This is a genomic window from Salegentibacter lacus, from assembly GCF_020164555.1.
Lineage (GTDB): Bacteria > Bacteroidota > Bacteroidia > Flavobacteriales > Flavobacteriaceae > Salegentibacter > Salegentibacter lacus.
In genome coordinates this window covers 1-57,671 of sequence record NZ_JAIQZB010000015.1, presented here as the reverse complement: position 1 = coordinate 57,671, position 57,671 = coordinate 1, and the positions used below count along the sequence as shown (strand labels likewise).

39 protein-coding genes (1 of these 39 running past the window's edge) are annotated in these 57,671 nt (G+C 38.7%); 29 read left to right on the top strand and 10 right to left on the bottom strand.

Going from position 1 to position 57,671, the window contains the following annotated elements:
* The 10 genes in view from LB465_RS12965 to LB465_RS12920 are tightly spaced (at most 53 nt apart) and all read left to right on the top strand, a layout consistent with a single transcriptional unit that may run on beyond the window.
* On the top strand, positions 1-1,189 hold the 3' portion of the coding sequence (locus tag LB465_RS12965; protein WP_224470295.1) for a glycoside hydrolase family 43 protein. The gene continues 374 nt to the left of window position 1, outside the view; only the last 1,189 of its 1,563 coding nucleotides appear in the window; the start codon falls outside the window, past its left edge; it ends in the stop codon at positions 1,187-1,189.
* 1 nt (position 1,190) lies between these two features.
* Entirely contained in the window at positions 1,191-2,549 is a 1,359-nt protein-coding gene (locus tag LB465_RS12960) for a family 43 glycosylhydrolase (RefSeq protein ID WP_224470294.1), read from the top strand.
* A 6-nt stretch (positions 2,550-2,555) separates the two neighbouring features.
* Positions 2,556-5,057, top strand: coding sequence for a glycoside hydrolase family 95 protein (locus LB465_RS12955; protein ID WP_224470293.1), 2,502 nt, complete (start codon positions 2,556-2,558; stop codon positions 5,055-5,057).
* A gap of 18 nt (positions 5,058-5,075) precedes the next feature.
* Entirely contained in the window at positions 5,076-6,044 is a 969-nt protein-coding gene (locus tag LB465_RS12950) for a glycoside hydrolase family 43 protein (RefSeq protein WP_224470292.1), read from the top strand.
* Between the two features lie 53 nt (positions 6,045-6,097).
* Positions 6,098-7,453 (top strand): glycoside hydrolase family 43 protein, encoded by a 1,356-nt coding sequence (locus tag LB465_RS12945; RefSeq protein ID WP_449619099.1) that lies wholly within the window; start codon positions 6,098-6,100, stop codon positions 7,451-7,453.
* A gap of 42 nt (positions 7,454-7,495) precedes the next feature.
* Positions 7,496-9,205 (top strand): glycoside hydrolase family 43 protein, encoded by a 1,710-nt coding sequence (locus tag LB465_RS12940; protein ID WP_224470290.1) that lies wholly within the window; start codon positions 7,496-7,498, stop codon positions 9,203-9,205.
* Between the two features lie 37 nt (positions 9,206-9,242).
* Positions 9,243-10,550 carry a glycosyl hydrolase family 8 gene (locus LB465_RS12935; protein WP_224470289.1) on the top strand — a complete coding sequence of 436 codons (1,308 nt, stop codon included), beginning with the start codon at positions 9,243-9,245 and terminating at the stop codon, positions 10,548-10,550.
* Positions 10,551-10,570: 20 nt separating this feature from the next.
* Positions 10,571-11,389 (top strand): sialate O-acetylesterase, encoded by an 819-nt coding sequence (locus LB465_RS12930; RefSeq protein ID WP_224470288.1) that lies wholly within the window; start codon positions 10,571-10,573, stop codon positions 11,387-11,389.
* A gap of 27 nt (positions 11,390-11,416) precedes the next feature.
* On the top strand, positions 11,417-13,330 hold the full coding sequence (locus LB465_RS12925) for an alpha/beta hydrolase-fold protein (protein WP_224470287.1): 1,914 nt from the start codon (positions 11,417-11,419) through the stop codon (positions 13,328-13,330).
* A 52-nt stretch (positions 13,331-13,382) separates the two neighbouring features.
* Positions 13,383-14,498 (top strand): alpha/beta hydrolase-fold protein, encoded by a 1,116-nt coding sequence (locus LB465_RS12920; protein WP_224470286.1) that lies wholly within the window; start codon positions 13,383-13,385, stop codon positions 14,496-14,498.
* A gap of 25 nt (positions 14,499-14,523) precedes the next feature.
* Here LB465_RS12920 and LB465_RS12915 read toward each other — a convergent pair whose 3' ends face one another.
* The gene (locus tag LB465_RS12915; protein WP_224470285.1) at positions 14,524-18,582 is read right to left on the bottom strand and encodes a hybrid sensor histidine kinase/response regulator transcription factor; all 4,059 of its coding nucleotides are present in this window, start codon (positions 18,580-18,582) and stop codon (positions 14,524-14,526) included.
* Positions 18,583-18,894: 312 nt separating this feature from the next.
* On the bottom strand, positions 18,895-19,584 hold the full coding sequence (locus LB465_RS12910; RefSeq protein ID WP_224470284.1) for an NUDIX hydrolase: 690 nt from the start codon (positions 19,582-19,584) through the stop codon (positions 18,895-18,897).
* 185 nt (positions 19,585-19,769) lie between these two features.
* Between LB465_RS12910 and LB465_RS12905 the strand changes: the two genes are divergently transcribed.
* The 11 genes from LB465_RS12905 (at position 19,770) to LB465_RS12855 (ending at position 35,398) form a co-directional block, all read left to right on the top strand.
* Entirely contained in the window at positions 19,770-21,308 is a 1,539-nt protein-coding gene (locus LB465_RS12905; RefSeq protein ID WP_224470283.1) for an alpha-N-arabinofuranosidase, read from the top strand.
* A gap of 6 nt (positions 21,309-21,314) precedes the next feature.
* Positions 21,315-23,702, top strand: a complete 2,388-nt coding sequence (locus LB465_RS12900; protein ID WP_224470282.1) for a glycoside hydrolase family 127 protein — start codon at positions 21,315-21,317, stop codon at positions 23,700-23,702.
* A 20-nt stretch (positions 23,703-23,722) separates the two neighbouring features.
* Positions 23,723-25,414 carry a ribulokinase gene (locus tag LB465_RS12895; RefSeq protein WP_224470281.1) on the top strand — a complete coding sequence of 564 codons (1,692 nt, stop codon included), beginning with the start codon at positions 23,723-23,725 and terminating at the stop codon, positions 25,412-25,414.
* Entirely contained in the window at positions 25,404-26,108 is a 705-nt protein-coding gene (locus LB465_RS12890; protein WP_224470280.1) for an L-ribulose-5-phosphate 4-epimerase, read from the top strand. Before LB465_RS12895 ends, LB465_RS12890 begins: the two co-directional genes overlap by 11 nt.
* A gap of 77 nt (positions 26,109-26,185) precedes the next feature.
* Complete coding sequence (gene araA, locus LB465_RS12885) at positions 26,186-27,694, top strand: L-arabinose isomerase (protein WP_224470279.1); 1,509 nt, start codon at positions 26,186-26,188, stop codon at positions 27,692-27,694.
* A 23-nt stretch (positions 27,695-27,717) separates the two neighbouring features.
* The gene (locus tag LB465_RS12880) at positions 27,718-28,902 is read left to right on the top strand and encodes an aldose epimerase family protein (RefSeq protein WP_224470278.1); all 1,185 of its coding nucleotides are present in this window, start codon (positions 27,718-27,720) and stop codon (positions 28,900-28,902) included.
* Positions 28,903-28,906: 4 nt separating this feature from the next.
* Entirely contained in the window at positions 28,907-30,526 is a 1,620-nt protein-coding gene (locus LB465_RS12875; protein ID WP_224470277.1) for a sodium:solute symporter, read from the top strand.
* A 176-nt stretch (positions 30,527-30,702) separates the two neighbouring features.
* Entirely contained in the window at positions 30,703-31,650 is a 948-nt protein-coding gene (locus tag LB465_RS12870; protein WP_224470276.1) for an alpha/beta hydrolase, read from the top strand.
* Between the two features lie 195 nt (positions 31,651-31,845).
* On the top strand, positions 31,846-33,423 hold the full coding sequence (locus LB465_RS12865; protein WP_224470275.1) for an NADP-dependent glyceraldehyde-3-phosphate dehydrogenase: 1,578 nt from the start codon (positions 31,846-31,848) through the stop codon (positions 33,421-33,423).
* Between the two features lie 33 nt (positions 33,424-33,456).
* On the top strand, positions 33,457-34,443 hold the full coding sequence (locus LB465_RS12860; RefSeq protein WP_224470274.1) for an aldo/keto reductase: 987 nt from the start codon (positions 33,457-33,459) through the stop codon (positions 34,441-34,443).
* Between the two features lie 64 nt (positions 34,444-34,507).
* The gene (locus LB465_RS12855; RefSeq protein ID WP_224470273.1) at positions 34,508-35,398 is read left to right on the top strand and encodes an SMP-30/gluconolactonase/LRE family protein; all 891 of its coding nucleotides are present in this window, start codon (positions 34,508-34,510) and stop codon (positions 35,396-35,398) included.
* Between the two features lie 19 nt (positions 35,399-35,417).
* Here the strand turns inward: LB465_RS12855 and LB465_RS12850 are convergent, their stop codons facing one another.
* The 7 genes from LB465_RS12850 to LB465_RS12820 are packed head-to-tail and all read right to left on the bottom strand — an operon-like array spanning position 35,418 to position 46,311.
* Positions 35,418-36,752: a Gfo/Idh/MocA family protein gene (locus tag LB465_RS12850; RefSeq protein ID WP_224470272.1), complete on the bottom strand. Its 1,335-nt coding sequence runs from the start codon at positions 36,750-36,752 to the stop codon at positions 35,418-35,420.
* Positions 36,753-36,809: 57 nt separating this feature from the next.
* Positions 36,810-38,213 carry a DUF1593 domain-containing protein gene (locus LB465_RS12845; RefSeq protein ID WP_224470271.1) on the bottom strand — a complete coding sequence of 468 codons (1,404 nt, stop codon included), beginning with the start codon at positions 38,211-38,213 and terminating at the stop codon, positions 36,810-36,812.
* A gap of 22 nt (positions 38,214-38,235) precedes the next feature.
* The gene (locus LB465_RS12840) at positions 38,236-41,076 is read right to left on the bottom strand and encodes a glycosyl hydrolase 115 family protein (RefSeq protein ID WP_224470270.1); all 2,841 of its coding nucleotides are present in this window, start codon (positions 41,074-41,076) and stop codon (positions 38,236-38,238) included.
* Between the two features lie 2 nt (positions 41,077-41,078).
* The gene (locus LB465_RS12835) at positions 41,079-42,227 is read right to left on the bottom strand and encodes an endo-1,4-beta-xylanase (protein ID WP_224470269.1); all 1,149 of its coding nucleotides are present in this window, start codon (positions 42,225-42,227) and stop codon (positions 41,079-41,081) included.
* 6 nt (positions 42,228-42,233) lie between these two features.
* Positions 42,234-43,394 (bottom strand): mannonate dehydratase, encoded by a 1,161-nt coding sequence (gene uxuA, locus LB465_RS12830; RefSeq protein WP_224470268.1) that lies wholly within the window; start codon positions 43,392-43,394, stop codon positions 42,234-42,236.
* Between the two features lie 10 nt (positions 43,395-43,404).
* Positions 43,405-44,148 (bottom strand): SDR family NAD(P)-dependent oxidoreductase, encoded by a 744-nt coding sequence (locus LB465_RS12825; RefSeq protein WP_224470267.1) that lies wholly within the window; start codon positions 44,146-44,148, stop codon positions 43,405-43,407.
* An 18-nt stretch (positions 44,149-44,166) separates the two neighbouring features.
* A complete protein-coding gene (locus LB465_RS12820) occupies positions 44,167-46,311 on the bottom strand; it encodes an alpha-glucuronidase family glycosyl hydrolase (RefSeq protein WP_224470266.1) in 2,145 nt (714 codons plus the stop codon).
* Positions 46,312-46,480: 169 nt separating this feature from the next.
* Here LB465_RS12820 and LB465_RS12815 point away from each other — a divergent pair, with 169 nt between their 5' ends.
* The 7 genes from LB465_RS12815 to LB465_RS12785 all read left to right on the top strand — a co-directional run bounded on the left by LB465_RS12815 (position 46,481) and on the right by LB465_RS12785 (position 54,629).
* Complete coding sequence (locus LB465_RS12815; protein ID WP_224470265.1) at positions 46,481-48,682, top strand: glycoside hydrolase family 3 C-terminal domain-containing protein; 2,202 nt, start codon at positions 46,481-46,483, stop codon at positions 48,680-48,682.
* A gap of 21 nt (positions 48,683-48,703) precedes the next feature.
* Positions 48,704-50,119 carry a glucuronate isomerase gene (gene uxaC / locus LB465_RS12810; protein ID WP_224470264.1) on the top strand — a complete coding sequence of 472 codons (1,416 nt, stop codon included), beginning with the start codon at positions 48,704-48,706 and terminating at the stop codon, positions 50,117-50,119.
* A 3-nt stretch (positions 50,120-50,122) separates the two neighbouring features.
* The gene (locus LB465_RS12805; protein WP_224470263.1) at positions 50,123-51,121 is read left to right on the top strand and encodes a sugar kinase; all 999 of its coding nucleotides are present in this window, start codon (positions 50,123-50,125) and stop codon (positions 51,119-51,121) included.
* Between the two features lie 103 nt (positions 51,122-51,224).
* Complete coding sequence (locus LB465_RS12800) at positions 51,225-51,896, top strand: bifunctional 4-hydroxy-2-oxoglutarate aldolase/2-dehydro-3-deoxy-phosphogluconate aldolase (RefSeq protein ID WP_224470262.1); 672 nt, start codon at positions 51,225-51,227, stop codon at positions 51,894-51,896.
* Positions 51,893-52,873, top strand: a complete 981-nt coding sequence (locus LB465_RS12795; protein ID WP_224470261.1) for a TRAP transporter substrate-binding protein — start codon at positions 51,893-51,895, stop codon at positions 52,871-52,873. The genes LB465_RS12800 and LB465_RS12795 overlap by 4 nt, the downstream gene beginning before the upstream one ends.
* Positions 52,866-53,342 carry a TRAP transporter small permease gene (locus LB465_RS12790; RefSeq protein WP_224470260.1) on the top strand — a complete coding sequence of 159 codons (477 nt, stop codon included), beginning with the start codon at positions 52,866-52,868 and terminating at the stop codon, positions 53,340-53,342. The genes LB465_RS12795 and LB465_RS12790 overlap by 8 nt, the downstream gene beginning before the upstream one ends.
* Positions 53,343-54,629: a TRAP transporter large permease gene (locus LB465_RS12785; protein WP_224470259.1), complete on the top strand. Its 1,287-nt coding sequence runs from the start codon at positions 53,343-53,345 to the stop codon at positions 54,627-54,629.
* Between the two features lies 1 nt (position 54,630).
* On the opposite strand, the gene LB465_RS12780 is transcribed toward LB465_RS12785, so the two are convergent.
* Positions 54,631-55,671: a LacI family DNA-binding transcriptional regulator gene (locus LB465_RS12780; RefSeq protein WP_224470258.1), complete on the bottom strand. Its 1,041-nt coding sequence runs from the start codon at positions 55,669-55,671 to the stop codon at positions 54,631-54,633.
* Between the two features lie 160 nt (positions 55,672-55,831).
* Here LB465_RS12780 and LB465_RS12775 point away from each other — a divergent pair, with 160 nt between their 5' ends.
* Complete coding sequence (locus LB465_RS12775; protein ID WP_224470257.1) at positions 55,832-57,487, top strand: glycoside hydrolase family 43 protein; 1,656 nt, start codon at positions 55,832-55,834, stop codon at positions 57,485-57,487.
* Positions 57,488-57,671 lie beyond the last annotated feature (184 nt).

Genomic DNA, 57,671 nt, shown 5'->3' with positions numbered 1-57,671 from the left:
TTTCAAAACAAAAGATATTGAAAATGGTTCCTTTGAAGAGATTTCTTTTACCCCATCTCTTCACGACAATACTTTATTTTTTGATGACGATGGAAAGACTTATCTCATTTGGGGTGGAGGTAAACTGAATATAGTAGAGCTTAAAGATAATCTGTCAGGAGTAAAGGAAGGTACAGAACGGGTTCTAATTGAGAACGCTACGGAACCTATTGGATCCAATTATATTCTTCCTGCGGAAGGATCTCAAATATTTAAGGCCAACGGTAAGTATTACCTATTCAACATCGCCTGGCCAAGAGACGGGATGAGAACGGTGATTATTCATCGTGCCGATAAAATAACCGGACCTTACGAAGGAAAAATCGCTTTTCAGGATAAAGGAGTGGCACAGGGTGGTTTAATTGATACGCCTGAAGGGGATTGGTTTGCCTATTTATTCCGCGATTATGGCGCGGTTGGGCGTATTCCCTATCTGGTTCCTGTAAAATGGGAAAACGGCTGGCCTGTTCTAGGTGAAAATGGCAAGGTACCTGAAACTCTGGATCTACCCGCAAATGAAGGATGGATTCCGGGAATTGTGGCTTCAGATGATTTTAGCAGAAAGTCAGGAGACAGAGATTTGCCTCTGGTTTGGCAATGGAATCATAATCCGCAAGATAATTACTGGTCTGTCAAAGACCGCGAAGGTTATTTAAGAATGACTACAGATAGGGTAGATACTTCCTTTTTAAATACCCGAAACACACTTACCCAAAGAACCATTGGTCCGAAAAGTTCTGGCATTACTAAAGTTGATCTCTCCGGAATGAAGAATGGAGATTTTGCCGGGCTTGGTTTACTTCAGAAAAATTTCGGATTTGTAGGGGCTAAAATGATAAATAATAAGAAGCACATTATTATGGTCAATGGAGCTTCCGAAGAACCCGTTGAGGTGGAAAGTATTCCTTTGAATCAGGAGGAACTTTACCTTAAAGCCGTCGGGGATTTTAAGGACAGGAAGGATACTGCAAAATTTTACTACAGCCTTGATAATGAAAACTGGAAGGCCATTGGGAACGAACTTAAAATGTCATACACCCTGCCGCACTTTATGGGCTACAGGTTTGCGCTGTTCAACTACGCCACAAAAGAAGCAGGTGGTCATGTAGATTTCGATTACTTTAAAATTGAAGCTGAAAAAAATAATTAAGATGAAACACTCAAAAATGCCGAAAACGATATCTCTTAGTCTGATTATATTTTTCTTGTCAGTAAATGCTTTTGCACAAAATCCGCTGATTATGGACCAGTTTACTGCCGATCCTACGGCAAGGGTATTTAACGGGAAACTATACGTATTTCCTTCCCACGATATTGTGCCACCAAAAGGGGAAGGCCGTGCCGAATGGTTTAATATGGCCGATTACCACGTGTTTTCTTCGGAAGATCTTACCAATTGGACAGACCACGGAAAAATCCTGGATCAAAAAGATGTTCCCTGGGCCGATCCTAAGGCTTACAGTATGTGGGCGCCTGATGCGGTATCCAAAAATGGCAAATTTTACTTCTATTTTCCCACCAGACTCAAAGACGCCGGAGATGGGGAAAAGGGCTTTTCAATCGGCGTGGCAGTCGCCGACAAACCTGAGGGGCCTTATAAGCCACAGCCAAATCATATTCAAAGAGTAGAAGGCATAGATCCCAATGTTTTTATTGATAAAGATGGGCAGGCTTATTTGTACTGGTCCCGTGGAAAAATTTATGGTGCAAAACTGAAGGATAATATGCTTGAGCTGGATTCAGAAATAAAGACCTTCGAGGAGATCCCTCAAAAAGGGCATATTGAAGGACCTTTTGTTTTCGAAAGAAATGGCACATATTATATGACCTATCCGCACGTTGCCAATAATACTGAAAGACTGGAATATGGCACCTCCGATAATCCAATGGGGCCTTTTACTCATCAGGGGGTGATTATGGATGAATCGGCTTCGGGTACCTGGACCAATCATCATTCCATCGTGAATTATAAGGATCAATGGTACTTATTTTATCACGATAACGACCTTTCCCCCGATTTTGATAAAAACCGTTCCAATCGTGCCGATAGTTTATTCTTCGAAGAGAATGGAAACATAAAAAAAGTGATTCCAACCAAAAGGGGAGTTGGAATTACAGCAAGTACTTCTGAAATTCAGGTGGATCGGTATAGTGCGAAAAGCAATTATGGAGCTGCCTCAGTCTTTTTAGATAGGCTTGATCCTTTTAAGGGATGGAAAGTGGTTTTAAACAAACCGGAAGCCTGGGTAAAATATAATAAGGTTGATTTTGGTGCAGAAGGTTCCAAAAATGTCAAAATAAGAGCAAGATCTTTAACCGGTGGTACTGTAGCTGTGAAACTGGCAGGGCAGGACAATAAGGAAATTTCTAAAGTTACCATCCAAAAAGGTGGAAATTGGGAGGTTTTTTCGGCTCCTGTAAAATCTGAAGCAACCGCTGTTCAGGATCTGTTATTGCAACTTAAAAGTGGTGCCGGGGTTGAAGTGGACTGGGTTCAATTTGAAAAATAGAAGGGGATGAGCATTGGTGAGAATATAATTTCAAAAAGTAAGTTTTCCGGTTTCGGGTTTTCCGTTATTCTGGGAATACTGTTTTTAATTTCACCTTTTCAATCCTGGAGTCAAGATTCCCAATTAAAACTCTGGTATAATAAGCCTGCTGAGAAATGGGTAGAGGCACTTCCCGTAGGAAACGGGCGACTGGGTGCAATGGTTTACGGAGATCCTCAAGAAGAGGTTATTCAGCTGAATGAAAACACGATCTGGGCAGGACAACCTAACCGTAATGATAATCCTGAAGCTAAAGCATATTTACCCGAAGTGCAGAAACTTCTGTTTGAAGGCAAAAGCGCAGAAGCCCAGGAGCTCGTCAATCAACATTTCATAAGCAAAACTTCCCATGGAATGCCTTATCAAACCGCAGGGAATCTGAAATTATCTTTTCCGAATCACAAAAATTACACTGAATATTACCGGGAACTGGATTTGGAAACTGCGGTTACCACAACTCGCTATAGAGTTGGAGGTGTAGGTTATGAAACTAAAGTTTTCGCTTCCCATCCCGATCAGGTGATCGTGGTACAAATTACGGCAGATAAACCCGGAGCTTTAAATTTCACAGCTACGATGGATCGCCCAGGAGGTGCTGAAGTTTCAGCTGAAAATGGGACATTAAAACTACAGGGTAAAACCAGCGATTTTGAAGGAATAGAAGGGAAAGTTGAATTCCTGGCCATAACTAAAATTCAGACTGAAGGCGGAAAAATTACTTCAGTAGATGAAGCTCTTAAAATTCAGAATGCCAACAGTGCTACACTGTATATTTCCATCGCTTCTAATTTCAAAAATTACGGGGATCTGAGTATTGATGAAGTCGCAAAAGCAGAAGAATATCTTTCAGCAATAGAAAAAAAGAAGTCAGAAGAGATATACAAAACTCACCTGGAAGATTATCAAACCTATTTCAACCGGGTAGCCCTAGATCTTGGTGAAACGGAAGCTGCGAAGCTACCCACCAATGAGAGGATCATAAATTTCAAAACCGGAAATGATCCAGCCCTTGTTTCCCTATATTTTCAGTTTGGGCGCTATCTTTTAATTACCTCTTCAAGACCGGGAACCCAGCCTGCCAATTTGCAGGGGATTTGGAATGACCAGTTAAATCCTGCCTGGGATAGCAAATACACGGTAAATATTAATACCGAAATGAATTACTGGCCGGCGGAGATCACAAATCTTCCGGAATTTCACGAGCCACTGATCCAAATGGTGAAAGAACTTTCAGAAGTAGGAAGAAAAACCGCCAAAGATATGTACGGCGCAGAAGGTTGGGTGATGCATCACAATACAGACATTTGGCGAATGACGGGTGCGATAGACGGTTCCTATTGGGGAATGTGGCCAATGGGTGGGGTTTGGCTTTCCCAGCATTTATTGGATAAATACGATTTCTCAGGAGATAAGGAATTTTTGGAGTCTGTTTATCCAATAGTAAAAGAAGCATCAAAGTTTTACCTGAATTTTATGATCAGGGAACCTGAGAATAACTGGCTGGTGGTCTCTCCTTCCATTTCCCCGGAACACGCCCCAACCGAACATCCTGAGTCTTCTTTGACCTACGGAACAACGATGGATAATCAACTAATTTTTGATCTTTTCTCAAGAACAGCAAAAGCCGCTAAAATACTTGGAGATGATGAAGATTTTATAGCCGAATTAAATGATAAACTCCAGCAATTGCCTCCTATGCAAATTGGAAGTTGGGGACAATTGCAGGAATGGATAAAAGACTGGGATGATCCTAACAGCGACCACAGGCACGTCTCGCATTTATACGGACTCTATCCTTCAAACCAGATTTCCCCTTACCGCAATCCGGAGTTATTTGAGGCGGCAAAAACCTCTTTGGTTGCCCGGGGCGATGAGTCTACCGGTTGGTCCATGGGCTGGAAGGTGAACCTTTGGGCGAGATTACTTGACGGGGATCACGCGCTCAAATTGATAAAAGATCAGTTAACCCCTTCAATGCAGGAAGGCCATAGCGAAAAAGGCGGCACGTATCCCAACCTTTTTGATGCGCATCCTCCGTTTCAGATCGATGGGAATTTTGGGTGCACCGCCGGGATTGCTGAGATGCTTTTACAAAGTCACGATGGCGCCATTTATATTCTGCCTGCATTACCTGCAGACTGGAGCAAAGGAAAAATTTCCGGTTTAAGAGCTCGTGGAGGTTTTGAAGTAGCTCTTGAGTGGGAGAATAATAAGCCGGATAATGTTATTATTAAATCTGAATTAGGTGGTATTGCTAGGATTCGGTCATATACCCCGTTGGAAGGCGAAGGACTGGAAAAAGCCAAAGGTGATAATCCGAATAAATTCTATACTCACCCGGAAATTAAGCAACCGCTTATTTCAGAAGAAACAGATTTAAACCCGGTTAAAATTCATAAGGTTTATGAATACGATTTAAAAACTTCTAAAGGAGAACAGTATACATTAACTACTAAGAAATTACTATAACCGATAAATTATAAAATTATGAAACTAAAAATTAAAATACTGGCATTATGTGGATTAGGCTTAATGTTTACACCGCAGCTTTTAAAAGCCCAAAACCCTATTATCACAGATGTTTTTACGGCAGATCCCGCACCGCTGGTTTATGACGATACGGTTTATTTATATACCAGTCACGATACGGCTTCGGTATCTTCTACCAACTATGAAATGAAAGATTGGTTGGTTTTTTCTTCAACTGATATGAAGAATTGGAAAAATCACGGACCAAAACTCTCTCCAAAAGATTTTTCCTGGGCAACTGGGGATGCTTATGCCGCTGAGGTTGCAGAAAGAGACGGTAAATTTTATTTCTATGTATCAACATTTCATAAAGATGATGACAGGAGCAATGGAGGTGCAGCCATAGGAGTAGCAGTTGCTGATTCACCCTTAGGCCCTTTTAAGGATGCTAAAGGAGAAGCTTTAATATATAATGAAATGACCACCGATAATCCACACGGGTGGGATGATATAGATCCTTCGGTTTTTGTAGATGATGACGGCCAGGCATATATGTACTGGGGTAATGGTAGCCTGAAAATGGTCAAATTAAAAGATAATATGATTGAATTGGATGGGGATATCCAATATTTAAATCCAAAGAATTTTATAGAAGGCCCATGGGTTTATAAAAGAAAAGGCCTGTATTATTTAGTATATGCGAGTCAGGGGGAAGAGCGTGAAAGAATTGAATACGCTACTTCCGATAGTCCGGAAGGCCCGTGGGAATATCGTGGAATACTCGCAGACAGCGCTCCCAATAGTTTTACCATTCATCCCGGTATTATCGAGTACAAAGGAAAAGATTATTTTTTTTACCATAATGGTGTATTACCTACTGGTGGGAGTTACCGTCGCTCTATTGCTGTAGATTATATGTATTACAATGAAGATGGCACCATTAAGAAAGTAGAACAAACGGAGGAAGGAGTTAAAGCCGTAGAATAGTTTTCTCTGTATAATCCCAAAATAAAGTTCGAGAAAATAGAAAAAGTATGACTGTGAAAAGATTATTATTACTTCTTAGCCTTATACTCGTTTTTAAAGCAGGTATTTCCCAAAATCCAATTGTGCAAACCAATTTCACGGCAGATCCTGCTCCAATGGTTTATAACGATAAACTCTATTTATACACTTCTCACGACGAAGATGAATCTACCTGGTTTACTATGAACGACTGGCGTTTGTACACCACTGAAGATATGGTGAACTGGACAGATCACGGTGCTATTTTAGCTTATGATGATTTTGAATGGGCAGGAAAAAACGCCTGGGCGCCGCAGGCTATAGAAAGGGCTGGAAAATTCTATATGTATGTGCCTATAACAAGCAGGGAAGGAAAAAACGGAATTGGCGTAGCCGTAGCCGATAGCCCGTACGGTCCCTTTATTGATCCGCTGGGGAAACCTTTAATAAGCAATAGTCAGGATGATATAGATCCATCGGTTTTTATTGACGACGATGGGCAGGCATATTTGTTTTGGGGAAATCCGGTGCCTTATTATGTGAAGCTGAATGAAGATATGATAAGTTATGAAGGTAAAATAACCCAAATTCCTAATACTATTGAAGCCTTTGGTATGCGGGAAGGGGAAGAAGATTCACGTAGGCCAACAACCTATGAAGAAGGACCCTGGCTTTATAAAAGAAATGCTACTTATTATATGTTTTTCGCTGCCGGACCCTTACCCGAACATATTGGGTATTCCACAAGCAAAAATATAACTGGACCTTATGAATATCAAGGGGTGATAATGCCGGAAGAAGGTGGCGCCTTTACAAATCATCCCGGAATTGTAGATTTTAAAGGAAATACTTACTTCTTTTATCATAATGCTACACTTCCCGGTGGAAGCGGATTTACAAGATCTGTAGCTGTTGAAGAAATGCATTTTAATGAAGATGGTTACGTAAAACAACTAAAAATGACCGAAGGGATTGAAGAAGCTTTAAAGACCTTGAACCCATATGTTAAAAATGAAGCCGAAACAATCGCCTGGTCAGAAGGCTTAAAATCCAGGGAAAATGAGGTGGTTGGAAATTTCATAGTGGCTACGCGTAATAATTCATTTTCAAAGGTTCGAGAAGTAGATTTCAGGGAGCAAGGTGCTTCTGAATTTACTGCCCGAGTGGGAACAACTCACAATGGAGACGTAAATATGGAAATAAGACTTGATGCGTTAGATGGCGAACTGATAGGCACAATAGAAGTGCCATTAACCGGAGGCAATGATAGATGGGAGCTTGTTACTACAGAAATAGAAAATGTAACAGGTGTTCACGATGTATATTTTGTATTTAAAGGTAAAGCAGCTAGTGAAATTCTATATTTCGATTACTGGATGTTTTCAAAATAAGATTTAATAAAAAAACGATAAGAATTAATTAATAAGTGAATAATGAAAAAAAATCAAGTTGTTTTAATCACCGCCTTTTTGGCTTTATTTGTTTTTACCGGTTGTAATGCCCAGAAAAATGTCCCCGTATTTTCCAGTGTGGTATATGAAGGGAATGATGATATTTATAATGAAAATCCTTTAGAACCAAATGAGTTCTATAACCCAATTTTACAGGGGACTTATCCAGATCCCGCCATTGCCCGTAAGGGGGAAGACTATTATTTAGTAGCTTCATCGTTTGCGATGTTTCCGGGAGTTCCAATTTTTCATTCTAATGATTTGGTAAATTGGAAGCAAATTGGTCACGTGTTGGATCGCAAGTCTCAGTTAAAAGTACACGATACTGGAATTAGCGCAGGTATTTATGCTCCGGATATCAGGTACAATCCGCATAATGATACTTTTTACATGATCACCACCCAATTTGCCGGCGGTTTTGGTAACATAGTCGTTAAAACCCAGGACCCGAAAGAAGGTTGGAGTGATCCTATTAAACTTGATTTTGGAGGGATAGATCCTGCAATATTTTTTGATGATGACGGTAAGGCTTATGTAACTCATAACGATGCTCCTGATGAAGGAGAAGAATTATACCAGGGCCATCGTGTGATTAAAATCTGGGAATATGATATAGAGAACGACCAGGTAATTGAGGGCACCGATAAGATTATTGTAAATGGTGGGGTAGATCTTTCCAAAAAACCTATTTGGATTGAAGCACCGCATATTTATAAAAAAGATGGGAGATATTATTTAATGTGTGCTGAAGGTGGTACCGGAGGATGGCATAGTGAAGTAATTTTTGTAAGTGACAACCCGATGGGGCCTTACGAGCCCGCACCCAGCAATCCTATCCTAACGCAGCGTCATTTTCCAAAAGACAGGAAGAATAAAGTAGATTGGGCAGGACACGCCGATTTAGTTGTTGGTCCCGATGATAAATACTACGGCGTATTTTTAGGAATTCGACCTAATGAAAAAGACAGGGTAACTACCGGTAGAGAAACTTTTATTTTACCCGTAGATTGGTCCGGGAAATTTCCGGTTTTTGAAAATGGTTTAGTTCCTATGGAGCCCAAGCTTGAAATGCCGGAAGGTGTTGAAAATAAGACAGGGGAAGGTGAATTTTTTCCAAATGGTAATTTCACCTATATTGAAGATTTCACTTCAGAAAAACTCGATTACCGTTGGATAGGGTTAAGGGGACCGCGTGAAGATTTTATGGAATTCACAGATAAAGGGCTTAAAATCAATCCTTTTAAAGTGAACATTAAGGAAGTAAAACCTACTTCAACGCTTTTTTACCGTCAGCAGCATAAAGATTTTTCTTTTACAGCTAATATAGCTTATGAACCTAAATCCGAAAATGATTTAGCTGGAATTACAGCTTTACAAAATGAAGGCTTCAATTACGTTTTTGGTATTACCAAAAAGGGCAATAAGGATTATTTAGTATTAGAAAGAACAGAAAAAGCATCTTCAGAAATCCTGGCCACTAAGGAAATAGAATTAAAAGGAGAACTTCAGCTTAGAGTAGAGGCAGATGGAGATGATTATAAATTCAGTTATGCTTTAAACGGAGGAAATTTTGAAAATTTAGGTGGCACTGTATCGGGCGATATTTTATCTACCAATGTGGCCGGCGGTTTTACCGGGACCCTTATTGGTCTATATGCAACCTCGGCAAACGATGTTGTTCCTGAGGAATAGGGATAATTCATAATTCAAACTTTAAACACGAGAAAAAATGATGAAAAAGTTTTATATACCTGTATTGTGCACTTTCTGTCTTCTGTTTTTTACAACAGATATAATTGCACAAAATTGTGATGAAGAAGTAGAAGATCCTCGTGGAAAAATGGAGCCCTGGACTAAGGGAGCCTGGGAAACCGGGGAATATAGAAACCTCTTTTTAGAAGCCGGTTATTCCCAGGCTGATATTGATGCAAAACTGGAAAAAGCTTATTACGATCTTTTTGAAGGACCGGACAGGGTATATTTTGAAGTAGAAGATTCCCTGGCTTATGTATCTGACCTTAAAAATAAAGATGCCCGTACCGAAGGACTTTCTTACGGATTAATGGTGGCGGTTCAGTTTGATAAAAAAGAAGTTTTTGACAAGCTTTGGCGCTGGACGGTGAAATATATGCAGCACCAGGAAGGGCCCAGCGAAGCTTATTTCGCCTGGAGTGTAGATCCAAAAAAGGGAAAAAAGAATGCTGAAGGATCAGCCTCAGATGGGGAATTGTTCTTTGTAACCGCCTTGCTTTTCGCTTCCAATCTTTGGGGGAACGAAACCGGAATAGATTATTACGCCGAAGCCAGGAGAATTCTGGACGCTATGTGGAGCAAGGATGGTACAGATGGAGTTAGGAATGTACTCAATGAGGAACATAAACAGATAACTTTTGTACCGCACGACGGCGGATACGATTGGACAGATCCTTCTTATCACGTGCCCGCTTTCTTTGAGGTTTGGGCAGAATACGCGAATGATGGCCGCGAGGAATTTTACAGGGCAACTGCCGATACAGCCAGGGCTTTTCTACACCGCGCCACCCATCCTGAAACCGGTTTGACTCCAGATTATGCCGAATTCAGTGGAGAACCTCATAGCCGTGGTAAGATGGGGGATGCTTTTAGGTATGATTCCTGGCGTGTACCTTTTAATATCGCTATGGATTATAGCTGGTACGCCAAAGACAGGGAATGGCAACAAGAATATGCGCACCGAATCCAAAACTTCCTGTATTGTGAGGGACTGGAAACTTATGTAGATCAATATAATATAGACGGCTCAACTCCAGACTGGATACTTCCAGCGGGAGGCTTTCAAAAGTTAAGGCATTCGCTTGGCCTTGTTTCTACGGCTGCTACAGCTTCTTTAATGACTACCCACCCCAAAGGATGGAAATTTGTAGATGAAATTTGGGAAGCAAAATTAGAACCTTATGAAGATGGCTATTTTGATCCTTATTTTGACGGACTTCTTTACCTGTTTAGCCTGATGCAATTAAGTGGCAATTACCAGATCATAACTCCACAAGCAAACTAAAATCTGATTGATAACTTAATATGAAAAAATATTTTCTATTGGCACTTTTACTAACCGGTTCGGTTAGTCTTGCTCAAGACTCCAATTTCCACGTGTATTTAAGTTTTGGTCAATCCAATATGGAAGGTCATGCTAAATTTGAACATCAGGACACACTGGGGACTGAAAGATTCCAAGTTTTACAAAGTGTAGATTGTCCTGAGCTGGGAAGGGAAGCAGGGAAATGGTATACCGCAGTTCCGCCTTTGTCACGGTGCGATACCGGTTTAACTCCCACCGATTATTTTGGAAGAACTATGGTTCAGAATTTACCTGAAAATGTAAAAGTCGGGGTAATTAATGTTGCCGTAGGCGGATGTAAAATCGAATTATTTGATAAAGAAAATTATCAGGATTATGTAGATACCGCTCCGGATTGGATGATGTCTCGAATTAATCAGTACAATGGAAATCCTTATGGCCACCTGGTAGACCTTGGAAAAAAAGCTCAGGAAAAGGGAGTGATAAAAGGAATCCTTTTGCACCAGGGCGAATCTAATACCGGCGATGAGCAGTGGCCCGAAAAAGTGAAGACCGTTTATGAGGATTTATTGAAAGATCTAAACTTAAATGCTGATGAGGTTCCACTTATAGCTGGGGAAATGGTTTCAGAAGAGCAGGGCGGCAAATGTGCCAGTATGAATAAAATACTTGCAAAGCTTCCGCATAAAATTCCCAACGCTCACATCGTTTCTTCAGAAGGATGTGAAGCCGTGGATGACGGGTTACATTTTTCAGCAGCGGGATATAGGGAATTGGGCGAGCGTTATGCTGAAAAGATGCTTCCGCTTTTGAAGTAATTGATAATAATTTAAACTATTTGTACTATGAAAAAATTCAGTACGTTTTTAATTTTTCTCATGATGTTAGGATTTTCCTCTTCGGCCCAGGAGATTTCCAAAGAAATGCCTCAGGGTATTGATGAGGAACGAACAGGCATTGCCACTGGAAAAATAGACACAATTAGTTATGCTTCCAAAACGGTAAGTAATACCCGGAAAGCATTAATTTATACACCTCCGGGTTTTTCAAAAGAGAAAGCATATCCTGTGTTATACTTGCTGCACGGCATTGGAGGTGATGAAAAAGAATGGCTGAAGGGAGCTAATCCGCAGGTAATTCTTGATAATCTTTATGCTGAAAACAGGCTTGAACCGATGCTGGTGGTAATGCCTAACGGAAGGGCTATGAAAAATGACCGGGCCGAAGGAAATATCTTTGCACCGGATAAAATTGAAGCTTTTAGCCGTTTTGAAGATGATTTATTAAATGACCTGATTCCTTTTATTGAAAAGAATTATCCGGTGCTGACAGATCGCGAAAATCGAGCTATTGCGGGCCTTTCAATGGGAGGTGGTCAATCTCTAAACTTTGGCCTGGGTAATCTTGATAAATTTGCCTGGGTAGGCGCATTTTCTGCCGCACCCAATACCAAAGAACCTAAAGCACTACTACCAAATCCGAAGGAAGCCAAAGAAAAACTTGAATTGCTTTTTATTTCTTGTGGTGATAAGGACGATCTTCTCCACGTTAGTCAGAGAACTCATAATTATCTTTTTCAGGAAGGAGTACCGCATATTTACTACCTGGAACCCGGTGGCCACGATTTTAAAGTCTGGAAGAACGGACTCTATATGTTTAGCCAGTTTTTATTTAAACCGGTAGATGAATCTTCCTTTTCAGAGTACACAGTTTTAGGAACTCCGGCTTCCACAAATATTCGTTCTGCAGATTATCCGCAGATACTTCCGGATAACCGGGTGAGCTTCAGAATAGATGCGCCTGAAGCAAAGAAGGTTCAAATAGATCTGGGGCGAAAATATGATATGGAAAAAGATTCCAGCGGAACCTGGACTGTTACTACAGATTCTATAGGCCAGGGCTTTCATTATTATTCTTTGGTTATTGACGATGTTGCAGTAGCCGATCCTGCCAGCGAAACCTTTTACGGAATGGGTAGAATGGCAAGCGGAATTGAAATTCCATCCCGGCAGGGAGAATTTTATGCCCTGAAAGATGTGCCGCACGGAGATGTACGGACAAGGCGCTATTTTTCTGACATAACAAATAGCTGGCGTAGAATGTATGTTTATGCTCCTCCGGGTTACGACGCTTCAAATGAAGATTATCCGGTGCTATATTTATTGCACGGTGGCGGAGAGGATGAACGTAGCTGGTCTACCCAGGGACGTGCCGATTTGATTATGGATAACCTTATTGCCGAAAACAAAGCCGAACCTATGTTGGTGGTAATGATGGATGGAAATTTAGGTTCCCGTAATTCCTTTCAACAATCACTTCAAACTTTTGAGCAGGAACTGAAGCAGGTGGTGATCCCGTTTGTAGAAAATAATTTTCGCGTAGCCCCGGGAGCTGAAAACCGGGCTTTGGCAGGGCTTTCCATGGGTGGCCTTCAAACTTTATACGCCGGTATCCGAAATACCGATATGTTTTCCCATTTAGGAGTTTTTAGCTCGGGCTGGTTTAAGGACAATCCAGAACTTACTAAACCGGAATATGCTTTTATGAAAGAAAATGCAGCGAAAATTAATAATAACCTGGAGTCTTTCTGGCTTTCTATGGGTGGCGAGGAAGATATAGCTTACAACAATAATAAAGCGATGATGGCCAAATTTGATGAAATGGGAATAAAGTATGATTATAGCGAATATCCGGGTGGCCATACCTGGCCAGTTTGGCGTCACAACCTGTTTTCTTTTGCACCGCTTTTGTTTAAATAACAAAATTTCCCTGGAGAGGCCAATCTCATTATTAACATTTAAAATATTTATTATGAAACACTATAAATTAATACTCTTTCTAAGCTTAGGCTTTTTATCCCACCTTGGTACTGCACAGAACCAAGAGGTGGATAATAAGGAAGAGTTTAAACCTTCTCCGGTAAATCAGCCGGGCAGTGAATATCCTATGGTTAACGAAAAAGGCCAGGTTCGCACACAAATATCTGCTCCGGAAGCCAGGAAGGTTCAACTGGATATTGGCGGTGTGAAATACGATATGGAAAAAGATGAAGAAGGAGTGTGGATAGGTGAGTCGGCGCCGCAGGATGAAGGTTTTCACTATTATCAGCTAAACATAGATGGTGCTTCTGTGCCAGATCCCGGAAGTTTATATTTTTACGGAGCAAATCGCTGGGGGAGTGGTATTGAAGTGCCGGCTCAGGATCAGGAATTCTTTGCTTTAAGGAATGTTCCGCATGGTAAGGTTGAACAAATCCTTTTTCCTTCAAAAAGCACAGATACTTTGCGCCGGGCGTTTGTGTATACGCCACCCGAGTATGATTTGGAACCAGAGAAAAGCTATCCTGTTTTATACTTACAACACGGATATGGTGAAAATGAAACTTCATGGCCCAATCAGGGTCGTGCCAACCTTATTATGGATAACCTGTTGGCAGAAGGAAAAGCAAAACCATTTATCATAGTTATGACCTATGGAATGACCAATGAGATAGAATTTGGAGGTTTGAGAGACTTTGATATCGAACCTTTTCAAACGGTTTTGGTAGATGAATTAATTCCTTATATAGATACTCATTACAGAACCAAGGCAAATAAGGAAAACCGTGCAATGGCAGGACTTTCTATGGGAGCTTTTGAAACAAAACTTATCACTCTAAACAAGCCTGAAGTGTTTTCGCACTACGCCCTGTTTAGTGGAGGTATTTATGAACCGAAGGAAATCCAAGACAGAACGATACCTGAATTAATTTTTATTAGTACAGGAAGTAAAGAAAGGCCTGATGCCGTAAAAAGTGCAGTTTCTGAATTGAAAAACAAAGGTTTTAATGCGGTTTCATACGTTTCTGATGGAACAGCGCACGAATTCCATACCTGGCGTCGTAGCTTACACCAGCTCGCTCCGTTGTTATTTCAGGCTGAGGATTAAATTATTGACTCATTTTTATAGTTAATTAAGCGTGTTTTTGTTTTTGCCGGTAGTTTGTGGGGGGCATTCCATACAGGTCTTTAAACCTGGTTGAAAATTTTGACGTGCTGGAAAAACCAACTGCGTAGGCTACTTCAGCTATATTAATATTTTTGGAAATCAGTAAATTGGCAGCTTCTTTCAGCCTGATATTTGTGATTAATTCTCCAGCCGATTGGTTAGTGAGCTGTTTTAATTTACGATAAAGATGAACCCGGCTTATTCCTAATTCTGAAGCAACCATTTCAACATTCAAGTTTGGATTGCTAATATTATTATTTACAACCTCCATAAACTTTTCTACTAAGGTTTCATCCCCAGATTTCAGGTCTAGATGCTTGATTTTCTCTTCGTGTAATTGATTTCCGGAAAAAGTGTTCTTTAAAACATTTCGGTTTTTAATCAGGTTTTTTACGGTTTTCTTTAAGATATCTATATTAAAGGGTTTGTTGATATAAGCATCTGCGCCTATCTCCAGTCCCTCGAGGTTTGTTTCTTTGTCGGTTTTACCGGTTAAAAGAATAATCGGGATATGGTTGGTATGAATATTTTTTTTGATTTTACGCGTCAAAGTGATACCGTCCATTTCGGGCATTACCACATCGCTAATTATTAAGTCGGGAGCTTTTTCAATTACCTCGGGAAGGGCTAATTTTCCGTTTTCTTTTATTATTATGTTGTAATGGCTTTTTAATTCTATAGCGATATAATTTCTAATTTCACTATCATCGTCGACGATTAGTACTGTTGGTTTGTTCTTTTCTGAAGTACTTTCTACCTCGTCCCGATTATGAATAGTATTTATAGCGCGAGTTTCCTTGTTATGATAAGTTGCAGGAGTTTCTTCAATAATCACACTTTCTTTTAAATGGCTATTTCCTAATGGTGCACTAATTATAAACTTACAACCTTCCTGATTCTTATTATTTTCAACTTTAACTGTACCGTGGTGCAGCTCAGCTATAGATTTGGTTAAATGCAGGCCAATCCCCGTGCCTTCAAACTGCCGACTTTCATTATTGGAAACCTGGTAAAAACGGTTAAAAATGTTGTTCAGTTCACTTTCTTTGATGCCTACTCCATTATCTTTTACACTAATGTAGAACTCCTTCTTTTTCTCAAGAATTCCAATGTTCACTTCAATGATTCCATTCTGGGGAGTGAATTTTATAGCATTTGAAATTAAATTCTGAATTATCTTATCAAAATGATTTGGATCTATAAAAGCTATTATTTCCGAATCTGGATGATTAATATAGAAATTGATTCCGCGGCTCTCTATTTGATCATCAAAAAGCGAGGTTATAGACTTTACAAAGCTTATAATTTCTGTTTTTTGATATTTTAATTCAATTTTTCCCTGATCAAATTTTCGAGCATTAATTAATTGGTTTAAAAGATGCAGTATCCTTTCAGAATTTCGCTCCATAATTTTATAGAGTTTTTGGCGATCTTCTTCCTCATCTGTTTTTATTAATTTTTTTAATGGGTTTATAATAAGGGATATTGGGGTTTTTATATCGTGGGAAATATTGGTTAAAAACTGGAGCTTGGCTTCATTAATTTGTTCGGCACGCAAGTGTTCCTGTAATTCTTTTTTTGTTTTGCGCCTCTGCAGAACTTCCTGGACTATAAAATAGGTGATTGCCACAAGCAGTAGTAGATAAGTTAATTTGGCCCAGCTAGAAAAATACCATGGTGGGTGGATTATTATGGCAAGTTCCTGCTCGTTTGAGTATTCACCGTAATCTTTGGCTTTTACTTTAAAATTATAAGTTCCCGGTTCAAGATTATTAAAGGTCACCGTATTCATCCCTGGTCTCAATTTTATCCAGCTTTCTGAATTTAGGGAATAAGAATAAGTGATCCATTGCTGGTTTTTGAAAGCGAATGAAGAGAATTCAATGCTAAAATCGTTATCATTATGTGCCAGTTCAATAGTATCGGCATCTATAATCGCTTCTTCTATGATGGAATAGGAACCAGATTTCATTCCTTTTTTTACCGGTTCGTCCTGAAGATAAAAACCTGTGATTTTCAGGTCTACATTACTATCTTTCGATGTTATTTCTGAAGGATCAAAAAAAGTAACACCATTTGTACTCCCAAAGTACAAACGCCCATTTTTTTCCGAATAAGATGCATTTTTATTAAATTCATTTCCCTGAAGTCCATCTCGGAAATAGTAGTTTTTAAACTCCTTAGATTGAAGTTCGAATTTAGAAATACCATTGTTCGTGCTTATCCAAAGATTGTTGTCACTATCTGCTTCTATTGCACTTATTACATCACTTGGCAATCCCTGTTCTATTGTGTAGTTTTGGGTGATAGTATCATTTTTGGGTTTATAAAATAAACCTTCAGAAGTGCCAATCCATAAATTATTTCCTTCATCTTCGTAAAGGCTGTAAACAATTTTATTGGTTAAAATATGATTTTGCCCTTTTTCATTTAAATAGCTGTTTTTCTCTAAATCCAGGGTGGCAAGTCCATCATAAGTTCCTATATAAAGTGTGTTTGTATTGGAAAGAAGTAAACAATTAATCCATTTATTGTGTAATTGGTCATAAGGGGCTCCATCCTCAATAGTATGATGATTTGTGGTTTCTTTTGTTTCAAGATTATAGGAATAGAGTCCATATCCCAGGGTGCCGATCCAAAGGTTTTTTTGCTTGTCCTCAGTAATACTATAAATTCGTTCAACAGTATTGTTCTGTTCGTCTTTTAGAGGTTCAATATATTCTAAACCCTTGTTTTTTCGGTCCACTTTTGCCAAACCATTAAGGTAAGTGCCAATCCATAATTCTTCGTTTGAATCCTGGTAAATACTCATTATACTGGCAGAACCTTGTATCCCATTATTGCCTAAATGATAACGCTGTTTTTTTTCTTCGGTTACACCATATAATCCGTCGCCATCGGTGCCTACCCATAAAATATCCTGCTTGTCTTTATATACCGAGACTACACTGTTGGAGCCTATAATATTGTTTTTTACAGATTGGTAGCCTATATAGTTAAAGTTATTGGCCTTGTCTGGTATTAGCAAAACACCTTTTTGATAAATTCCGAGCCAGAGATTATCGGCATTATCCTGGATAGCCGAGTGAATTTTTGTTTTCTTAAAATCGAAATTAGCTATGCTAAAATCGTTTACGCTCATTTTTTCTTTAACAGGATCATAGATTTTTAAACCCATCCCATCTGTGCCAACCAAAATTTCGTTTTCCTTATTTACAAAAAGTGTTTTTACAGGTAGGTTTTTAGAATCTTCTATAAAATCAAAATTATCCTTTTCTCTATTATATTTAAATAAGCCTTTGCTTAAACTCCCAACATACAAATCACCATTTTGATCTTCAGCAATACTGGAAATTTGCGTTTCATAGTCATTGGCATTAAAATATTCAGTGATTTCTCCCGCTGGGGTTATTTTAAATAACCCTTTATCCTGGCTAAGTACCCATAGGTTTTTACTTTTATCTTCGAATATTCCTTCCAAAAAAGAAGAGGGAACCATTTCGGGAAATTTACGTGCCACGGGTTTGCCGTTCACCTGTGATAATTTTAAAATTCCCTGGCCTGATGTGCTTATCAAAATCTCTCCATTTTTCCGTTCAATCATAGAGGTTACGTGGGCGGGATAATGAGTGTTATTTTCTGTTAATAATGGAATATCATGGAATTCTTCAGTAGCATGATCAAAATATTGTAAGCCGTTAAAAAAACCGAAATATAAAACTCCGTGGCTGTCCTGAAATATGGACTTTACGTAGTTATTTAAAATAGAAGTAGAATCTTGCTTGTTTTGTTTATATATAGAAAATTTTGCGCCATCATATCTATCTAATCCATCTTCAGTAGCGATCCAGATATATCCCTTATTATCCTGATAGATTTGATTAATTAAACTACTGGAAAGCTCTGCATCGGTAGAGAATAGATTTCCTACCTGGCCATAGGTGAAGATTGGTAATAAAAGAATGGATATTAAAAATAGATGGTATCTATTTAAAAGAGCTATTTTAAAATTGGGTTCTTTCATATAGACTGAATGGTAAATTTTATGGTATAAAATCCTCTCAAAATTATTGAAGATAGAATTTCAATAATTAAATTTAGTGTAGGATCAAAACTTATGGTTTCTGTGACCACAAGTTATAATATTTTTCTTAATTTGGCAATCTATTACAGATTTATAAAAATATTGTGCCAATAACTATATATATCATCCTTTTGGGAGAAAAGTTTTAATTTCAATTTTACGGTTGATTATCATTAAGTTCGATAAAACTACTCTCAAAAGGATTTTTTAATGTGGATTTTTAATGTGAAGTATTCACTAATTTTAAAGGTCTTATAATTTGAAAGAAAAGCCTTCTTCCACTTTTTGTTGATATTTTTCTGCATCAAACTGATAAAGAAAAGAACCCTTCCGGGATGAGTTCATATCCTTTTCCTCCAGCTTGATTAAAATATCCAGGGCGTTTATTTTATTGATAAAATTCCGCTTGTCCAGCTTTTCTCCAAGAATAGATTCATAAAGTTTTTGAAGCTGGCGCATTGTAAATTTTTCGGGAAGAAGTTCAAAACCAATGGGTTTTGAAGATACCCTGCGCCTAAGCCGTTTCATTGCTTTAATAATCATTTCGGGATGGTCAAAAATCAGATCGGGCAATTCGGTGACGCTATGCCATTTCGCAGAGTGTTTATCGCTTAAAGTTTTATCGTGTTCTTTAATATTAATCAAGGCATAATATGCTACCGATATAGTTCTTTCTGCAGGATCCCTGTCAACTTCACTAAAAGCATATAGCTGCTCCATATAAATTTGTTCAATTCCCGTGAGTTGGTAAAGGATGCGGTTTGCAGCCATATTAAGGTTTTCGTGTCTTTTAAGAAAACCTCCCATTAAAGACCATTTTCCTTTTTCAGGTTCAAAATTTCTTTTAATGAGAAGAATTTTTAAATCTTCCTCATCAAAACCAAATATTATACAATCTACTGCCAGAAGAACTTTGTCTTCTAATTGGTATTTCTGAACCATATTTTAACTGAAATTTAAAACCGAAATGCGGCCATGCTAATATTGAATTTAATTTCTCAACTTACAAAATTAAAAATTTGTTAAAGAAAAATTGTTTTTGAGATTAACTTTTATTTATATTTGGAAATGTATAATTAACACTTAAGGGTCTTAAAGATGTTTAATTCACTGTAATCAATAATAATATGAAAGTTAAAATTTTACTTGCTCTTATGCTGGGCTTCGCTTTTAGCGTAAATGGACAGGACACAAAAATTTCATTTGAGGCTTCTGAAGATGCTCCGAAAATTAGCAAACATATCTATGGCCATTTTGCTGAACATCTGGGAAGGTCTATTTATGATGGTTTTTATGTGGGAGATACCAGTTCCATACCAAATAAGGACGGTGTAAGAATAGATATTATCGAAGCTTTAAAAGAAATAAAAATTCCAAATTTAAGATGGCCTGGCGGCTGTTTTGCAGATACCTACCAATGGAAAGATGGTATAGGTCCACAAGTGGACAGGCCCACGATGGTTAACGCCTGGTGGGGCGGGATAACCGAGGATAATAGCTTTGGTACTCATAACTTTTTAAATCTTTGCGAAGAACTGGGAGCTGAACCGTTTATTTCGGGAAATGTAGGTAGTGGAACTGTAGAGGATTTTACAGATTGGTTACAATATACAAACCACGCTGAAGGAAGTCCTATGGCTAAATTGAGGAAAGAAAATGGAAGAGAAGAACCCTGGAATGTAAAATATTGGGGAATTGGTAATGAAATGTGGGGTTGCGGAGGTAATATGACTGCAGAATATTATGCCAATATTTATAAGCAGTATTCTACATTTATGACCAGTTGGGAAAATGAAAACGACCTTTACAGAATTGCTGCCGGAGCTTCGGGAGACGATTACCACTGGACCGAAGTTTTAATGCGTGATGTTCCGAAATCTTTAATTGAAGCAGTAGGCTTACACCATTATGCAGTGATAGATTGGGAAAATAAGGGTTCTGCGACAGGATATGACGAAGAGATCTATTTCAGAAGTATGGAAGAAGCTCTCAAAATGGAAAAGTTCGTGGAAAAACATTCCGAAGTGATGGATAAATATGATCCAGACAATACCATAGATCTTGTTGTAGATGAATGGGGAGGTTGGTACGACGTTGAAGAAGGTACCAATCCTGGCTTTTTATACCAACAAAATACTATGAGAGATGCTATGATCGCCGGGGCTACACTTAATATTTTTAATAATCATAGTGAAAGGGTCAAAATGGCGAACTTAGCGCAAACCGTAAATGTATTACAGGCAGTGGCGCTTACCGATGGTGAGAAAATGATTCTTACTCCAACCTATCACGTATTTAAAATGTACACCGTACACCACGATGCACAGTTGCTACCGGTTAATTTTGATTCTCCTGAGTATACTTTTGAAGGAGGATCTTTACCTGCAATTTCTGTTTCAGCTTCAAAGAATGAAGCCGGAAATACCAATATTTCTTTGGTTAACATAGATGCCAGTGCAGAACATAAAGTTGAAATTGATTTAGAAGGGCTTGATGTAAATAATATAGAAGGAGAAATCCTTAAATCAGGAAAAATACAGGACCACAACACTTTTGATAATCCGGATAAAATTAATATTACTGAATTTAAAGATTTTAAGTTGAGAAATGGCAAATTAGAAGTTAGTTTGCCACCATTCTCTGTAGTTGTACTATCGTCTAAATAATTCAATATGAAATTATTCTTTGTTGATTTTAAAATAAATCTTTTAAGCTTATTGGTTTGCCTGGTCACAACGTTAATGTTTGGCCAGCAGGCCAAATTGGAAACTTTCCAGCTTGAAGATGTCAGCTTAGAGCAAGGGCCGTTTCGCAATGCCATGTTGGTCGATTTAGATTATATTTTAGAATTAAATCCCGATAAACTTTTAGCACCATTTTTACGCGAAGCCGGATTAAATCCAAAAGCAAATAGTTATACTAATTGGGAAAACTCAGGGCTGGATGGTCATATTGGCGGTCACTATCTTACCGCGCTTGCACAGATGCAAGCTTCAGCAGGAAGTGAAAAAGCAGATTCCCTGCTAAATTATAGTTTAAATGAATTAGAAAGAGTTCAGCAGGCAAATGGCAATGGCTATATCGGTGGAGTTCCCGGAAGTAAAGCGTTATGGGACGAAATTGCCAAAGGTAATATCGATGCAGCCAGCTTTAGCTTGAATGGAAAATGGGTGCCTTTATACAACATTCATAAAACTTATGCGGGGCTTCGGGACGCCTATGAAATTTCTGGAAAACTTCAGGCCAAAGAAATGTTGATCAAACTTTCTGATTGGATGCTTGAGGTTACTGACGGACTTTCAGAAGAACAAATTCAGGAACTATTGATTTCTGAACACGGGGGGTTAAATGAAGTTTTTGCCGATGTGGCGAGAATAACTGGGGAGGGGAAATATCTGGAATTGGCTTATAAATTTTCACATGAGAAATTACTAAATCCATTAGCTTCCAATAATGATATCCTGAATGGAATGCACGCCAATACGCAGATTCCTAAAGTAATCGGTTTTGAAACAATTGCGGGTTTGGATGACAATGAAGATTATCACACTGTCGCGACTTATTTCTGGGATAATGTTGTCAATAAACGCTCGGTAGCCATAGGTGGTAATAGTGTGAGGGAGCATTTTCATCCTACGGATGATTTTTCTGAAATGATTTCCAGCGTGCAGGGACCGGAAACCTGCAACACCTATAATATGCTAAAGTTGAGCGAAAAATTGTTTCTCGCCAATCCCGATGAAAAATATATAGATTATTATGAAGGGGCTTTATACAATCATATCCTTTCTTCTCAACACCCAGAAAAAGGAGGTTTTGTGTATTTTACGCCAATGCGTCCCGGGCATTACAGGGTTTATTCCCAGCCACAAACCAGCTTTTGGTGCTGCGTAGGTTCCGGAATTGAGAATCACGGGAAGTATAACCAGTTTATTTATACGCATTCCGAAAATGAATTGTTTGTAAATCTATTTATCCCTTCGACTTTAAACTGGAAGGAAAAAGGAATAGTATTTCATCAGAAAACTGTTTTCCCGGAAGAAGAAACAACCTCTTTTAAAATAGAAACTAAAGAGCCACAAAAATTCAGTTTGAATATCAGGTTTCCTTCCTGGGTGAAAAAAGATGAATTTAAAATTTATATCAATAAAAAGCCGTTTACAGTGAATCAGGAACCGGGCTCTTATATAAAAATTAACCGCACCTGGAAAAATAGAGATAGAATAAAAGTGGAATTACCTATGAGGATAACTGCTGAAAAACTACCAGATGGATCAGACTACGCGGCTTTAAAATATGGTCCTATTGTTTTAGGAACAAAGACCGGAGAAGAGAATCAAAAAGGAGTTTTTGCAGATGACAGTCGTGGAGGACATATTGCGGAAGGTACCCAAATTCCCATTTCTGAAATGCCCGTAATTTTAGCTGAAAACACGGAAGATTTGGTCCACAAAGTCAAAAAGAAACCAGGTAACAATCTAAGCTTTTCTGTAACCGAAGGAATTTATCCTGAAAAATATAGGGAACTGGTGTTCATTCCTTTTTATGATATTCACGAATCAAGGTATGCAATTTATCTGCCGATGGAAACAAAGGAAAGCTACGAGAGAAAGCAAGAAGAATTAAAAGCATCGGAAATCGCTGAGCGCAAACTGGAATCAAGAACCATAGATAGGGTAGTTCCAGGCGAACAACAACCTGAATCAGATCATTTTATTCAAAGTGAGAACTCTAATACCGGCGTTCATCAAAATCGTCATTGGCGTGATGCTTCAGGATGGTTTAGTTATGAGCTGGGAGACAGCGAACAAAACGGCAGCAAGCTTCAAATTACTTACTACGGAAAAGATTCCGATCGGGAATTCAGCATTTATATTAATGGGGAAGTCCTTGCCAAAGAAAATTTTCAGGGAATAGAAGGCGAACGGTTTTTCTTTAAAGAATATAATCTACCGGAAGGTTTAGAATACAATGACAATGGTAAAATCACCATACGTTTTGAAGCCAAACCCGGTTCCAGAACAGCAGGCATATATGATATAAGATTATTAAAAGAATAGAAATATTTGATTCAATTAAAATGAAGAACTACGTTATAGGTCTGGATTACGGAACCGACTCGGTAAGAGCAGTGCTTGTGGATACCGGGAGTGGAGAGGAACTAGCCACCGATACCTACTATTATCCAAGATGGAAAGAAGGAAAATACTGTAATGCGGCAACTAATCAATTTCGACAACATCCGGCAGATCACATTGAAGGTTTGGAAAAAACCATTAAAGGCGTTTTAGCTAAAAGTAACATTGATGGTTCAGCTGTAAAAGGTGTTTGTATAGACACCACCGGCTCCTCACCAATTGCGGTTACTAAAGAAGGGACTCCGCTAGCTTTTGAAGAAAGTTTTAAGGAAAATCCAAACGCAATGATGGTGCTTTGGAAGGACCACACCGCTATTGATGAAGCGAACGAGATCAATGAATTGGCGAGAAAATGGGGTGGAGAAGATTATACCAAATATGAAGGCGGAATTTATTCTTCCGAATGGTTTTGGGCAAAAATCGCCCATATTATTCGTGAGGATGAAGCAGTCAAAAAGGCTGCATATTCCTGGATGGAACATTGTGATTTAATGACATTTATGCTCATTGATAATCAGGATTTATCCTCTTTTAAACGCAGTCGTTGCGCTGCCGGGCATAAAGCGATGTGGCACGAGAGCTGGGGAGGATTACCTTCTAAAGAATTTTTAAATCAGCTGGATCCATATTTAGGCGAACTGCGTGACAGGTTATATACTGAAACGTATACCTCAGATGAAGTTGCGGGAAACTTGAGTAAAGATTGGGCTGAAAAACTTGGTCTTTCTACCGATTGCGTGATCGCGGTTGGTACTTTTGATGCGCATTCCGGCGCGGTGGGTGCAAAAATCGATAAGCATACTTTGGTTCGGGTAATGGGGACTTCTACCTGTGATATTATAGTTTCAGAGCAGGAAAATGTTGGCGATAAAACCGTGAAGGGTATTTGTGGACAGGTAGATGGATCGGTAATCCCAAAAATGATTGGCCTTGAAGCTGGGCAATCGGCTTTCGGCGATGTGTTGGCCTGGTTTAAAGATGTGCTGAACTGGCCGTTAGAGAATTTGGTTTTCAAATCTGATATTATTTCCGAAGAACAAAAAGCAAAGCTTAGAGATGAAATTGATAAAGATTTTATTAAAAAACTTTCTGAAGCAGCTGAAGCAATTCCACTTTCAGAAAGTATTCCTATTGCCTTAGACTGGATTAACGGTCGAAGAACTCCGGATGCCAACCAGGAATTAAAAAGTGCGATTACCAAACTTTCACTAGGATCAAAAGCACCACATATTTTTAAAGCACTTATTAATGCCATTTGCTTTGGTTCCAAACAAATTGTAGATCGTTTTGAAGAAGAAGGCGTGAAAATAAATAGCGTAATTGGTATTGGTGGGGTGGCCCGTAAATCACCTTTTATTATGCAAACCCTCGCCAACGTACTTAATATGCCCATAAAAGTTGCTTCCTCAGATGAAGCTCCCGCACTTGGTGCAGCAGTTTATGCAGCAGTTGCCGCGGGACTTTACCCAAATGTAATCGAAGCCAGTAAAAAACTGGGTAGCGATTTTGAAGCCGAATATCACCCTGAACCCGAAGCTTTGGAAACTTACGCCGGCTTGATGGAAGAATATAAAGAATTGGGCGCCTTTGTAGAAAATAATATTAACCGAAAATCTACCGTAAATGAGCTCTAATTATAAAGCATTAAAGCAGGAATGTTATGAGGCCAATATGGAACTGGATGCCTTAAACCTGGTGATTTACACCTTTGGAAACGTAAGTGCCGTAGATCGTAAAAAAAAGGTTTTTGCCATTAAACCTAGTGGTGTGCCATACGAGACTTTAAAGCCTGAAGACATTGTAATCCTGGATTTTGAAAACAATGTGATTGAAGGGGAAATGCGACCATCTTCAGATACTAAAACCCATGCTTTTCTTTATAAAAACTGGGAAAATATCGGTGGAATTGCACATACGCACGCCACTTATTCGGTAGCCTGGGCACAGTCGCAATTAGACATCCCGATTTTTGGAACCACCCACGCCGATCACCTTGCCGCCGATATTCCCTGCGCACCACCAATGCGCGATGAACTTATAGAAGGAAATTATGAGCACAACACCGGGATCCAGATCCTGGATTGTTTTAAGGATAAAAACCTTTCTTACGAGGAAGTACCTATGGTGTTAATTGGAAATCACGGACCCTTTACCTGGGGAAAAGATGCGGCGAAGGCGGTTTACAACAGCAAGGTATTGGAAGAAGTGGCAAAAATGGCACTACTTACCAAACAAATTAATCCGGAAGCACCAAGAATGAAGGATTCCCTAATTAAAAAACATTACGAGCGTAAGCATGGCAAAAATGCCTATTACGGTCAAAATTAATATCTATCCCAATAATCACCTCACAGGCTTTAAAAACCTGTGGGGTTTTTTGAAAATCTAAATAATTCTGAATTCAAATGATAAATATAGAAGCAAAAGAAATCTGGTTCGTCACGGGTAGCCAGCATTTATACGGAGATGAAACCTTAAACCAGGTTGCAGCAGATTCAAAAGCAATTGTAAACGGACTTAACGAATCAAAGCATCTTCCGCTAAAAATAGTTTGGAAAGATACCGTGAAAACGGCCGATGAGATCACAGATATCTGTCAGGAAGCTAACTCTAATAAAAACTGTATTGGAATTGTTGCCTGGATGCATACTTTCTCTCCCGCTAAAATGTGGATAAAAGGACTAAGCTTACTTAAAAAGCCACTTTGCCATTTACATACGCAATTTAATGCCGAAATTCCATGGGGGAAAATTGATATGGATTATATGAATCTCCACCAGTCGGCGCACGGCGATAGGGAATTTGGTTTTATGATGAGCCGTATGCGTAAAAAACGTAAGGTTATTGTAGGACACTGGAAAACCGATCGTGTTCAGAAAAAACTAGGAATTTGGTCCCGTGTGGTTTTAGGATGGGACGAGCTCCAACATCTTAAAGTTGCCCGTATTGGCGATAATATGCGTAATGTTGCGGTTACTGAAGGCGATAAAGTTGCTGCCGAAATGAAATTTGGAATGGCCATAAACGGTTATGATTCTTCAGAGATTGTAGCACATATCGATAAGATTTCCGAGGAAAAGATAAATGATTTACTTAAAAAATATGAAAGCGATTACAATCTAAGCGATGATCTAAAAGAAGGTGGATCGCAAAGAGATTCCTTGGTTGATGCCGCGAAAATTGAATTAGGATTGCGCTCATTTTTAGATGAAGGTAGTTTTAAAGCTTTTACCGACACTTTTGAAAACCTTGGCAAGCTAAAACAATTACCGGGTATTGCCGTACAAAGATTAATGGCCGATGGCTATGGTTTTGGTGCAGAAGGCGATTGGAAAACCGCAGCCTTACTACGTGCGATGAAAGTTATGGCTGTAGGATTGGAAGAAGGAACTTCTTTTATGGAAGATTACACTTACCATTTCACCCCACAAAAATCTTATGTTTTAGGTTCGCATATGCTGGAAATTTGTCCTTCAATTGCAGATGCTAAACCAACCTGTGAGGTTCACCCATTAGGAATAGGTGGAAAAGAAGACCCTGTGAGATTAGTTTTCAACGCGCCAAAGGGCGAGGCTTTAAATGCCTCTTTAATAGATATGGGCAATAGGTTCAGGTTAATTGTAAATGAAGTAGAAGCAGTAGCCCCGGAAGCTGATTTGCCAAATTTGCCGGTAGCACGCGTCTTGTGGGATGCCAAACCAAACCTCGAAATTGCAGCTACCTCCTGGATCTTAGCCGGGGGAGCACATCATACGGTATACACCCAGGCATTGACTACCGAATTTTTGGAAGATTTTGCTGATATCGCCGGGATTGAATTACTGGTTATAGACGAAAAAACCAGTATAAGAGAGTTCAAGGATAAAATAAATGCCAACGAGGCATATTACCATATGTTTCAACACGGAATGTAATTGCTAACCTAACGCATCTAATTATGAATATTTCAAAAAATAATCTTTTCGGCTTCGGGATAGTCATTCTGTCCTTGTTTTTTATTCAGTGTAAAAATGGAGACAGGGAAGCTGAAACCAAAGAAAATGAAATGAATACCGAACAAAGCCCAAAAACAGAAATGCAAAAAGAAGACTACGGTACCACGGCAGATGGAGAGAAAGTAGCGCAATATACGCTCATCAACAAAAATGGAATGGAAGTAAAAATAATTACTTATGGTGGTAGAATTACTTCTTTAAAAGCTCCCGATAAAAACGATGAATTTGAAAATGTGGTACTGGGGTTTGATTCCCTGGAACAATACACTAAGGACAATCCGTTTTTTGGTGCTTTGATAGGCCGTTTTGGAAACCGTATCGCTAATGGAAAATTCACTTTAGATGGTGAAGAATATACCTTGGCCCAAAATGATGGCGAAAATCATTTGCACGGCGGCGAAAAAGGCTTTGATAAAGTAATTTGGACTGTTGGAAAGGCAACAGGAAATACCCTGGAGTTAACCTATACCAGCGAAGATATGGAAGAAGGTTATCCCGGGACATTAGAAACTACGGTTACTTATACCCTTACCGATGATAATGCTCTTGATGTTGATTATAAAGCTACAACCGATAAACCAACGGTGATAAATTTAACCCAGCACGCTTATTTTAATCTTTCGGGAGATTTCTCTGAAACTATTTTAGATCATAAAGTGGAAATAAATGCCGATGAATTTTTACCGGTAAAGAAAACGCTTATTCCTACTGGTGAATTAAGAGATGTGGCCGGTACTCCTTTTGATTTCCGCAAAGCGAAAACTATTGAACAGCATATAGAAGAAAAAAACGAGCAACTGGAGCGTGGACAGGGTTACGATCATTGCTGGGTGCTAAACGATCAGGATAGCGGAATGCGATTTGCTGCTTCAGCTTATCACGAAGAAAGTGGAAGAATGCTGGAGGTACATACGAACGAACCCGGTATTCAGTTATATTCCGGTAATTTTCTTGACGGAACACTTCCACAACCAAATGGGGAGGGCAATTATGGTCACAGAAGTGGATTTTGCCTTGAAACCCAACATTACCCAGATTCTCCAAATCAGGAAGGTTTTCCTTCAGTAGTGTTGGAGCCAGGGGAAACATATTCTTCAAAAACAAGTTTTAAATTTTCAGTGAAATAAGTTTATGAAAGCATTAGATACTTTTGATTGGGTTGCGATTGCCGGTTACTTTCTAATTTTAGCGGGAATTGTTGTTTGGGTAATTCGAAAAAAACAATCCAATACCGAAGATTATTTTCTTGCCGGTAGAAATGTAGGTTGGTTTGTAGTTGGAGCATCAATTTTTGCTTCTAATATTGGATCAGAACACGTAGTTGGTTTGGCTGGAGCCGGTGCCGGAGATAAATTGCCTATGCTTATTTATGAAATCCAGGCCTGGGTGGTACTTATTTTAGGTTGGGTATTTTTACCATTTTACGCCCGGAGTGGTGTTTTTACGATGCCTGAGTTCCTAGAAAAAAGATTTGACGCCAGGTCAAGATGGGTTTTATCTGTATTTTCTATAATTGCCTATGTACTCACAAAAATTTCGGTAACCATTTATGCGGGAGGGATTGTAGTTTCTGCCTTACTCGGAATTAATTTCTGGACCGGTGCACTTTCTACAGTAATTTTAACCGGTATTTATACAGTTTTAGGCGGAATGCGGGCAGTTGTTTATACTGAAACCCTGCAAGCCATTATTCTTGTTCTTGGTGCAGCCGCCCTTACTTTTATCGGTTTAGATGAAGTAGGAGGCTGGGCCAGTATGCAGGAAACGGTTTCCCCGGAATATCTTAATATGTGGCGATCTGCTTCAGATCCAGATTTCCCCTGGCCTTCTCTTTTAATTACCAGTACCATTGTGGGTATCTGGTATTGGTGTACCGACCAGTATATCGTGCAACGTGCATTAACGGCTAAAAATATTAAAGAAGGAAGACGCGGAACTATTTTTGGTGCTTTACTAAAATTGCTTCCAGTATTTTTATTCTTAATTCCTGGTATTATCGCACTTACCCTTAAAATGCGTGGAGAACTCCACTGGGACAGCCCAGATGAAGCCTTTCCGGTTTTAATGAGTAATTTATTGCCTTCGGGATTACGGGGGCTTGTAGCCGCCGGTTTACTGGCAGCGTTAATGAGTTCATTAGCCTCGGTGTTTAATTCCTGTTCTACGTTATTTACGGTAGATATTTATAAAAAATTGAGACCAAATACCCCGGAGAAAAAATTGGTGCGAACCGGGCAAATAGCTACGGTAATTATTGTGATCATCGGTATTATTTGGATTCCTATTATGGCGAATATTTCGGGAGTTTTATATGAATATCTGCAGAAAGTACAATCATACATAGCCCCTCCAATTACGGCAGTATTCTTATTAGGTATTTTCTATAAGCGTATAAACGCGCACGGAGCTTTTATCACTTTAGTTGTTGGTTTTATTGTAGGTGCACTAAGAATTATCCTGGAATTATTTAAAGATTCCTTAGATCCTGATGGATTCTTATTCCTGGTTGGAGATATTAACTTTTTAACCTTTGCGGCCTGGTTCTTCCTTTTCTGTGTAGTGCTAATTACCGTGGTAAGTTTCTTAACCAGTATTCCTTCAAAAATTAAAACTGATAATCTTACTTTCCAGACAATTTCTGAAGAAGAAAAACAAAATAACAAAAACAGCTATAACTGGGTTGATATTGCAGTTTCAATTTTGGTGGTGATTTTGGTAGCAGGTGTGATGATATTTTTTAATGGAAAATAATTAAAATAACTAATGAATTAAAATAAAAAACCAATTCTATAGATACAGTAATCTGATCAGATTGAGTAGGTAGAAGTATTGGAGGATCCGGATGTATTAATACTGGATGGTAAGTGTAACTTTAAAAACCATAAACTATAAATCTTTTGAATTAATAACATTAAAACCAATTTATTATGTCTAATTCACCAATTAACTTAGCTAAGTCCGCCATCTGGTCGATTTTATTTTTCTTTACTGCATCAGTGATGGCGCAAGATGGGACAATCTACCCACTCGAAACTCCTGAAGAGCCTAATGCTATTCCGTTAGAAACGGGTGATGTTGAAGATCAGCCTGCCCCGGAAACCTGGTTTCGCCAGTGGGGCGATCCTATGGCAAGAAATATTTCTAAAGCAACACTTACTCCATTCCTGCCTAATCCGGACAAAGCTAACGGTACTACAGTAATTGTAGCGCCTGGGGGCGGCTTTAGATGGCTTTCTTTAGGTAATGAAGGCTGGGAAGTTGCCGAAGCGCTTGCAGATCAGGGAATCACCGCTTTTGTACTAAAATATCGCTTACATCCAACTCCTGAATCTCTGGATGATTTTAGGGCGTCCATGGAAAGACCAGCCACTCCTCCAGCTGAATCTTCAGATGATGCACCAGAACCACGCCCGGAACGTCCGCGCTCTAATTTGTCTAACCAACTTGAAGATGCCGAGGCTGCTTATGCTATGATCGTGGATCGTGCTGAAGAATGGGGTGTGGATACTACCAATATTGGTATGATGGGCTTTTCTGCCGGTGCAGGGCTTACGATGCATTCAACTTTAAATTCTAAGACCATGGATCTGGCTTTTATTGCTCCCATTTATGGTGGTTTGAACGCAGTAGAGGTACCGGAGAATGCTCCTCCTATGTTTAATGTTATTGCTGCCGATGATTTTCTTTTCCACGGGGAATTCGGTTTAATAGAGTCCTGGCATAAAGCAGGCAAGCCTGTTGAATTTCACCTTTATCAAAACGGAGGCCACGGTTTCGGACTCGGAAATCCAGACCGTACAAGTAATCGCTGGTTCGATGCATTTCTTCATTGGTTAAAGGTTGATAAATTCCTCTTATCCAATTCTCAAGAATGATCAGAGGGTTTTTTTATGTAATTTTAAATGCCTGAAAGCCTTTTCTTAACCGTTTCTGGCAAAGAAAAAGAATCAACAAAAACAACTGTAATCGGGATGAAACTGTAGTTTTCTTCCCAGTTATAGTTGCTTTTTTAATAATCAGAAAATATTTTAAAACTAACTCTTATTGAACCAGCTTTTTAAATTTAAATTATGAAAATACCACAGGAATTTCAGATTACTAATTTGCTCCATCAACAGCAATACCTGAGTAATGGAAAATTAATTAATTGGAATGGACAGACTGATGAGGTTTACTCCACAATTTCTTCCACCGAAAATTATAAACCAACTTTATTGGGTACTATCCCGCATATGGATAAAGATTCTGCTCTGGAAGTTTTAGATTCTGCGTGTAAAGCTTATGCAAAAGGGCAGGGAGACTGGCCTACTATGAAAGTTTCAGAACGAATTTCCTGTATGCAGAATTTTGTAGCCGAAATGCAAACCAACCGGGAAGAGGTTGTAAAATATTTAATGTGGGAAATTGGCAAATCGCTCCCAGATTCCCGTAAAGAATTTGATCGGACGGTAGAATATATTAATGATACTATTGAAGATTATAAGCAATTAGACCGTGACAGTGCTAAATTCTTTAAACGTGATGGTATTCACGCTCATATTCGCCGCGGGCCTCTTGGCGTAGTTTTATGTCTGGGACCATATAATTATCCTTTAAATGAAACTTTTGCATTGTTGATTCCGGCCCTTATCATGGGAAACACAGTGATTTTTAAACCTGCAAAAAATGGAGTTTTATTAATTTCCCCACTTCTGGAAGCATTTAAAAATAGCTTTCCGCCCGGCGTGGTAAATGTGATTTATGGTCGCGGTAGGGAAGTAGCAGCGCCTATAATGGCGGCAGGAAAAATTGATGTGTTAGCGCTTATTGGCAATAGTAAATCGGCTATCGCTCTGCAGGATCAGCATCCATATAAAAACCGCTTACGTTTGGTTTTAGGTTTAGAGGCTAAAAATCCGGCCATTATTTTACCAGATGCCGATTTAGATCTGGCTATTGAAGAGTGTATTTCAGGTTCTTTATCCTTTAACGGGCAGCGGTGTACGGCGCTCAAAATAATTTATGTTCACGAAGATGTAAGGGAGGAATTTAATAAGCGTTTTGCTAAAAAAGTAGATGCTTTAAAATTTGGAAATCCATGGGAAGAAGGCGTAAAGCTTACTCCTTTGCCTGAAGCTGATAAGCCTGATTATATAAAAGAACTCATTGATGATGCAAAAGAAAAAGGCGCTGAAATCTTAAATGAAAAAGGCGGTGAAGTTTCAGAGAATTATATCTATCCGGCAGTTCTTTTTCCGGTAAACAAAAAAATGCGAGTTTACCAGGAAGAACAATTTGGCCCTGTAGTTCCTATTAAACCTTTTACAGATATTCAGGAAATTTTAGATGAAATGGCCGAATCAAGCTACGGCCAGCAGGTAAGTTTATTCGGTAAGGATATTCAGGAAATCGCCCCGCTTATTGATACACTGGTAAATTTGGTATGTCGCGTTAATCTTAATAGTTCGTGCCAGCGTGGGCCAGATGTGTTTCCATTTACGGGAAGAAAGGATTCAGCGGTAAGTACTTTAAGTGTTCATGATGCATTGCGATCTTTCAGTATTAGAACTTTTGTGGCTTCAAAAGATAATGATTACAATAATGAGATCTTACAGAAATTATTAAACTCAAAAACCTCTAATTTTGTAAGTACAGATTATATCTTGTAATGAGGTTTTTGTAAATTGAAAGAAAGAAAGTATATGAATTATAGGAAATTAGGAAAAACAGGTTTTGAGATTTCAGAAATTTCTCTCGGAACCTGGCAAATAGGTGGAAAATGGGGATCGGATTTTAGCGATAAAACCGCTGAAAAAACCATTAATACCGCCATTGACAAAGGAATTAATTTTATTGACACGGCAGATGTCTACGAAGCGGGCTTGAGTGAAGCAGCTGTAGGTAGGGTTGTTCGTTCCAGGTCTGAGCGTATTTATGTGGCCACCAAATGTGGAAGACAAATTAATCCGCATACTGCAGAAAATTATACGCCAGAAGCCCTTACCGGTTATGTAGAAGAAAGTCTTAAAAGAACCGGTTTTGAAGCGCTGGATTTAATCCAGTTGCACTGTCCACCCACCGATGTATATTATCGCCCCGAGATCTTTGAAACCTTCCAGAAATTAAAAGATCAGGGTAAAATATTGCATTTTGGTGTTAGTGTTGAAAAAGTTGAAGAAGCTTTAAAAGCGATTGAATATGATAATGTAGAAACCGTTCAAATTATATTTAATTTATTCAGGCAGCGTCCTTCAGAGCTTTTCTTTCAGCAGGCAAAAAAGAAGGATATCGGGATTATAGCCCGTGTGCCCCTTGCCAGCGGATTGTTAACCGGAAAGTTTGATAAAGATGCCAGTTTTGATAAAGAAGATCACCGGAATTTTAATCGAAATGGAGAAGCTTTCGATAAAGGAGAAACCTTTTCAGGAATAGACTTCGATCGCGGTCTAAAAGCCGTCGAAGAGCTTAAAAAGTTGTTCCCGGAAGTTCAAAATTTAGCTCCAATAGCTTTACAGTGGATTTTAAAATTCCCGGAAGTTAGTTGTACCATTCCCGGGGCTTCAAAAGAAGAGCAATTGCTGTCCAACCTATCTATCTATGACAGGACAGAGCTAAGCAGCGAAAAAATTAAAGAAATGAATAAAATCTATGATGAATATCTAAAACAGGATATTCACCATAGATGGTAGTCTAAAATTAAATTAATCTGAAAGCCTTTCTTTATCTTTAGAGAAAGGCTTTTTTATGGATACTATGAAACTAAATCTTTTATTGTTTTTAATTCTTGCATTAGGATTGATCTCCTGTAACTCTCAAAAGAAATTGATTAAAGAAGGGCGTCAACCTGAGCTTATTTCAAACGATTTTGAGTTTACTGAAGGTCCCGCTTCAGATGCTGAAGGGAATGTATATTTTACCGATCAGCCGAACAATAGAATTCATAGGTGGTCTGCAAACGATGGTTCCATTTCGGTATTTATGGAAGATGCGGGCCGGGCAAACGGACTTTATTTTGATTACGATGGAAGCCTTTTAGCTGCTGCCGATGAAAATTCTGAAATATGGAAAATTAGTCCTGAAAAAGACGTTGAGGTTTTAATCGATTCTTATGAAGAAGACCGCTTAAACGGACCAAATGATTTATGGATTGCTTCCGATGGTGGGTTTTACTTTACCGATCCTTATTATCAACGTGATTACTGGGAGCGCACCGAAAGGGAAATTGAAGAAGAACGTGTTTATTATGTAAATTTACAAGGCGAAATAAGTATTGGAGTTGAAGATCTTGTAAAACCCAACGGCATTATAGGGACTCCTGATGGAAAAAAGCTCTATATCGCAGATATTGGTGACAACAAAACCTATTCCTATAAAATTAATCCGGATGGAAGCCTTTCGGATAAAAAACTATTTACGGAATTGGGATCAGACGGGATGACCATAGACAGCGGGGGCAATATTTACCTTACCGGAAATGGAGTGACGATTTTCGATAAATCCGGGAAGAAAATTCAACATATTCCAATCGATAAAGATTGGACAGCCAATGTGACCTTTGGCGGTAAAAATCAACAAACCCTTTTTATCACTGCTCAAGAATCAATTTATAGCCTGGAGATGAATGTAAAAGGGGTTCGTTGGTAACTTAAAGAAAAATAACTTTTTAGACTTGCGGCAATTTCCAGCCATTATGATAATTTGCTTTCAACATTGCATCTGCCTCTGTATCGTTAAATGATTCGGTGTCTGAATTCCAGTATAATTTTTTTCCGGTTTTATAGGCTATATTTCCCATATGCGCGGTAATTGCAGCAATACTTCCGGTTTCTATGCCGCAAGTAAGTTTTGATCTATCGTTCGCCCTTATAGCCGATACGAAGTTTTTGGCGTGATTTTCAAGTGCATTTCCTTCTGGAGAAATTAAATCTATCTTTTCCGTTTTGGTCACCCACTCATCATTTTTATTCTCTCCTTCAGGAATAACTTCCCAACCGCCCCTGTTAACAACCAGGGTGCCGTTATTGCCAATAAAAGCAATGCCTTCTGTTCTTCCGTAGTTCCCGCTATCTATACCGGTAGCGTGCTCCCACAAGAGATTAAAATCTTCAAATTCGTAAACGGTTTGGAGGGTGTCAGGGGTTTCAGAAGCATCGTCGGGATAAGCAAATTTTCCTCCAGAAGCTAAAATAGATTTTGGTGCTTTTGCGCCCATGGCATAAAGTGCGATATCAATTTCGTGCACGCCCCAATCTGTCATTAAGCCACCGGCATAATCCCAAAACCATCTAAAATTAAAATGAAATCTATTTTCATTAAATGGCCTTTCTGGTGCAGGGCCCAACCACATTTTATAATCTACTCCTTCCGGAGGAGTTGAGTTAGGTTTAACCGGAACCGGGTTCATCCAGCCCTGGTATGCCCAGCATTTCACTAAACGAATTTGGCCAAGTTTGCCCGATTGCACATATTTTATGGCATCATCGTAGTGTTTACCACTACGTTGCCATTGCCCAACCTGTACTAACTTATTGTATTTTTTACCGGCGCTAAGCATTACATTACATTCCTCAATACTATTAGCCAGAGGTTTTTCTACATATACGTGTTTATCAGCCTGCAGGGCGTCTACCATGTTTAAGCAATGCCAATGGTCTGGTGTTCCTATAATTACCGCGTCAATATCTTTGTTTTCCAACATTTTGCGATAATCTTTATACTGTTTGGGCGATTTGCCACTAATTTCTTTTACCTGGGCCGATCTTTCATCTAAAACACGCTGGTCAATATCTGCCAGTGCTACGCAACTTACATTAGGTAATTTTAAATGTGCCTGCATATTTGCCCATCCCATACCTTTGCAACCAATTACTCCAAAATTAATAGTGTCATTGGCTGAAAAAATGGAAATTGGGTTTGCCAGGAGTGATCCCGATAAACTTAAGCCTGCGGCAGCTAAAGTTGTTTGTTGTAAAAATTTTCGTCTTGGGAGGTTGCTCATCGTCGTTTGGTTAATAGGGTTTACACCGATTAATATACTACTTTTTTTACCTATTGATTATTTTGGGTTTATAATGATTCGTCGATAACTTGTAAGTTTCGGAGATCCATGATCTGTTACTTCACAAATTATATGAATACTTTTATCCCCCAAATCAGAAGGAATATTAATTGTTATTTTGGAACCAGTGGTATTGCTTATAGCGATATCTTTTTTATAGGTTGAAGCTTCTGGCAGCATGAACCATTTAAAGCTTAATTCATTATTTTCCAAATCATATGATTCCGAAGCATCTAGCTTAATAGATTCTCCTTCTTTTCCTTCAATACGTATAGGTTCAAGGCCTTCATCCTCATTAAGGATTATAATCGGATTTCGATTACCTTCACCTTTTTTAGCCCAATCCATTCGGGCTATAAAATTATTAAAGGTCGCCGGATAGAAATAATCTTCATATTTTTCACAAATGTCTTTAGCTTCTCCTTCGTGATTTATATAGGCATAAGTGCTTTCATCTGTTCCTAAACCCCACTCAAAATAGCCTCCCCAACCAATATGGCCAGGAGCTAAAGGATTGTTTAAGCCATTAGGTAAGACATGTAAAAAAGACGGCGTATCGCCTTCAACGCCAAATTTATATTTTGGATAAAGCTCTCCCAGATTTCCATGCCCTTGAATATGTTCTGCATACTCATCCCAATTATCTTTTCCGGTAGCGTTCTGGAATTTCCAGGCACATTCATCCCAAAGATACATGAGATCTTCCCTAAATTCTCTTCGAATCCACTGTTGTGAACTTGTATCAAAAGGAGTTCCTTCTTTATAAGATCTATCCTGGTCTGTAATTGCATAAGTCGGGATTTTATGTAGAAAGGTTTTTAATTCTTCGGGGGTTCCCTCTTGTTGAACCTGCCATATAGCTTGGGCCAGGGTGTTACCTCCGCCCCAAAGCAAAACCCATAAGGGCCGGTTATCATCTTCATTGGCCAGTTCAATAATTTTATTGCTTCCTTCTGAAGCATTGTTTTCGCCAATCTCGCCAATACCTCTTTTTTCACTTCCAAACATGCTACGTTCACGCAAATATTCAGCGCTGGGCCAGTATCCTATTTTTTGTTGATTTTCATTATCTACAAACCCTGATTGATTTGACCTTTTCATAAGATTTGGTAGATCTTTTTCGTAGGCATCAATTCGCTCTTGTATTAATTCGAAAAAATCATCTCTCGTTTCTTCAAGACTGTAACCTGTTGTATAAATTATAGCTTCAATTTCCAGGAGATCGGCGTGGGTAAACAGCCTTACCAAAGACTCGCTATCGTCTGTTTCCCAAGTAGAGATATCGGTTAAGATTATTACCCGGGGTTTTAGTTCGTCAGAATGAGACACGTCGTTTTTATTATGACTAAAAAATGTCTGAACCGAGAACAATAATATAAAAACAAGGATGAAATTTTTCATAGTAGTTCTAGTACAAATACGATTATTCTACATGTTTACTTTCAGTTGGGCCTAAATACGATTCTCTAATATCTCCTTTTCTGATAATAATTTTCTGAAGGGCAATTCCTGAGTCTATAGCCCAGATCTTTAACGTATGGTTTCCTTTTTCCAGCAGGTTTAGTTCTGAAATCACCCTGGTAATATTATTTCCTACAGAAGTACCCCAATCATCTTTAGTCTCCTGATGCATATTGATGATTTTTGGTTCGTTATCGTCAATGGAATACGCAAATCTTAGACCTCCCTTATTATGAAAATCAAGGGTAGGCGAAAGCAGGAATTCTATTTTCATTTCTCCTGTGCTAAAATTATGAAAATCGTATGCCAGGTATGGATTATCTTCTGACAATTCGCCGTGGGTTGGAGTCTTAGCAAAGGCAGTTATTGTAGAACCTGTTTTTCCTAAATTCGGCACTAAAGTCCATCCTTTTTCGATATTGCCTTTTTCGCTATAGTTGGCAGCTTCTATAGCAATATAATTGTTGCTTTCTACAAAACCTTTTATGTTTCCAGGACTGATGTTATGGATTGGAACTTCAATTTTAACTGATTTTCTGCCCTGCTGAATACTAAAATTTCCTGTAGATTTTCCCTTTGGAACTTTGTTCCAATCAATACTAACTGAAATTCTCTTTTGATCTGAAACTGAACCAGATTCTTCTGAAACCTGAATCCATTTATCGTTTTTCTTTACTTTAAAATCGAAAGTTCCTTTTCCTTTATTAAAGATTTCAACATAATATTTTTGATCTGCCACAGAAGTAAATTCTGGCAGTCTTGCCGTTTCATTTGAAGAGGGCCAGGATTCTTTAGAACCTTCAATTGCAACACCCATTTCAGGTTTTTTAGCAACTTCAATGGTTTTAACTTCAGGCATAACCTGTTCTTCGGGTTGTTGCCAGTAAGTATAGCCAATATGATTTTGCGACATCATATGGTTCCATTTGCCATCGGCGATATTGTGATATTCTTCAGTTAATGCTGAATCTTTTTCATATAATTCTTTTACTTTTTCAGCATAAGAATTTGCCGCGGCACGGCCTTGCTCTGCATATAATCGGTTTTTGGCGGCAGCTACATACAATTCATTCAAATTAGCTGAGGCTTTTACCGGGAATAATACCAATTGAAAATAAGCATCCCTATATTCTTCTGGTAGTTTTTTATTTATTTCCTCGGCTTTTTCTACTAACTGGTTATAGTCTTTTACCACATTTTCCGCTTCGTTATAATTAACTAAACTATAAGTATCCGGACTTAACATTTCAGGTTTTCTGCGGCTATTAAACTTGGTGTATTTATTTAAAATATCAGCAATTTCCGAAGCATATTCGCTCCCGAATTGCTTTTCAGCCCAATTCGCTGCATAGTCTTCCAGTTCATTTGCATCTATAGCTTCAGGATCCCACGCGAAATCCAGAAAGAAACTTATGGGAAACTCCATAGGTTTTAGATCACCTACATTTACAACCCATAACTCTGTAGCATCATACTGGTAAGCCAGGTTCATTTGCTCCCAAACCCGCTCAATTTGCGTGGTATTCAGCCATTTATAGTTTCTTGGACCGCCTACATAATCAAAATGATAATAAATACCATAGCCACCCTCACGTGGTGCATCATTAGGATCTGGTAATTTCCTTATGTTTCCCCAGTTATCATCGGCAAGGAGCAAAGTAACATCATCTGGAACGCGCATTCCCTGATCGTAATAATCCTGAACTTCTTTATACAAAGCCCAAACCTGAGGAGTTTCGTTCGCCGGTTTCCCGGTAACATCTTCAATAATTTCTCGTTGATCTTTTACTATGGTTTCCAGTAAATCTATAGCTGTGCCTTCCGTCATTGCTTCGTCGCCATCACCACGCATTCCAACAGTTACAACACTTTCGTAATCACCTGTTCTTTCCATTCCTTCTCTCCAGAATTTTCGGAGATTTTCAGGATTGGTTTCATAATTCCAGTCACCCTCTCCATAGCGGCTCCACTCAACGTGCGCACGCATCAGGGGTTCGTGGTGTGAAGTACCTATTACCACTCCGTATTTATCTGCAAGTTCCGGGTTTTTGGGATCGTCGTCATAAAATGCCTTGCCCCACATTGCCGGCCATAGGTAATTTCCTTTTAAACGTAGAATAAGTTTAAAAACCTGCTCATACATTCCGCTGTTAATACCTCCAAAAGTTTCACGAGCCCAGTTTCCAAGCGCAGGTTCTTCATCGTTGAGGAAAATTCCACGGTATTTTACTTTTGGAGTTCCTGATGTATAACCTCCCGGTTTTACATACAATTCCTCAGCTCTTTTAACCGGAACATCAGCCCACCAGTGCCAGGGGGAAACTCCTATTTTTTCAGAAAGATCGTACATCCCAAAAATAGTTCCGCGCTTATCGCTTCCGGCAATTACTAATGCTTTTTCCACATTTGAAGATGGATTTTCAACGATCTGAATAAGGAAATTTTCCCATTTTCCTTCTATTTCTGAAACATCTAATTTATCGTTGGAAATCAATTCATCAATCAATTTACTATTTCCAATAGTTCCTATAATTACTGGGTACTCACCGTTGATTTCTTCCGAAGAGATCTCAGGATTGTTCCCGGTAACCTTTTCAAAATCTTTTTGAAGATCTTCGGCTACTAAATGAACTCCCTCATGGTCTTGCGAATCTAGAAATAAAGTCACTGAATTGAGTGGAAAACTATTTTCTACCGGATTAAAACTTATATAAGAATTCTGAGCCTTGGCAGTTTGAAAGAAGCCGAAACACAGAAAAAGAAAAAGGGCTATTTGGAAATTAAAAATTGATTGTCGTTGCATTTCTACGGGGTTTTTGTTTCGGGTTGGGTTTCGAATTCGACCACTTTTTCATAAGCTTTTTTACGTTCGAAATTTTCATCGAATAAAAGCGGGTAATTTTTTCTAGCTTCAACAGGGTAGGTGTCTAACCAAGAATATTTGTCTGAAATATTCCAAAAGGTCACGCCTGTAATTACGTCTTTATAATCTCTGAACACCCTGAAAAACATGTCGTAGGCTTCAATTTGTTTTTGCTCCAGTTCTGGAGTAAACTCATCTGATTCGCCTTTTTTAAGTTCGCGACGTTCCTTTTCCCAGGGGTAAAGAGAAACATCTAATTCGGTAATTTGAATTTCAAGACCTAATTCTGAATAAAGGTCTAATGCCTTTCTTAATTCTTCTTCAGAAGGTCCATAAATTGACCAGTGTCCCTGAATTCCAACACCGTCTATGGGTGCGTCATTCTCCTGGAGAAATTTTAATAATTCAATAATCCTATCTCTTTTTTCGGGAATAATTGCGTTATAATCGTTATAAAATAACTTGGCTTTTGGGTCGGCTTCCCTGGCATATTCAAAGGCTTTTAATAAATAGTCTTTTCCAGCAATTTCCAGCCATTCCGATTCCCGATAAACCTTAGTAGAATCATCAGCTACGGCTTCGTTTACAACATCCCAGGCATAGATAATATCTGAATAGCGCGGCACTACCGAATCTATGTGATTCTTCATTCGTTTCAGTAATTCTTCTTTGTTTACCTGGTCGCCATTCTTATTTTCAAAGATCCAACCGCCAGTTTGTTGGTGCCATACCAGAGCGTGCCCCCTCATTTTTATATTGTTCTCCCTGGCAAATTCAGCAAGAGCATCGGCGTCATTCCAATAAAATTTGTCTTTTTCAGGATGAATTGGGCCCATTTTCATCACATTTTCCGGAGTAATGCTGTTGTATTCCGTTTTGATCAATTCAGCCGATTCACCTTCAATAGAATTTGGGGCAACCGCGACACCCATCGGGAAATAATCTTTATAATAGTCTTTAAGACCCATTTCAGCCGATTCTTCCGTATTGGCCTCTTTTTCATCAGAATCGTTATTGGATTTGCAGGCGGTAAACGCAGCGGCAAAAGCAAGAATAAAAACCGATTTTTGAAGTATTTTTAGTGAATTCATAGTTTTTTATTTAAATGATTCCTGTAGTCCTAATTCGAGTCCGCGCAGTTCAGCGAGGCCTTTTAACCTGCCTATAAAAGAATAGCCGGCATAATAATTTTTGTCGGCTTCCAAAGTGTGCAGGTATCCGTGATCGGGTCGCATTGGGATGCTTTGATTTCTTTTTTGCAAGGTGTTTACGATACGTTTTACAACATCTACCATAGGTACATCTCCATCTAAATGATCAGATTCCATAAACACTCCGGTAACTTTCTTTTTTACATTTCTTAGGTGTAAAAAATGAATTCTTTCTTCAAATTCATCATAAATTTCAAGCAGGTCGTGAGCGGGATTGGCTCCTAAGGAACCGGTGCAATAACACAATCCGTTAGCCTTACTTTTTACATTTGCAAAGATGAATTTCAGGTCTTTGTGATTGCTTACCACCCGGGGCAAACCTAATACCGAAAACGGTGGGTCGTCTGGATGGATGGCCAGGTTTACTTTGCTTTTTTCAGCCGTAGGGATGACTTCAGATAAAAAGTAAACGAGATTTTCCCGTAACCTTTCATCTGTTATATGTGAATATGAATCCAGGAGTTCTTTAATGACATTTGCAGTGAAATTTTCGGTGCTTCCCGGCAATCCTAAAAGAATGCTTTTAAAGAGTTCCTCTTTTTCTTCCGAAGAAAGATTGTTGCCTAATTCTTTAGCGGCAGAAATCTGCTCTTCAGTATAATCTTCTTCTACATTTTTTCTTTTTAATAAAAACAGATCAAAATAGGTGAATTTTAAAGGATCGTACTTTAATACAGACGCCCCGGCCTCATTCTCATGAAAATGATCGGTTCTAACCCAATCGAGGATTGGCATAAAATTATAGGCTACCACGGGAATGCCGCATTTGCCAATATTTTGAAGACTTATTTTATAATTTTCAATGTATTGTTTATAGTTGCCAGACCTTTTTTTTATATCCTCGTGCACCGGCAAACTTTCTATAACACTCCATTGCATTCCAAAACTTTCAATTAAGTTTTTTCGTTCCAGAATGACATCTTCGGTCCAAATATCGCCTACCGGTATTTCGTGTAAAGCGGTAACAATTCCACTTATTCCGGCCTGTTTTAAATCTTTTAGCGATAGTACGTCGTTTGGGCCGTACCATCGCATTGTTTGTTGCATTGAAATCATCCTAAAATCCTATTGAATTTCCACCATCTACCGGTAAAATAGTTCCTGTAACAAAAGCCGATTCTGAAGTTGCGAAATAATATACTGCATCTCCAATATCTGAAGGTTGTCCTAATTTACCCATGGGTGTCCTGGATAAAACCTTATTTTTTCTTTCAGGATCGTTATTCAAAGCTTTTCGTGACATATTGGTTTCAATAAAACCGGGTGCCACCGCATTTACACGAATCCCGAATTGCGCTAAATCTACGGCCATGGCACGCGTCATCCCATCAACTGCAGTTTTACTAGCTGAATAAGCGATAACTTTAGGAATACCATATTGCGCAGCCATAGAACTGATATTAATAATACTTCCTGAATTTTGCTTTTTCATTATTTTGGCAACTTCACGACTTATTGCAAAAAGCCCTACGACATTGGTGTGTAAAATATTCTGAAATTCTTCGTTGGTTACTTCCAGGAATTCTTTTTTCATATTAATCCCGGCATTATTTACTAGGATGTCAATGCTTTCAGCTTCCTGCCCAATCTTTTCTATCGCTGTGGGAATTTGATCTAGATCATTAAGATCCAGAATAAAGGGTATGGCGTTTTCGCCTAATTCTTTACAGGCCTCTTCGGTCTTTTCTTTATTTCTTCCGTTTACGTAAGTTTTAATTCCTTTTTCACAGAATTTTTTGGCTGTGGCAAAACCGAGTCCGGCGTTTGCACCGGTTACGATTGCTGTTAACTGTTTGGTCATTTTTTGGTTGTTTTTTTATTACCAGGATGGATTTATGCCTGGTGCATAAGGACGGTCTATTGATTTATAATATTCTAAATTATGTTCTGGTTCAGGTACTTCTGCCGGTAGTTCCATCTCAGAAAATTGCTGAAAATAACTCAGGCATGCGTCCCGCCACCATTTAGCTTCTTTCAACTGAATTTCAAGTAACTTCGAAGTTTTTTCAAACTCTTGTTTATTTACATATTGTTCCATGTTTTTCCAGGTAGCTTGCATTTCTTCCACTTGTTCAACTCCTTTTTGATAATGTAAAGCCATATTATCCCAAAGTGTTTTGTCATTACTCATTTCGTAATCCCAGGGAAGGTGGTGAAACCACAGTAAATATTTTTCAGGAGTGGTTTCAGGATTGCTATAATTTTCTTCAATAGGTGTTGCATATTGCGCTAGGGCATCACTACCAGAGCTTGTTCTATCGAAGCCTATCCCATTTTTATCAGCTTTGTGATAATATACAGGATTCCATTCAGGCCGGCCAAGATTATCTACCCAGGGGCCGGGACCGTAATGGTGACTGGTAGCCATAATATGGTGTAAGCCTAAAGGGGTCATATAATTTACTACAGCTTCGCGAGATTCTAATAAGAGATCGGTCATTGGTTTTACAAAATCTTCCTCATTAGAAAAATTCATCTTTAACCATTCCTGAGCGATATCTTCAGAATCCATATATGGATCCCAGGCCAATCTCCCAAAGCCGTACCAGTTCGCCTGGCCAAAGGGATGCCCTGTCCAGTTTTTTTCGGTTCCAATATTGGCAACACCTGCAATTCCCGTTAATTTTTTATTTGAATTCGTACCGTCAATAACCTTGGCTACCGTAGAATTTTCACCTTCGGCATAAGTATCTTCATCTAATACTTCCTCAAACAATTTAGGCAGAAAAACCAGGTGAGAACTAAAGCCTAAGTATTCCTGGGTAATTTGAAATTCCATCATTAAGGGAGTGTCCGGCATCGCACCAAACATTGGATGAAAAGGCTCACGAGGTTGAAAATCTATAGCGCCGTTTTTAACCTGTACCAATACATTATCGGCAAATTTACCATCATAAGGAATAAATTGATCGTAAGCTTGTTTAGCCCTATCGTCGGGGTCTTCTTCTGAGTAAACAAATGCGCGCCACATAATAATTCCATCGTGGGGAGCAACTGCTTCGGCCAACATATTGGCGCCATCTACGTGGGTTCGGTCGTATTGAAATGGGCCGGGTTGGCCTTCAGAATCTGCTTTAACTAAAAAGCCACCAAAATCGGGGATTTCAGCATAAATTTCATTAGCTATATTTTTCCACCATTCACGAACATTTTCATCTAAAGGATCGGCAGTATCAAGATCGCCTAATTCAATTGGGGCTGAAAACCTTGCCGTAAGGTAAACCTGAATTCCGTAAGGTCGAAACACTTCAGCCAGGGCTTTTACTTTTTCTATATAATGTGGGGTTAAAATTAACGCGTTGGAATTTACATTGGTAAGAACCGTTCCGTTAATTCCTATCGAAGAATTTGCACGGGCGTAATCTTTGTATTCAGGTTTGATGAGTTCGGGTAAAAGATGCCAATCCCAAATTGAAAAACCCGCATAACCACGTTCTACAGTGCGGTCTAAATTATCCCAATGGTTAAGAACACGTTTCTGAATTTTTGGTTCTTCCTCAATATTTAAATCTGAAATATCATTTCTTTGCTGAATCTCACGAAGTAACCCAAAGGTTCCGTAAAGAAGGGCTATATCTGAATTCCCGCTAATTACAAGAGTTTTTCCATTATTGAGAGTATTAATGGTGTAACCTTCATCTCCCAGGTTTTCAGTATTAATTTGACTTCTAATACCTGAAGGCAAAACATTCTGAATTCCAACAATTAATTTTGAATTGCTATCAGAATTCAAATTTTCAAGAGCAAAACCTGTTTTAGCGAGTTGTAATTCTTCCTTAATAATGCTAATTGTCGAAGAATTACCAATAAGTTCTATATCAGTAAAAAAAGGACTGTATTTTTCCTTATAAGTATTGTCATCAATTTCTTTATAATCCAACCAGAGTTCATATCCCGGCTGGGCCTGAATGTTGAAGGCGAAAAGGCTAAAAAGGGCTAAGGCAATATAATTTTTTAACTTCATTGTATTTTTATCAAACGATTGCGAGTTGAAAATTAGACAAAAAAAGGATGCTATCAAAATTTTTTATGCAATCGGTTGTGTTTATGATAAAATTATCCTTTATTTGTTAGGACTTTTTTAAGAAAAAGACTCCTTTTTGAGGACATCTCAACTTTTAACCTGTATAATTATGAAAAATAACGTATTGAGAATTGTATTGTCAGTTTTTGCTTTTGTCTTTTGCAGCGGGGTAGCTGCTCAGGAACAGGAGGAGAATTTTGGTTTTAATAATGAATCTCTGAGCTTAGACGAGAGAGTAGATGATTTAGTCAATCGATTGACTTTAGAGGAAAAGGCAATGCAAATGATGCATGATAGTCCGGCGATAGAACGTTTGGGTATTCCTGAGTATAACTGGTGGAACGAAGCTTTGCACGGAATAGGCCGTTCTGGAGTAGCTACAGTTTTTCCTCAGGCTATTGGGATGGGTGCTACTTTTGATGAAGATTTGATTTTTGAGGTTTCTTCCGCAATTTCAGATGAGGCCAGGGGGAATCATAATACAGCCGTAGAAAATGGATATAGAAGACAATACAGCGGACTCACATTTTGGACACCAAATATTAATATTTTTCGCGACCCACGTTGGGGGCGTGGACAGGAAACCTACGGGGAAGATCCTTTTCTTACGGCAAAATTAGGGGTCGCGTTTGTAAAGGGCCTACAGGGAGATGATGATAAATATCTTAAAACTGCAGCTGCCGCAAAACATTACGCTGTGCATAGCGGCCCTGAAAAATTAAGGCATGAATTTAATGCCGTAGCTTCTCAAAAAGATTTATGGGAAACCTATTTGCCGGCTTTTGAAGCCCTGGTAGATGCGAATGTAGAAACTATTATGTGTGCCTATAACGCTACAAATGGGGAACCTTGTTGTGCAAACGAATATTTGCTTACCGATGTACTTCGGGAAAAATGGGGTTTTAAAGGTCATATTGTAAGTGACTGCTGGGCCCTGGAAGATTTTTATGGTGGGCATAATGTGGTAGAAACACCGGAAGAAGCCGCAGCTCTGGGAATAAAAAGTGGTGTCAATCTAAACTGCGGTAGCGTTTATCCTTCGTTAGTGGAAGCGGTAAATCAAGGTTTGGTAACCGAGGAAGAAATAGACGAACAACTTGCCGTACTTATGAAAACGAAATTTAAGTTGGGTCTTTTTGATTCTCCTTCAAATAATCCGTACTCAAAACTTTCAGCAGAAGATATCAATACCAGTGAGCATAGAGCACTGGCCAGGGAGACGGCACAGAAGTCTATCGTAATGCTTAAGAATGACGAAGTCCTTCCTTTAAAGAATGATCTTGCGAAATATTTTATAACTGGGCCAAATGCAACCAGTATTGAAATCCTGCTTGGAAACTACCACGGTGTAAATCCCGACCTGGTTACCATTATTGAAGGAATAGCCGGGGCAATTGAACCTCAAAGTCAGTTGCAATATCGTCAGGGAACTTTATTAGACAGACCTAACGCGAACCCGCAGGATTGGGCTTCTCCAAATGCCGCAAACAGTGATGCAACCATTGCGGTACTTGGAATCTCTGGAGTATTGGAAGGAGAGGAAGGGGAATCTATAGCTTCAGAAACTTTTGGAGATAGACTAGATTATAACCTTCCGGAAAATCAACTGGATTATTTACGCAAATTGAATGAAGCCGCCGGCGATAACCCTGTAATTGCTGTAATAACCGGAGGGAGCCCTATGAATCTGGAAGAAGTGCATGAGCTTGCCGATGCGGTTTTAATGGTTTGGTATCCTGGGCAGGAAGGTGGAAATGCGGTTGCAGATATTATTTTTGGCGATGTTTCTCCATCTGGCAGGTTACCAATTACTTTTCCTAAATCTTTAGATGACCTTCCTCCTTATGAAGATTATTCGATGAAAGGAAGGACTTATAAATATATGGATGTAGAGCCAATGTATCCTTTTGGCTATGGATTAAGTTATTCAGAATTCGAATTTTCTGATATAAAATTATCGAAGGAAAGAATACGAAAAGGGCAAAATTTAGAGGCTAGCATAGAGGTTTCCAATATCGGAGGTCGCGAGGCAGAAGAAGTGGTGCAGTTGTATGTTTCAGATATGGAAACTTCTGTAGATGCTCCAAAATATCAACTTTATGGTATTAAAAGGGTGAATTTAGAACCCGGTAGTTCCGAAGAAATTCAATTTGAAATCACTCCTGAAATGATGGAGCTTGTAAATAATGAAGGGGAAAGTGTAATAGAAAAAGGAGAGTTCAAAATCTATATAGGAAGTTCTAGCCCTTCTCCTCGAAGCCTTGAATTAGGTGCAGCCCAGTTTAAAGAAGCCGTGTTTACCCTAAGATAACAACCGAAAAGACTGAATTAAATGACGAATTTTATTGAAGAAGATTTTCTTCTCGAAAATAGGTTTGCGAAAGAGCTCTATGAGCGCTACGCTAAGGATATGCCTATAATAGATTATCACTGCCATTTGCCTGTTGAAGATATAGCCGAAGACAGACAGTTTAAAAACCTGACCGAAATCTGGATCGCCGGAGACCATTATAAATGGCGTGCAATGCGAACCCTTGGTATAGAAGAAAAATACATCACGGGAGATGGTACAGATGAAGAAAAATTTGAGAAATGGGCGGCGACTATTCCTTACACTTTAAGAAATCCGCTTTATCACTGGACGCATTTAGAATTACAGCGTTATTTTGGGATAACAGATTTGCTAAGCGAAAAGAATGCAAAAAAGATCTACAATCAGTGTAATTCATTACTTGCTACTCAGGCATATTCTACCAGGAATTTGCTGAAGAAAATGAATGTAAAAGTGGTTTGTACCACCGATGATCCTGCCGATGATCTAAAGTATCATAAAAAAATTGCAGAAGACGGGTTTGAAGTAAAAGTGCTTCCTACATTTAGACCAGATGCCTTGCTTAATATCTCAAATGATGAGTTTTCAGCTTATTTAGAGAAAATTGGTAAACAAACTAATATAAATATTGAAGATTTTAATTCCCTTGCCAAAGCAGTAGAAAAAAGGATAGACTATTTTCATCAACACGGATGCAGGCTTTCAGATCACGGTTTGGAGAGAATGTTTGCTGAAGATTTTTCAGAAGAAGAGATAAATGCTTTAGTGAGAAAGAAGTTGTCGGGGGAAGAAATTACTACTGAAGAAGCTGAGAAATATCAGTCGGCTTTATTGGTGAAAATGGGAGAATTTTACGCCAAAAGAAACTGGACCATGCAGTTGCACTTGGGGCCTGTGCGTGATACTAATTCAAAATTACTTAACCAAATAGGAAAAGACGCAGGGGTAGACAGTATTGGCGATTTAGAACAGGCCAAACCTTTGGCGAAGTTTCTGGACACGCTGAATAAAAAGGACCATTTACCTAAAACAATACTTTATAATGTTAATCCCTCAGATAATGAAGTGATGGCTACTATGGCCGGGAATTTTATGGGGGATACCCCAAAAGGGAAAATTCAGCACGGTTCTGCCTGGTGGTTTTTAGATCAAAAAGATGGGATGGAGAAACAATTGAATTCCTTATCAAATATGGGCTTAATAAGTTGTTTTGTGGGAATGTTAACCGATAGTAGAAGTTTTCTGTCAGTACCCAGACATGAATATTTCAGACGCGTTTTATGTAATTTATTCGGAAAGGATATTGAAAATAAAGAACTTCCTGAAGATATAGAATGGATTGGAAAAATAATTCAGGATATCTGTTATTACAATGCAGAATCTTATTTTCAATTTGCGGAACTAAATAAAAAGTAATTTATGAAAAAACTGGTAAGCCTGGGAGAATTATTGATGCGATTATCTTGTGAAGATGCGCTTAGGTTTTCGCAGGTGAACAATTTTAAAGTGGTTTACGGTGGGAGTGAAGCTAATGTTCTAATTACCGCAACTAATTTTGGATTAAAGACTGAGTTTTTAAGTGTCTTGCCCAAAAACGATTTAGGTAAATCAGCACTAAACGATTTACGGAATAATAGAGTTGGACTTAATCATATAAAATTTCAGGGTAAGCGTTTAGGTTTATATTTTTTGGAAACTGGCGCTATAAACCGTGCTGGAAAAGTAATTTATGATCGGGAAAATTCAGCATTTTCAGAAATTGATCTTTCCTGGTTCAATTGGGATGAGATTTTTAAAGATTGCAACTGGTTTCATTGGTCGGGGATTACCCCGGCGATTTCTGCAAACGCAGCGCAGGTTATTTTATACGCGGTTGAGGTAGCGAAAAGCAAAGGAATTAAAATTTCTGCTGATCTTAATTACCGTGGAAATCTTTGGCAATATAAAGAGGCAAAGCCTCAAGAAGCAATGAGTAAACTCCTGGCAAAAAGTGATGTTCTGCTAGCGGGCGCTTATGCCTGTAGTCAGTTTTTCGATATAAAAGATGCTCAGGATAATTCTAAACTTTCTAATGTACTTAAACAGAAATTTCCTGCTTTACAAAAAATTGCGATTACAAATAGAGAAGAAATAAACGCATCCCATCATAAATGGTCTGCCGACCTTTTCACGGGATCAGAATTATTATCATCTTCACAGTACGATATTTATCCAATAGTAGATCGTGTGGGGGCTGGAGACAGTTTTATGGGAGCGCTTATTTACGGGCTTCAGCATTTTGAAAATCAAAAAGCGCTTGATTTTGCGACTGCGGCCTCTTGTTTAAAACATTCTATTGTTGGTGATTTTAATCGGGTAAGCAAAGAAGAAGTATTAGGATTAATTGAGGGTGATGGTTCAGGAAGAATTAAAAGATAAAATTATAAAACCAGCTTGATGCTGGACGTAAATGAGGTAGCAAGTAGGACAATCATTATAAATAAGTGACAAATTCACCCTTTGGGAAATAAATTTTAAAAATATGATAAAATTATCCAGACCAGAAATTGCGATAAAAATGAAAGAATCGGGGCTCGTGCCTTTATTCTATCACCAGGATCAGGAATTGGTTAAGGAAGTGCTTAGTGCTGCTTACAAAGGGGGTGCGAGATTTTTTGAATTCACTCATCGTGGGGAACTTGCTCACGAGGTATTTACAAGTCTTGTGAAATTTTCTCGCCAAGAATGCCCCGAAATGATACTCGGTGTTGGTTCAGTTGTTGATGCCGGAACGGCCAGTCTTTATATGAATTTAGGGGCGGAATTCGTAGTTAGCCCTGTAATTAGGGAGGGTGTAGCAAAAATTTGCAATCGAAGAAAAGTGCTGTACCTACCGGGTTGCGGTAGTTTAACTGAAATAAGCCAGGCTGAAGAATTGGGCTGTGAAATAGTGAAATTATTCCCCGCGGCTGTTTTAGGGTCAGATTTCGTAAAAGCTATAAAAGGGCCGCAACCCTGGACTTCAATTATGCCTAGTGGCGGAGTTAGTCTTGAAAAACAAAATATAAAAAAATGGTTCACAGCGGGAGTGACTTGCGTTGGAATGGGTTCTGCGCTTATTCCAAAAGATGTAATTGAAAATGCCGATTTTAAATCGATAAAAAATAATGTAGCCAAAGTGCTGGAGATAATTTCTGAAATAAGGTCTAAATGAGATCATTTTTCATATTTTTAACCGCCATTTTTCTTCTCACTTCCTGCAACCAGAAAGAGGAGGCGAAGTCTTTAAAACTATCACATGGTTTGAGTCTGGATCATCCGGTACATCAGGCTCTGGTATTTTTTGCCGAGAGAGTTGGAGAAAAATCCAATGGAGAATTAAAAGTGGAAGTTTATCCCGGCGGACAATTAGGTTCTGAAAGGCAGAGTTTGGAATTGTTACAATTGGGAGGTTTGGCTATGACCAAAGTATCTTCAGCAGTAATGGAAAATTTTTCGCCCAAACTTAGTGTCTTCGGCTATCCATATATTTTTAAGGATAGGGAACATCGTTATAAACTTTATGATAGTGAACTAGGCAATGAATTGCTTTTAGATGGGGAGCAATACTGGCTAAGGGGTTTAACTTATTTTGATGCCGGCAGCCGGTCTTTTTACACTACGGACACTCCAATTGAAACACCCAGTGACTTAAAAGGATTAAAAATTAGGGTTATGCAAAGTCCTACGGCAATTAGTCTTATAAAAAGCCTGGGAGGTTCACCCACCCCGGTTTCCTGGGGAGAACTTTACACTGCTTTGCAACAAGGGGTTGTTGAAGGGGCTGAGAATAATTTACCGAGCTTTTACACTTCCAGGCATTATGAAATTTGCAAAAACTTTTCTTTAGATGAGCATTCTGCTATCCCAGATATCCTGGTAATTAGTACGCTTATCTATAATAAGCTTTCTTCAGAAGAAAAAAGATGGATACAGGAAGCAGCACAGGAAGCTGCTATAAAACAAAGGGAATTATGGGAAATTGCTGAAACTGAAGCATTAGCGGCAATTAAAGAAGAAGGCGTTAAGATAACTTATCCTAATAAGGAATTATTTAAAGAAGAAAGTGAACATATAATAAAAGATCTAAAGGAAAAAGAACCTGCTTTATACACTATAATTCAAGAGATTAAAGATTTAGAAAATGAGTAAAAAGCTAAATTGGTTTTTAGAATGGTTGGTGGTATTGCTTGTAACGGTAATGTTATTTAGCGTGCTCTGGGGAGTATGTAGCCGTTATTTGCTAGCAGATCAAAGCTCCTGGACCGATGAGTTAGCTCGTTTTATGCTAATTTGGGTAAGTCTTTTTGGAGCTGTTTATATTTCTGGTAGAAATACCCATATTACCATAGATCTACTTCCGAAGTCCTTCAGTGTAAAAACAAAATTGAAACTGGATTTAGTTGTTCAAGTTATTATTATGCTTTTTACCGCTGCAATTTTTGTGATTGGCGGGGGAAGATATGTTTATGTTTCCTTTAAGCTCGAGCAGACTTCTGCGGCATTGGGTTTACCAATTGGTTTTGTTTATCTGGTTTTGCCCATTTCAGGTTTAATGATTATTTATTTTAAAAGTGAACAAATGCGGCAAACCCTTCAGGAATTAAAAGCAAATCGATAAATGGAAATTTTAATTCTTGTTTTCAGCTTTATAGTTCTGGTAGCCATTAGGGTGCCAATTGCCTGGAGTATTGGTATAGCTTCAGTATTAACATTGTTATTTAGTGTTGATACTATTCCTGCTTTTACAACTATTTCTCAAAGAGTGGCTACAGGTCTTGATAGTTTTTCACTTCTTGCCATTCCCTTTTTTATACTTGCCGGGCATTTAATGAATAGTGGAGGTATTGCAAAGAGATTAATTGAGTTTGCTAAATCTCTTGTAGGAGCGCTACCCGGAGGCCTTGCTCATGTAAATATAGTTGCTGCGATGATGTTTGGTGCTATTGCCGGTTCGGCCGGTGCTGCAGCTGCGGCAATTGGAAGTTTTATGTCTGAAAGGATGGAAAAGGAAGGTTATACCAAAGAATATGGAGTGGCTGTAAATGTGACTTCTGCAACCACCGGACTTCTAATTCCACCAAGTAATATTTTTATAATTTATTCCCTCGCCAGTGGCGGGGTAAGTATAGGTGCATTATTTTTAGCCGGCTATCTACCTGGAATCCTTACCGGTTTAATTTTAATGATTATTGCTTTAATTTGGGCAAAGAGAAAAGGCTTTCCAAAGGGAGAAAGAAGTTCGTTTAAGCATATTGTTCGATCTTTCTTTGATGCGCTTCCCAGTTTACTCTTGTTAATTATAATTATAGGTGGTATCGTTGGAGGTGTTTTTACAGCAACCGAAGCTTCATCTGTAGCAGTTGTGTATTGTCTTATACTGGCTTTTATCTATAAGGAGCTAGATCTGCCTAAGCTTAAAAGGGTGTTGGTAGAATCAGTTGGTACAATTTCTTTAGTAATGCTTCTTATTGCTATGTCTATTGCAATGTCCTGGGTGATGTCTTATGAAAATATTCCGCAGGAAGTAACGGCCACTTTATTAAGTTTCAGCGATAACCCCATTGTGGTTATGATTTTAATAAACTTAATCCTGTTATTCGTGGGTGCATTTATGGATATGACACCTGCAGTATTAATCTTCACCCCAATATTTCTTCCTGTAGCAGTAGCTATGGGTATAGATCCTGTACATTTTGGAGTGATAATGATACTTAATCTATGTATTGGTCTTTGTACACCACCAGTAGGTTCAGTATTATTTATTGGAGTAGGAGTTGCAAATACCACTATTCAAAAAGTAGTAAAACCTTTGCTTCCACTTTTTGCAGGGATGTTGGTTTCTTTAATTCTGGTGATAATCTTTCCGTTTTTAAGTCTTTGGTTACCTGAATTATTCGGATTTTAAGTTAGCTTAATTTCAAATTTCGATTGCTGGAATTCCTTACAATAATCTCTGTATCTAACATAGTTATTTCTGAAACAGCAGAATCCAGGTCACGTGTTGCATGTTCTAAAATTCTTCTAGTTGATATTTCCCCCATTTTTTGAGCGGGATGTGAAACTGTAGAAAGCGTAGGTTCTACTATTCGGGAAATAGGATCGTCGTTAAAGCCAATAATTGCAAGTTCCTGCGGAATTTTAACTCCTTTTTCTTTAGCATATAGAATTGCGCTGACTGCGGCGGTATCGTTGGCAGAGAAAATTCCATCAGGCGGATTATCGAGTTTTAATAATTGCTTTGTGGCTTTTCTACCTTCTTTAAAACTTAAAATTTTCATGTCTAAAATTAAGTTTTCGTCCACCTCCAGTCCGTGTTCTTTTAGAGCATCTAAATATCCCTTTTTTCTCAGGTTGTAAACATTTACATGCTGGGCACCTGCAAAGTGAGCTATTCTTTTACATCCTTGCTCAATTAAGTGTTTTGTAGCACGATATCCCGCAGCATAATTATCTATTATAACCCGGTATGAATTAAAATTTTCGGGAACCCGATCTACAAAAACAATAGGAACATTTTGTTTTATATATTGATCAAAGTGACTTGTATCCTGGGTTTCCATTCCTAAAGAAACAATAAGGCCGCCAATTCTTGCGTCGTATAATGCTTTGGCATTATTAACTTCATTGTCGTATTTATCGTCAGATTGGGTGATAATCACATTGTAATTTGCACTCCTTGCTGCTTTTTCTATACCAGTGATGAGTGAAGCTATAAAAGGTCTATTTATTCGGGAAATCATAATTCCAATAGTCTTAGAAGTATTATTTCTTAAACTGGCAGCTAAAGCATTACGGCGATAGCCAAATTCTTCTGCTGTTTTCTGAACCTTTTTAATGGTCTTTTTACCAATACTTTTATGGTTATTTAAAGCTCTTGAGATCGTGGATGGTGAATAATTTAACTCCTTTGCTAAATCATAAATAGTAACTTCTTTTTTCTTTTTCATCAATATGGGGAAAATCTAATGCAACAAATTTACGAAACATTTTATTAATGTTGCGTAAATAATTTAACTTTTAAAGTCACTTTTACTTAATTTGCATTCAGGTTCCTTTCTTTTTCCCATAAATAGTATATATTTGGGATAACAACCGATTGCGTTTAATATGAGAAAGATACTTTTTAGCTTATTAGCCCTGATTACTTTGAGCACTACTTTGGCACAGGAAAATTATTTAAATCCCATTTTGGCAGGTTGGTATCCCGACCCGGCTATTACCGATGATGGGGATGGAAACTTTTATATGGTGCATTCTACTTTCGCCTTTTATCCCGGAATCCCTGTTTTTCATAGCACCGACCTGGTTAATTGGAAGCAGGTAGGCAATGTAATTCATAGACCAGACCAGGTAGACCTCCATGGTTTTGGAACTTCCCGTGCCGTTTTTGCACCCGATATTAGTTATGATAACGGCACTTATTATTTAACCTGTACCATAGTTGATGGAAAAGGCAATTTTGTGATGACTGCAAAAGATCCTGCCGGTCCGTGGTCCGATCCGGTTTGGCTTCCTGAGGTTAGTGGAATTGATCCAGGGTTATTTTTTGACGAAAACGGAAAATCTTACCTGGTTTATAATAGTGAACCCCCAAATAACGAATCTAAGTATCAGGGACATCGAACCATTAGAATGATAGAATTTGATAAAGAAAACCTGAAAACTATTGGCGATAACCGCATTTTGGTAGATGGTGGGGTAGATATTTCTACTAAACCGGTTTGGGCTGAAGGCCCTAGGATTTATAAATTAAATGGCTATTATTATTTAATGACGGCTGAAGGTGGTACCGCGGTAAACCACTCTGAAATGATTTACCGAAACACAAATATTGATGATGAATTTATTCCTTTTGAAGAAAATCCAATCTTAACCCAGCGTCATCTGGACCCCGATCGTGATAATCCTATTACTTCAGCCGGGCACGCTGATATTGTTCAGCACCCTAACGGAGATTGGTACGGAGTTTTTCTTGCTGTAAGACCTTACGAGGGTGACTTATATAATACCGGAAGGGAAACTTTTTTAACTCCGGTAAAATGGGAAAATGATTGGCCAATTTTCGATTTAGATGGGGAAGAGATTAAATACTCCTATCCCTTACCTGATGGAGTAGAAATAAATAAAAATTTATTTCCACTTAACGGTAATTTTTCTTTTGAAGAAAAATTTGATGCAACTGAGCTACCGCTAAACTGGATGATGCTTAGAAACCCAAAAACTTCATGGTATGATTTAAAAGATGGGGCTGAAGGGATTAGTCTTGAAACCCGTCCTGAAACCGTAGAAGGCGAAACTAACCCAAGTTTTCTTGGTCGCCGCCAACAGCATATAATCGGAGAGGTTTCTGTTTCTGTTGATTTTCATGCAGAAGCTGAACATGAAAAAGCAGGCTTACTCGCATTTCAGAAGGAGACCCATTATTACTTCGCAGCGTTTTCAAAAAAAGATGAAAAACCTGTAGTGCAGTTATACAAGTCTGATGAGTTAGTCGAAACCATCACTTTAGAAGAGGGAGTTTCAGAAATTGAGTTTAAATTGAAGTTTGAAGAAGATGAATATACCTTCTACTACAAAACCGGAGATGACTGGCAGCAACTGGGAGAAACCCAGGATGGGAAATTCTTAAGCACACAGGTAGCCGGCGGATTCGTAGGTGTAAATTTAGGACTATACACAACTTCTAATGGAGAACCAAGTGATAATGAAGCTTTATTTAACTGGTTTCGTTATTCAGGAAATGATGAGGTTTATAGAAAGTAAAAGCTATTTACTTATTGTAGATAGAGAAAACCGGTGCTGCTAAGCATCGGTTTTTTTGTTGTGCGCCGTGCATGGCGTATTACTTAACGGTGCAAGTCCGTTATGGGGGTTTATAGCTACCTATCATTAGCTGAGAGCAAGGGTGTCCATCGCGAGGTGGAATCTGAAGGAAGCTTAAAGCAAA

Bases quoted from the DNA above. Each gene is read 5' to 3' on its own strand.
- LB465_RS12960 (WP_224470294.1), top strand. From the start codon at position 1,191: ATGAAACACTCAAAAATGCCGAAAACGATATCTCTTAGTCTGATTATA.
- LB465_RS12955 (WP_224470293.1), top strand. From the start codon at position 2,556: ATGAGCATTGGTGAGAATATAATTTCAAAAAGTAAGTTTTCCGGTTTC.
- LB465_RS12950 (WP_224470292.1), top strand. From the start codon at position 5,076: ATGAAACTAAAAATTAAAATACTGGCATTATGTGGATTAGGCTTAATG.
- LB465_RS12940 (WP_224470290.1), top strand. From the start codon at position 7,496: ATGAAAAAAAATCAAGTTGTTTTAATCACCGCCTTTTTGGCTTTATTT.
- LB465_RS12935 (WP_224470289.1), top strand. From the start codon at position 9,243: ATGATGAAAAAGTTTTATATACCTGTATTGTGCACTTTCTGTCTTCTG.
- LB465_RS12930 (WP_224470288.1), top strand. From the start codon at position 10,571: ATGAAAAAATATTTTCTATTGGCACTTTTACTAACCGGTTCGGTTAGT.
- LB465_RS12925 (WP_224470287.1), top strand. From the start codon at position 11,417: ATGAAAAAATTCAGTACGTTTTTAATTTTTCTCATGATGTTAGGATTT.
- LB465_RS12920 (WP_224470286.1), top strand. From the start codon at position 13,383: ATGAAACACTATAAATTAATACTCTTTCTAAGCTTAGGCTTTTTATCC.
- LB465_RS12915 (WP_224470285.1), bottom strand. From the start codon at position 18,582: ATGAAAGAACCCAATTTTAAAATAGCTCTTTTAAATAGATACCATCTA.
- LB465_RS12910 (WP_224470284.1), bottom strand. From the start codon at position 19,584: ATGGTTCAGAAATACCAATTAGAAGACAAAGTTCTTCTGGCAGTAGAT.
- LB465_RS12905 (WP_224470283.1), top strand. From the start codon at position 19,770: ATGAAAGTTAAAATTTTACTTGCTCTTATGCTGGGCTTCGCTTTTAGC.
- LB465_RS12900 (WP_224470282.1), top strand. From the start codon at position 21,315: ATGAAATTATTCTTTGTTGATTTTAAAATAAATCTTTTAAGCTTATTG.
- LB465_RS12895 (WP_224470281.1), top strand. From the start codon at position 23,723: ATGAAGAACTACGTTATAGGTCTGGATTACGGAACCGACTCGGTAAGA.
- LB465_RS12890 (WP_224470280.1), top strand. From the start codon at position 25,404: ATGAGCTCTAATTATAAAGCATTAAAGCAGGAATGTTATGAGGCCAAT.
- araA (WP_224470279.1), top strand. From the start codon at position 26,186: ATGATAAATATAGAAGCAAAAGAAATCTGGTTCGTCACGGGTAGCCAG.
- LB465_RS12880 (WP_224470278.1), top strand. From the start codon at position 27,718: ATGAATATTTCAAAAAATAATCTTTTCGGCTTCGGGATAGTCATTCTG.
- LB465_RS12875 (WP_224470277.1), top strand. From the start codon at position 28,907: ATGAAAGCATTAGATACTTTTGATTGGGTTGCGATTGCCGGTTACTTT.
- LB465_RS12870 (WP_224470276.1), top strand. From the start codon at position 30,703: ATGTCTAATTCACCAATTAACTTAGCTAAGTCCGCCATCTGGTCGATT.
- LB465_RS12865 (WP_224470275.1), top strand. From the start codon at position 31,846: ATGAAAATACCACAGGAATTTCAGATTACTAATTTGCTCCATCAACAG.
- LB465_RS12860 (WP_224470274.1), top strand. From the start codon at position 33,457: ATGAATTATAGGAAATTAGGAAAAACAGGTTTTGAGATTTCAGAAATT.
- LB465_RS12855 (WP_224470273.1), top strand. From the start codon at position 34,508: ATGAAACTAAATCTTTTATTGTTTTTAATTCTTGCATTAGGATTGATC.
- LB465_RS12850 (WP_224470272.1), bottom strand. From the start codon at position 36,752: ATGAGCAACCTCCCAAGACGAAAATTTTTACAACAAACAACTTTAGCT.
- LB465_RS12845 (WP_224470271.1), bottom strand. From the start codon at position 38,213: ATGAAAAATTTCATCCTTGTTTTTATATTATTGTTCTCGGTTCAGACA.
- LB465_RS12840 (WP_224470270.1), bottom strand. From the start codon at position 41,076: ATGCAACGACAATCAATTTTTAATTTCCAAATAGCCCTTTTTCTTTTT.
- LB465_RS12835 (WP_224470269.1), bottom strand. From the start codon at position 42,227: ATGAATTCACTAAAAATACTTCAAAAATCGGTTTTTATTCTTGCTTTT.
- uxuA (WP_224470268.1), bottom strand. From the start codon at position 43,394: ATGCAACAAACAATGCGATGGTACGGCCCAAACGACGTACTATCGCTA.
- LB465_RS12825 (WP_224470267.1), bottom strand. From the start codon at position 44,148: ATGACCAAACAGTTAACAGCAATCGTAACCGGTGCAAACGCCGGACTC.
- LB465_RS12820 (WP_224470266.1), bottom strand. From the start codon at position 46,311: ATGAAGTTAAAAAATTATATTGCCTTAGCCCTTTTTAGCCTTTTCGCC.
- LB465_RS12815 (WP_224470265.1), top strand. From the start codon at position 46,481: ATGAAAAATAACGTATTGAGAATTGTATTGTCAGTTTTTGCTTTTGTC.
- uxaC (WP_224470264.1), top strand. From the start codon at position 48,704: ATGACGAATTTTATTGAAGAAGATTTTCTTCTCGAAAATAGGTTTGCG.
- LB465_RS12805 (WP_224470263.1), top strand. From the start codon at position 50,123: ATGAAAAAACTGGTAAGCCTGGGAGAATTATTGATGCGATTATCTTGT.
- LB465_RS12800 (WP_224470262.1), top strand. From the start codon at position 51,225: ATGATAAAATTATCCAGACCAGAAATTGCGATAAAAATGAAAGAATCG.
- LB465_RS12795 (WP_224470261.1), top strand. From the start codon at position 51,893: ATGAGATCATTTTTCATATTTTTAACCGCCATTTTTCTTCTCACTTCC.
- LB465_RS12790 (WP_224470260.1), top strand. From the start codon at position 52,866: ATGAGTAAAAAGCTAAATTGGTTTTTAGAATGGTTGGTGGTATTGCTT.
- LB465_RS12785 (WP_224470259.1), top strand. From the start codon at position 53,343: ATGGAAATTTTAATTCTTGTTTTCAGCTTTATAGTTCTGGTAGCCATT.
- LB465_RS12780 (WP_224470258.1), bottom strand. From the start codon at position 55,671: ATGAAAAAGAAAAAAGAAGTTACTATTTATGATTTAGCAAAGGAGTTA.
- LB465_RS12775 (WP_224470257.1), top strand. From the start codon at position 55,832: ATGAGAAAGATACTTTTTAGCTTATTAGCCCTGATTACTTTGAGCACT.